Here is a 55,634-nt window from a genome sequence, read left to right on the forward strand (position 1 = left end):
TCTTGCCGCAGGCCTGGCAGCGCAGCCGCTTGGTGTCGATGCCGATGCCCACGCGCTTGCCGTGCAGGGGCAGGTCCTTGAATACCTGCTCGCGGGTGCCCCACGAGGTCAGGCGGTCGGACTGGCAATGCGGGCAGGATGAGGCCACTTCCACCGGCTCGGCGGTGACGCGGTAATCGTGGTCGGATTCCTCCACCCGCAGCACCCGGTACTGCGGCAGGTTCAGGATGTTGGCGGGCATGGTCACAGCCTCGTGATTCTGGTTGGGTCGGTGCCACAAGGCCGGATCAGCAGCCAGACCTGCAACCGCCCATCAGGTTCGCCGCGTGAGGCAAGATCAACGCCGAACGGCTTGACAATGGCGAACACGCCCGGCGCCATGCCGTGGCTTTGGTCGAACTTGGGTCGCTGTCCAATCGCTTCACGCAATTGGGTCAACAGGGGCTGCCGGTCCCGAGCTACCGGCTGCGCTGTGGCCATTGGCGCGCTCTCTTTCATGGCTCCATCCCATAGCCGCCCGAACGATCCGCATCCATATCGCACACCCGGTCGAAGATGACGGTCGAAAGGTGCGAGCAAGCGGCTTTAGCCGCCTGCCAGTCATGCCTGCGAGGATCAATGCCGTCGAGACTGCCAAGGATTTGCACGGGGCGCTGCACGCGAGCCGTTTTCCAGCCTGCGACCGACTCAAGTTGGGCCTGCACTTCATCGAAGCGCTGGCGCAGATCGGTCAGTACATGGTCGGCGTCGCGTGAGAAGCGATGCCCGGCATGGATTGCGGAGGCGGTTTCGCCGACCAGCACGGCATCCGGCAGGATGCGCTGGAGCCGTGCGGCCGAGGACAGGACGAGTTCCCAGTCAGGCAGCGGTGCGGTGTTCTTCGACATAGTGCATCCAGAAGTGATGGCGTTGAGCGTAGGGATCAAAGACGTAAGGACGGCAAACGCGCTCCACCTTGTCCAGCAGAGTGCGGTCGGACAAAGCAGCCCGGCGCAGTTCAGCCCACTCTCGCCACCGACCGCGTGAGATCACGTCGTCGATGGCGGCGAGGGTGAAGCGCTGATGGTTGAGGTGGCGATGAAGCATGGTCAACAACACACTTTTACGATGATTTCCGGGTGAATGTTACGCGAACGGGGAGGCAAAACAACACAAGGCAAAGCAACACGATTTTGCGATTATTGCTTGCCTGCGCCTTGCGTTCGCTACAGGCTTGCCCAACCCACTTTCACGAATACTCGCAAAAGTCAGCCCGATTCAAGGGCCCTGCATGGCTCTGCCAGTCGGAGGGACAATGCTGCAGTTGCTGCCGTTCGTGACGAAACGAGCGCAGCTCGCCCTCCCGCCAGAAGAGCGGCGCCCGCCCCAGGAATCCAGCATCACCTTCCTGATAACGCACGCATTGGCCGGGCTTGAGCACTTCCGGCCGGGGCGCCGCAAGACCAAGCGCCGGTTGCATGCGCCCCGGCGACGCCGCATCCGCATCCGCATCCGCATCTCCGGCCGCATCTGCCGCTTCATCTGCCGCTTCATCTGCCGCTTCATCTGCCGCTTCATCTGCCGCTTCATCTGCCGCTTCGTCTGCCATGAGCACGCCAGAAGACAGCGGAAGTGCCAGCAAACCTGCGACGCCCAGAACACGCATCAGCAGCACGGCTTTCTCAGGGCGGCTGAGAGCGGCGCCCTTGTCACGATCCGCCTGGCAAAAGGACGGGTGGGGCAGTACGGCCAGGGTGAACCCGGTCGCCATGAATCACCCTTTTTTCTTTTCCGGGCGTTTCCAGTTGAGCAGACTGGTCTGGCGGACGCGGGAAACGGTGAGGGCGTTCGGGGGAGCATCCCGGGTCAAGGTAGTGCCGGCTCCCAGCGTGGCCCCTTGACCCACCCGGACCGGCGCCACGAGCTGAGTGTCGGAGCCGATGAAGACATCATCCTCGATCACGGTCCTGAACTTGTTGGCCCCATCGTAATTACAGGTAATGGTGCCCGCACCGATATTCACCCGGGCGCCCACATCGGCATCGCCGACATAGGCCAGGTGATTTGCCTTCGAACCAGGACCGATCTGGCTGTTCTTCACTTCCACGAAATTGCCCACATGAACGCCCGCTGCCAGGCTTGTTCCGGGACGCAGGCGGGCATAGGGACCGACCACAGCATCGGGGCCCACCTGAGCCTTGTCGATGTGGGTAAACGCAGCAATGCGGGCGCCCGCCGCAATATCGGCTTCGCGAATGACGCAGTAAGGGCCGATTTCCACCGCCTCGGCCAGGCGTACATGCCCCTCGAAAATGCAGCCCACATCGATGCTCACATCCCGGCCGCACTCCAGTGTGCCGCGCACATCGATCCGGTCCGGGTCTGCCAGACGCACTCCCTGGTTCATCAGGGCTACCGCCTGGCGCTGCTGATAAATGCGCTCCAGTTCCGCCAATTGCGCCTTGTTGTTGATGCCTTGAACCTCCCAGGCGCCCTCGGGGTGAGCGCTACGCACCGGCACGCCTGCCGTTACCGCCCGGGCCACCACATCGGTCAGGTAATACTCGCCCTGGGCATTGTCGTTGGAAAGACGGGTAAGCCATTCAGCCAGGCGCCCGCCCGGCAGCACCATGATGCCGGTATTGACTTCATCGATGGCGCGCTGTCCGGGCGTGGCATCCTTTTCTTCGACGATGCCCAGCACGCCGCCCGTGGCCTCCCGCACGATCCGGCCATAGCCTTGGGGATTTGCCAGCCGCACCGTCAGCAAACCCAGACCGTCCGCCGCCTGATGCAGCAGATGTTGCAAGGTGGAGGCCTGCACCAAGGGGACATCTCCATACAACACCAGCGTTGGCAGCCTCTCATCGATGAATGGCAGCGCCTGGGCCAGGGCATGGCCGGTTCCTAGTTGCGGTGACTGCAGCGCCCAGGCCAGGCCTGCTGCATCGATGCTCTGGCGCACGACCTCACCCCCGTGACCGTACACCACGACCAGGTTTTCCGGTTGCAGTTGCCGGGCCGTGTCCACCACATGTCGCAGCAGGGCCTTGCCGGCCAGGGGATGCAGCACCTTGGGAAGATTGGAATACATCCGCTTGCCCTGACCGGCGGCCAGGATGACCACATTCAAAGGCATTGCTTGCTCTCCTGGTTCAGGCAATTTTCTTGCCGTCGTCCTGCCCGGTCAGGACATCGGTGAGAACCTGCCTTCCCCGGCTTGAAATGACCCAATGCAGCACATTCTTGTCATTGATGCGAGTGTCGATCAGGCCCACATTCTTGAGCACGGCCAGGCGCTGACTGATCAGCTCCCGACCCAGGGAGGTTTTTTCGGTCAGGGCCGCCAGGTTGCCATAGACATAGCTTTCATCGGCCAGGGCCCGCAGGATTTCCACGTCGTTGTAGGTCACCACCTCGCGCGGTTCCGTTCTGGGCTCGGGCTTTTCCTGGGGGACTTCGATCGGCATCGGCGCGACGGGTAAGGCTTCGAGCTTCTGCCGCAAGGTTTCCTGCTCGCGGCGGAGTTGCTCCAGCTCGCGCCGCAACGGTTCTAGCTGCTGCTGATAAAGTGCGACCGGGTTTTCAAAGATGCGCCGGGCGGCCACCACATAGATCAGACAGAAAGCGGCAAAGACATACAACTCCCCGGGCCGGGTCCGGGCGCCTTCGAGCAGATTGCTGGACAGCATGTTGAGTAGCAGCGGGGCGGTGAGCGCCGTGACCACCCCGAACACGAGGTAGCGGCGCCAATCCTGACGTCCGGCGAGGCTGCCCTGGCGTTCTGCCAGGTAATGGTTGGCCAGCCCGCCCAGCACCCCGGCAATCATCATGACCATGAGCGCCAGCAGCAAATGGCTATCAAACTCCCCCAGGGTGGATGTCACCTGCAAGGATTGTTGTAGATTCAATGTATCACCCTCCCGTTATTGACCGCGAATATGCCACAAGCGGCGCTTATCCCAAAGAAAAACCCCGTCTCGTCCGCGCGGACCCGACGGGGTTTTCGATGGGGTGGTGTACATCAGCGGGGCAGAACGGAAGACCCCATCAGGAATTCGTCCACCGCCTTGGCGCACTGGCGGCCCTCACGAATGGCCCAGACCACCAGGGACTGGCCCCGGCGCACATCACCCGCTGCATAAATGCCGGGCACGCTGGTCTGATAGCAAGCCTCGCCATCGGTGCTGGCCTTGACGTTGTTGCGGGCATCTTTTTCCACGCCGAAGGCATCGAGCAGGCTGCCGACGGGATTGACGAAACCCATGGCCAAAAAGGCGAAGTCACAAGGCAGTTCGAACCCGGAACCGGGCACTTCTTGCATCTTGCCGTCCTTCCATTCGACGCGCACGGCCTTCAAGGCCTTGACCCTGCCCTGGGCATCGCCGATGAATTCCTTGGTGGCTACCGAGAATTCGCGGCGGGTATCGCCTTCCTTGTGGGAGGAGGAAGTGCGCATCTTGAGCGGCCAGTAGGGCCAGGTCAGGGCCTTGTCTTCCTGTTCGGGGGGGGCGGGCATCAGTTCGAACTGGGTCACGGAAGCGGCACCGTGGCGGTAGCTGGTGCCGACGCAGTCGGAGCCGGTGTCGCCGCCGCCGATCACCACCACATGCTTGCCCTTGACATTGATGGGGTTCTTGATGCCTTGCTGGACTTCCTTGTTCTGGGGAATCAGGAATTCCAGGGCAAAGTGCACGCCCTTCAGGTTGCGGCCGGGAACGGGCAGGTCGCGCGGCACTTCGGAACCTGCGGCCAGGATCACCGCATCGAATTCCTGCTGCAACTGCCCGGCGGCAACGGTCTCGGTGGCGTCATTGTTGATGCCGGCCGGCAGCTTGCCATCGCCGACGATGACCCGGGTCCGGAACACCACGCCTTCGGCTTGCAGCTGGGCGACGCGGCGGTCGATCACTGCCTTGTCGAGCTTGAAGTCGGGGATGCCGAAACCGAGCAGGCCGCCGATGCGGCTCGATTTTTCGAACACGGTCACGGCATGGCCCACCCGGGCGAGTTGCTGGGCGGCGGCCAGTCCGGCAGGGCCGGAACCAACGACGGCGACCTTCTTGCCGGTCTTGGCGGCGGCGACCTGGGGCTTGACCCAGCCCATTTCCCAGCCCTTGTCGATGATGGCGTGCTCGATGGACTTGATGCCCACGGGCGCAGCGTTGATGCCCAGGGTACAGGCCGCCTCGCAGGGGGCCGGACAGATGCGGCCGGTCACGTCGGGAAAATTGTTGGTCGAATGCAGCACGTCCAGGGCCTGCTGCCAGTTGTCGCGATAAACCAGGTCATTCCAGTCGGGAATGATGTTGTTGACCGGGCAGCCATTGCTGCAAAAAGGAATGCCGCAATCCATGCAACGGGCGGCCTGAACCTTGGCATCCTCGTCCGACAGGGTGAGGACGAATTCCTTGTAGTGGGTCAGGCGCTCCTCGATCGGCGCGTAGGCTTCTTCGCGACGGTCGAATTCGAGAAATCCAGTCGGCTTGCCCATGTTATGCGGCCTCCTTCTGTGCCGCCGCAGCCAGCTCGGTCAGGGCGCGGCGATATTCGTGGGGGAAGACTTTGACGAACTTGCTGCGGCTGGATTCCCAGTCAGCCAGCAGGGCTTTGGCCCGGGCACTGCCGGTGGCTTCAAGGTGGCGGGTGATCAAATCCTTCAACTGGGCTTCGTCAGCCTGGTCGTCATGGAAGGGTCCGGCCTGCTCGCTGGCGGGCAGCACCTTTTCCAGACCCACCTGGGCCAGATTGCAGCGGTCCTTGAACGCACCGTCCTCGTCCAGCACATAAGCGATGCCACCCGACATGCCGGCCGCGAAGTTTCGACCGGTCATGCCCAGCACGACCACGGTGCCGCCGGTCATGTACTCGCAGCCGTGGTCGCCGGTACCTTCGACGACGGCGGTGCCCCCGGAATTGCGGACACAGAAGCGTTCGCCGCCGACCCCGGCCAGGAAGGCCTCACCCTCGGTGGCACCGTACATGACAGTGTTGCCGACGATGATGTTGTTCCCGGCATCGCCGCGAAAGTCGGGGTGGGGGCGCACGATGATGCGCCCACCGGAGAGGCCCTTGCCCACATAGTCATTGCCTTCGCCCACCAGCTCCAGGGTGATGCCCCTGGCCAGGAAGGCGCCGAAACTCTGGCCGGCGGTGCCGGTGAGCTTGATGTAGAGGGTGTCGTCGGGCAGGCCGGCGGCACCATGGCGCCGGGCCACCTCGCCCGAGAGCATGGTGCCCACGGTGCGGTTCACGTTTTTCACCGGCAGCTCGATGCGAACCTTCTCACCCTTCTCCAGGGCCGGCCGGGCCAGCTCGATCAGTTTCAGGTCGAGGGCCTTGTCGAGGCCATGATCCTGGGTATCGGTATGCCGACGCCCGACTTCGGCAGGCACGGCGGGCTGCTGGAAGATGCGGCTGAAGTCCAGACCCTTTGCTTTCCAGTGCTCGATGTCGGCGCGCTTTTCCAAGAGGTCGGAACGGCCGATCAGGTCGTCGAACTTGCAAACGCCCAGCTGGGCCATCAGTTCGCGCACTTCCTCGGCGACGAAGAAGAAGTAGTTCACCACATGCTCGGGCTGGCCGGTAAAGCGCTTCCTGAGCTCGGGGTCCTGGGTGGCGACGCCCACGGGGCAGGTGTTGAGGTGACACTTGCGCATCATGATGCAGCCTTCCACCACCAGGGGCGCGGTGGCAAAGCCGAATTCATCGGCCCCCAGGAGGGCGCCGATCACCACGTCGCGGCCGGTCTTCATCTGGCCGTCCACCTGGACGCGGACCCGGGAGCGCAGCTGGTTCAGCACCAGGGTCTGCTGGGTTTCGGCCAGGCCCTGCTCCCAGGAAGTCCCGGCGTGCTTGATGGAGGACAGGGGCGAGGCGCCGGTGCCGCCGTCGTGACCGGCGATCACCAGATGGTCGGCCTTGGCCTTGGCGACGCCGGCCGCCACGGTACCCACCCCCACCTCGGACACCAGCTTCACGGAGATGCTGGCCCGCGGGTTGGCGTTCTTCAGGTCGTGGATCAGCTGGGCCAGGTCCTCGATAGAGTAGATGTCGTGGTGGGGCGGCGGCGAAATGAGGCCGACGCCGGGCACGGAGTGGCGCAGGAAGCCGATGTACTCGGACACCTTGTGGCCGGGCAGCTGACCCCCTTCGCCAGGCTTGGCGCCCTGGGCCATCTTGATCTGGATCTGGTCGGCATTGACGAGGTATTCGGTGGTGACGCCGAAGCGGCCGGAGGCCACCTGCTTGATGGCCGAGCGCAGGGAGTCGCCTTCCTGGAAGGTGTAGTCGCGTTCGATGCGGGAAGCCCCGATCACTTCCGATAGCTTCTGGCCGGCCTTGAGCGGCAGGTAACGGCGGGCATCTTCCCCTCCTTCGCCGGTATTGGACTTGCCACCGATGCGGTTCATGGCGATGGCCAGGGTGGTGTGGGCTTCGGTGGAGATGGAACCCAGCGACATGGCCCCCGTGGCGAAGCGCTTGACGATCTCCTTGGCTGATTCCACTTCCTCAAGGGGCACGGGCGCGCCGGCGGGCTTGATCTCGAACAGGCCGCGCAGGGTCAGGTGACGCCGGGTCTGATCGTTGATCAGCCTGGCGTATTCCTTGTAAGTCTCGTACTGGCCCGAGCGGGTGGCATGTTGCAGCTTGGCGATGGAGTCCGGCGTCCACATGTGCTCTTCGCCGCGGATGCGGAAGGCGTAATCCCCCCCGGCATCGAGCATGTTGGCCAGCACCGGATCAGGGGAGAAGGCGGCCTGGTGCAGGCGGATATTTTCTTCGGCCACTTCGAACAGACCGATGCCCTCGATCCTGGAAGGGGTGCCGGTAAAGTATTTGTCCACGAAGGCCTGCTGCAGGCCCACGGCTTCAAAGATCTGGGCCCCGGTGTAGGACATGTAGGTGGAGATGCCCATCTTGGACATGACCTTGCAAAGGCCCTTGCCCACTGCCTTGACGAAGTTCCTGACGAACTTGTCGGCCTTTTCGGCATCCCCCCTGGCCATGGCCCGCAGGGTGTCGAAGGCCAGATAGGGGTGCACCGCTTCGGCACCGTAGCCGCCCAGCAGGGCAAAGTGGTGGGTTTCCCGGGCGGAACCGGTTTCCACCACCAGACCGGTGGAAGTGCGCAGGCCTTCCTTCACCAGGTGCTGATGCACCGCAGAGGTGGCGAGCAGGGCCGGAATGGCGACCTGATCCTTGCCCATCTTGCGATCGGAAATGATCAGGATGTTGGCACCTCGACCCACGGCATCCACCGCCTCGGCCGCCAGGGAAGCCAGACGGGCTTCGATACCCTCCTTGCCCCAGGCGACGGGGTAGCAGATATCCAGTTCGTAGGAGCTGAACTTGCCTTCGGTGTACTTGCCGATGTGACGGATCTTTTCCATGTCGCCGGCGCTCAGCACGGGCTGGGCCACTTCCAGGCGGATGGGCGGATTGATCTCGTAAGGGTTGAGCAGATTGGGCTTGGGTCCGATGAAGGATACCAGGGACATCACCAGCTCCTCCCGGATCGGGTCGATCGGGGGGTTGGTCACCTGGGCAAACAACTGCTTGAAGTAGTTGTAGAGCGGCTTTTCCTTGCGGGAGAGCACGGGCAGGGCGGCATCGTTGCCCATGGAACCGGTACCCTCTTCACCATTCTGGGCCATGGGCTCCAGAATGAACTTCAGGTCCTCCTGGGTGTAACCAAAAGCCTGTTGCTGATCCAGGAGGGAAGAAATGCTGGCTTCGCGGCATTCTTCTGCAGCGGGCACGGCATCCAGCTTGATGCGGATTTTTTCGATCCATTCCCGGTAGGGCTTGGAAGAAGCCAGGGAGTCCTTCAACTCCTTGTCGTCCACGATGCGGCCCTTGTCCATGTCGATCAGGAACATCTTGCCGGGCTGCAGGCGCCATTTCTGGACGATGCGGCTTTCGGCAATCGGCAGCACGCCGGATTCGGAGGCCATCACCACCAGATCGTCATCGGTGACCAGGTAGCGGGCGGGGCGCAGGCCGTTGCGGTCCAGGGTGGCGCCGATCTGGCGGCCATCGGTGAACGCCACCGCAGCGGGGCCATCCCAGGGCTCCATCATGGCCGCATGGTATTCATAGAAGGCGCGCCGGTTGGCATCCATCGTCGCGTGCTTTTCCCAGGCCTCCGGGATCATCAGCATCATCGCGTGGGTCAGGGAGTATCCGCCCATCACCAGCAATTCGAGGGCGTTGTCGAAGGCGGCGGAGTCAGACTGGCCGGGATAGTGCAGGGGCCAGATCTTCTTCAGGTCGTCGCCCATCAGGGGCGAGGAAATCGCCTGTTCCCGGGCCTTGAACCAGTTCACGTTGCCGCGCACGGTATTGATTTCACCGTTATGGGCGATCATGCGGAACGGGTGAGCCAGATCCCAGGTGGGAAAGGTGTTGGTGGAGAAGCGCTGATGCACCAGGGCCAGGGCGGAAACCACGCGGCCATCCTGAAGGTCTTTGTAATAAACACCGACCTGATCGGCCAGCAGCAGGCCCTTGTAGTTCACCGTGCGGGCGGAGAAGGAAGGCACATAGAACTCACCGCCATGCTTGAGCTTCAGCGACTTGATGGCATTGGCGCTGCGGCGGCGGATGATGTAGAGCTTGCGTTCCAGGGCATCGGTGGTCAGCACGTCGGGGCCACGGCCCACGAACACCTGGCGGATCACCGGCTCGGTAGCGCGGACCACGGGCGACATCGGCATGTCGCCATTCACGGGGACATCGCGCCAGCCCAGGATCACCTGGCCTTCCGCCTTGGCATTGCGTTCGATCTCGGCCTCGCAGGCTTGACGGGAGGCGGCCTCGCGCGGCAGGAACAACATGCCGACACCGTACTCACCGACGGCAGGAAGAATGACCCCCTGACGGGCCATTTCCTCACGATAGAACAGGTCGGGAATCTGGATGAGGATGCCGGCTCCGTCACCCTGCAAGGGATCCGCGCCCACGGCGCCCCGGTGATCCAGGTTTTTCAGGATGAGCAGACCTTGCTCGACGATACCGTGACTTTTCTGGCCCTTCATGTGGGCCACGAAACCCACGCCGCAAGCATCGTGCTCATTCGCTGGATCGTAGAGACCCTGCTGTTCGGGAACTGCCGCCATTACTCTTGTTTCCTCGTTCATCTTCGGCAACCTCGCGCGCCTATCGTATCAATACGCAAAAAAAAGCCGGGGCACCGGCTCGCGAAATTCAGGGAAAGCGGCGAAATATAACGCCAAAGCGCTCACTTTTCAATAATCCGCAACAGACGGCTTGCCATCGGAAACGACGTTGCGCTCCGGCACCATGCCGGCCCTATCACGGCACTATCACGGCCCTATCACGGCCCTGTCACGGCCCTGTCACGGCTCAGGCACAACAAGATTCAATCGTGGCACGCACCTGACGCTCGTCAGCCTTGTCACTGACCACCGCTTTGCCGATTGCCTCCAGCAACACCAGACGCAGCTTGCCCTCCTGCACCTTCTTGTCGTGCCGCATCAATTCCATATACCTTGCCGCTCCCAATTCCGGACCCCGGACCGGCAATCCTGCCGCGGCAAGAAGGGTTTCGACGCGCTCTACCTCCGCCGCGCTCAAGTAGCCCAGCAGGGCCGAAAGATGCGCCGCCATGACGGTGCCGGCGGCCACCGCCTCCCCATGCAGCCATTTTCCATACCCCAATCCGGCTTCAATCGCGTGCCCAAAAGTATGACCCAGATTGAGCAAGGCCCGCTCGCCCTGCTCCCGCTCATCGGCCACCACCACCTCTGCCTTGTGGGCGCAGGAGCGATACACCGCTTCTTCGAGCAAACTCTCGTCGCGGGCCATGAGGCCGGGCATGTGCGCTTCCAGCCAGTCTAGAAATTCCGCATCGCGGATCAGGCCATACTTGATCACCTCGGCCAGCCCCGCATGCAGTTCCCGTTCCGGCAGCGTCTCCAGGGTGCCGATGTCGGCCAGCACCAGGCGCGGCTGGTAAAACGCACCGATCATGTTCTTGCCCAGCGGATGATTGATGGCGGTCTTGCCCCCCACGGAAGAATCCACCTGAGCCAGCAGGGTGGTGGGCATCTGGATGAAGGGCATGCCGCGCTGGTAACAGGCCGCGGCAAAGCCGCCCATGTCGCCAATCACCCCGCCGCCCAGGGCGATCAGCGTCGTACCCCGCTCGCAATGCGCCTCCAGCAGCGCGTCAAAAATGAGGTTCAGGGTCTGCCATTCTTTGTAGACCTCGCCATCGGGCAGCACGATTTCCAGGGGCTGAATATCGAGGCGGGCCAGCGTCGCGCGCAGGCGCGCCAGGTACAAGGGCGCCACGGTCGTGTTGCTGACGACCGCTACGGAACGGCCGCGCAGATGAGGGGCCAGCAATTCGGGCTGACACAGCACGCCCCGGCCGATATGAATGGGATAAGCACGCTCGGCGAGGTTGACGTTCAAAGTACGCATTGTTTCTGATATTCCTTGACCAGCAACTGAGTGATGGCAGAAGGGGGCAGGCGGCCACCATTGACGATGAAATGAGCGGTTTCCCGATAGAGCGGATCACGCAGGGCATACAGCGATTCAAGCTTGGCGAGCGGATCTTCGACCTGCAGCAGCGGCCGGTTGCGATCATGACGAGTGCGGTTCCAAAGCTGCAGCGGCGGCACATTCAGGTAAACCACCCAGCCATTGTCACGCAGGGCCTGGCGGTTTTCCGGGGCCAGGATGGCGCCGCCGCCGGTAGCCAGCACCACCGGCCCCTCGTGCACCAGTTCGCCAATTACCTGCACTTCACGGCGACGAAATCCGGCTTCGCCCTCGATTTCAAAGATGGTGGGAATGCCCACTCCGGTGCGGGCTTCGATTTCGTGATCGGAATCCAGGAAGGGCCGCCCCAGGCGCCGCGCCAGCTGGCGGCCGACCGTGGTCTTGCCGCAGCCCATGAGGCCGACAAGATAGATATTCTGCTCCATGTCCATGGCCGGCATTCTAGCGGAGGGCGGCCCTCGCTTCACCTGTTTCCCAATGAAAAGAGGCCATTGCCGGCCTCTTTTCCGGGGGTCCAGGAAGGTTCAGCGAATTGCGACGGTCTCGCTGACGATGCGCGGGGTGATGAAGATCAGCAACTCGGTTTTCTCGTTTTGCCGGGACGTGTTCTTGAAGGCAAAACCAATCACCGGCAGATCTCCCAGCAAGGGCACCTTATTGACGTCATCCCGGGTCTTGATCTCATAGATGCCGCCGATCACGATGGTGCCGCCGTTATCCACCAGCACATCGGTTTCCACCTTTTTGGTTTCAATGATGGCCCCCCAGCGGGTTTCGGCCCCGATGGCGTCCTTGTTGATCTTGAGCCGCATCGACACCTTGCCGTCCGGGGTGATGTGCGGCGTCACCTCCAGGGCCAGCACCGCCTTTCTGTACACGACGCTGGTGGCACCCGAACTGGAAGCTTCGAGATAGGGCACCTCGACCCCTTGTTCGATCCGGGCCTTGGTCTGATCCGAGGTCAGCACCCGGGGGCTGGAAACGACCTTGCCCTTCAGGTCCGCTTCGAGCGCGGAAATCTCCAGATTCAGGAACTTGGTCTTGGCCGCATTGAAAAGCGTGAAGGAAAACTCAGTCGGGCTGACGCCTTTATACCCGGTTGCGGGCAGATTGACCTGGTTCAGGTTATTGATCAGCGCCTCGGGTTGCACCTTGTATTCAGGGCCGATCCACTGCAGTTGGCTCTGCTCGAGCCAACCTTGAGCGTATTGCTGCTTGATGTAGGCATCGCCTGCAATCAATTGATTCTGCCCGCCCCAGTTGCCATAGCGGTCCTTGCCCATGATCCCGAGCCGGGCCCCCAGGTTTCTTGCAAACTGGTCCGTCGCCTCGACAATCCGGGCCTCGATCATCACCTGCCTGACGGCAATATCGACCTGCGCAATCACCTTGCGCACCTCCTCGAGCCGGATGGGCACATCCTGAACGAACAAGAGATTGGTTCTTTCATCAAACACGGCACTGCCGCGCTTGGACAACATGCGTTGATCCTTGGAGGTCAGCAACTCCTGCAGTTGCTTGGCTTTCTGATAGTTGATCTGAAAACTTTCCGTGCGCAGCGGCTCCAGGTCCTCGGTCTGCTGCTTGGACTCGAACTCCAGCTTTTCCCGGGTAGCAATTTCATCACGCGGCGCAATCAGGATCACATTACCGTTCTTGCGCATGTCCAGCCCTTTTTGCTGGAAGATGATGTCGATCACCTGGTCGGCAGGCACATCCTTCAATACCAGTGTGGTGGTTCCGGTCACCGTCTCACTGATGACGGCATTCAGCCCCAGTTCTTCCGCCATCAGGCGCAGCAGGGCGCGCACATCGCCATTCTGGTAATTGATGCTGATACGCGGACCCTGATAGCCAATCTTGGTGCCCTGTACCAGCTTGTTCGGGTCTTCCACGATCGGCTTGACTTCCACCACGAACTGATTTTCCGCCTGGTAGGCGTTGTATTCCCACAGCCCCTTCGGGGTAATGGTCATGTGCACGCTATCGCCTTTTTTCTCGGTCACGATCTGCGTGACGGGCGTCGCAAAATCGGTGACGTCCAGTTTACGCTGCAGATTCTGCGGCAGATCCGTTTTCAGGAAGTCAACCACCAGATCCTTGCCTTGCTGGCGAATGTCGATACCGGTGCCCGCATCGGCCAGGTCCACCATGATCCGGCCTTCGCCATCCTTGCCGCGACGGAACGCAATGTCACGCACCGCATGCAGGGCGTCGGGCCTGGCTTCGCGCACGAAATGTTCCACGCGTGCGCCGTCGCTGGTGGTGGCCTCCAGCGGCGAGAGCGTGACGAGAACGGAATTGCCATCGATCCGGGTGGTATAGCTGAGGTTGCGTACCAGATTCAGCACGACACGGGTTCTTTCGCCAACCTGCACCACATCCAGGCGGGTCAGATCGCCCTCATTGACCGTATGGCTGTTTTTACCCAGGGCATTGCCTACCCCGATGAAATCAAAAGCCAGGCGCGAGGGATTGGCAATGCTGAAACCCACCGGCGGGTTGGCCAGCGGTTCTTTCAGGTCGAACTTGACCAGAATATTCCCCCCTTGCTGCGCGACGTGAAAAGCCTGAATCGCATTGGCCGGCGACGACGGCTCGGCCGCCTGGAGGGTGATAATCGGAAGCATGCCGAACATCAGGCCTGCCAGCATACACTTCATACGATTCAGCATTTTCACTTTATTTCCTCCTGGGCCTGTAGTTGCAGCATATTCATGCGCTCAGACCAATCGCCCGTTGAATCCTCAACGACTTCCTTGATTTCCACGGCCTGATCCGTGATCTTCACGACCACCCCAAAATCCAGACCGATGTAATCCCCCACCTTCACCTGCTTCACCAGTTGATCGACTTGAATCGCGGCCATGGGAGTATTGTTGATGTTCATGAAGCCGATCATTTTCATGGATTCGATCGGGTATTTTTCCATCACGCTGTTACGCGCTTCACGCGCTTCAAAATCCGGCTCGAACCGACTCCCCTGACCTGCCCCGCGCCGTCCCCGTTTCTCGGGCTCAATCTTGCTGCTGCTGAACGGGTCCACCATGTTTTCAACGGTATAAGGAACCGGCTCGTAGGGCTTGATCTGGGGCAGCGGCGGGATTTTCCCGCGCAAATCCTTCGAGGCTTCGGCCATCCAGGTCTGCAGATCTTCATGTTCGCCACCGCCACATCCGGCCAGCAGCAATGTCAATGTGATTGCAGAAGCATAAAGCGAGGATCGCATCACTTTCTCCCCCCTTTCCTGCCTTTGGCGGCCTGTTCTTTTTCGGCCTGCCGGCGCCTGGCGATTTCTTCTTCATCCAGATAGCGGAAGGTCTTGAGTTCTGCATCCATCACCAGTTGCCCGCTGGCCACTGGTGTGGCCCCCTTGCCGCCCTTGGCGGATTCAGCACTGGCGATCGCCATGTTATTGAGCGTCACGATGCGCGGCAGTTTGGCGACATCGGCTGAAAAAGCGGCCAGATCATGGTAGTTGCCGATGATCTTGACCGTGATCGGCAATTCAGCATAAAAGTCCTTGCTGACCTCGTCAGCCGGTTTGAACAACTCGAACTGCAAACCCCGCCCCAGACCCGCCTGGTTCACTTCCACCAGCAGCGCTTCGACTTCGGAACGATTGGGCAATTGCTTGAGCAAAGCACCAAATGACTTTTCGATTTCATCGAGTTGCTGGCGATAAAGATCCAGATTCACCGCCTGTTTTTTCTTGGCGATGAATTCTTCCTTGAGCTTCAGTTCCGTACTTTCCGCCGTGTCCAGGATCTCGAGTTGATCCTTCCAGATGAACCACCAACCACAAAGAATGACCGCCACCAGTATCCCCACCAGAATCGTGATGCGCGGAATGAGCGGCCAGGTGCCCGGGTCATTATTGGTGCTCAGGCGCCTGAAATCTTCAGCAATTTGCTGAGTATTCAAATTCAGTTTGAGTTCAGAGAGCTTCATGGCTTGTTGCCCCCCTTGGCTTTGGTGGCAGTTTTTTCTGCCGGCGATGGCTCTGGACGAACCATGTTGAAATCCAGGGAAAACTCGAACAGCCGCCTGCCACCCACCATGGCCGCCTTGCTTTCGATCAACCTGGGCGGCCCCATTCCCTCTGCGGCTTCCAGATTGCGCATCAAGGTCGAAATGCGCGAGTTCGATTGGGCGTAGCCGCTCAACATAACCTGCAAACCATTTCGTTTCATGGTCTTGAGGTAGACGCCCTCGGGAACACGCTGCACCAGTTCACTCAGCAGAGTGACGGTCTCACTGCGATCCTTCTGCAAGGATTCGATCGTATTCTTGCGGTCCAGCAAGGCCTGACTCTTTTCCTTGAGGTCCTTGATTTCGTCGACCTGTTTGTCTAGTACCGCTATTTCCTTCTTGAGAAACTCATTTTTACTGTTCTGATGTTGAATGTAGCCATCGATGGCCGTGTAACCCGCAAAAACCAGCAGGGCGCCGAGCAACGTCACCATGCCTGCCAGTACATAAAACTGCTGGCGACGGGCTTTACGTGCCTCTTCCCGATGTGGAAGAAGATTGATTTTGATCATGATGGATCAAACCTCCGCAGCGCCAGGCCACAGGCCGTCATCAAAGACGGCGCATCGGCCAGCAGATTCTTGGCACGAACCCGGTCCGAGAGCACCATCCCGGCAAATGGATTGGCAATGATGGTATTGACCTGGGTTCGAGTGGCAACCAGTTCATCGATCCCGGGAATGGAGGCACAGCCCCCCGCCAGAACGATATGGTCAACCTTGTTGTACTGCGTCGAGGTGAACAGGAACTGCAAGGCACGGGAAACCTCAAGGGCGAGACTGTCCATGAACTGGGGCAGGAGTTCCGACTCATAGTCTTCCGGCAGATTTCCCGCACGCTTGCCCGCTTCGGCCTCACCGTATCCCATGCCGTAGCGACGGGAAATATCCTGAGTCAGCAAACCGCCACCAAAGGCCTGCTCCCGGGCATAGATCTGCACGCCATTCCTGAGCACCGTCAGTTTCGTGACATTCATGCCCACGTCCACCAGCGCGACCACGGGTGCATTTTCTTCCAGCGGCAGTTGCCTGAACACCAGTTCAAAGGCGGCAAGCGTGGCGTAGGACTCGACATCCATGACCACCACCTTGAGCCCAGCCGCTTCTGCAACCGCCAGGCGGTCCTCGACCCGCTCCTTTTTGGAAGCCGCAATCAGGACTTCCAGTTCATCCGGCGCCGAAGGGGCCGGGCCTATCACCTGGTAGTCGAGATTCACCTCGTCGATGGAAAATGGGATGTATTGATTGGCTTCCGACTCAACCAGCACCTCCAGATCTTCTTCCCGCAGGCCCGCCGGGACGATGATCTTTTTGGAAATCACCGCCGACGCGGGCAGGGCCATGGCCACATTGCGGGTGGGAGTCGCCAGCCGCCTCCAGGCGCGACGGACGCCTTCCTGCACGGCCTCCAGATCGGCGATGTTGCCGTCTACGACGGCGTCCTTGGGAAGCACCTCGATGGTGTAGCGTTCAACCCGGCAGCCATCCTTGCCGGCATCGGACAGTTCCACCATCTTGATGGATGAAGCAGAGATGTCCAAGCCGAACAGGGGACGGGATTTTGGATTGAGAAAGGAGAGATCAAAGCGCACCGGACCCCCGGAAATATCCATTAAAAATCAGAAGTTACATCAAAATCCAATAATTCACGTGAAATGCTAGCAACAAGCCCCGACAGTGTAAAGCAATTTATTTGTCTTAGACGAGGGCGCGTATAATCCCGCCCTGCTCCAACTTCTGACGGTTTCGTCATGCCTTCCACCTTGCGTTTCATCTTGTATTCCATTTCTTTCATCATCGGCCTGATCGCCATCGGCATCGGGGTCATCCTGATCGTCCTGGTGCTTGCCTACCCGAATCTGCCCAGCCTGGACGTACTCACGGATTACCGCCCCAAGATGCCCCTGCGGATCATGACGGCGGACGGCCATTTGATCGGCGAATTTGGCGAAGAACGCCGTGCCGTGGTCAGGATACAAGACGTGCCCGAGGTCATGAAGCAAGCCATCATGGCGGCAGAGGATGAGCGTTTTTACCAGCACGGCGGGGTCGACACTCTCGGCGTGCTGCGCGCAGCTTATGCCAATTTCATCGGCGGTGGCAAGCGCCAGGGTGCATCCACCATCACCATGCAGGTGGCGCGCAATTTTTTCCTCAGCTCTGAAAAAACGCTGACCCGGAAGATGTACGAAGCGCTGCTTTCCTTCAAGATCGAACACAACCTCAGCAAGGACCAGATTTTCGAGCTCTATATCAACCAGATATTTCTGGGCCAGCGAGCTTATGGTTTTGCGGCGGCATCCCAGATTTATTTCGGCAAACCGCTCTCCCAGATCAGCATTGCCGAGGCCGCCATGCTGGCCGGTCTGCCAAAAGCCCCCTCGGCCTTCAATCCGGTGGTGAACCCCAAGCGGGCGCGCATCCGGCAAGAATATGTGCTGAAGCGCATGCGCGACCTCGATTTCATCACGGAGGAACAGTTCAACACCGCCATGAATGAAACCCTGGTCGTCCGCCGCGATGCTGGCCAATACTCGACGCATGCGGAATATGTGGCCGAAATGGCCCGCCAGATCACGGCCGAACGTTTTCCTCAGGATGTCTACAGCGCCGGCCTGCAGGTCATCACGACCATCCAGAAGGACGAGCAGGAGGCCGCCTACCAGGCATTGCGCAAGGGCGTGCTCGACTACGACCGGCGTCAAGGCTATCGCGGCGCTGAATCCTTCATCGATCTAAAGCAGATGGGCGAAGATCAGGAGGAGTCGCTGGATGTTGCCCTGCAGGAATTTCCCGCCATCGAGAATCTGATACCCGCCGTGATCCTCGAGGCCAGCCCCAGGCAGATCAAGACTTACATGCGCGGCGGTGAAACCCTCACCTTGAGCGGCGACGCCCTCAAATTTGCCAGCCGCATGCTGGATGACAAAGCCCCCGTTACCAAAAAACTGCGCCGTGGCGCCGTCATCCGCCTGAGCAAGGATGACAAGGGTTGGCGTATCGCCCAACTCCCCGAAGTCGAGGCCGCCTTTGTGTCGGCCCACCCCAAGGATGGGGCCATTCGCGCGCTGGTCGGCGGTTTCGATTTCAACCACAACATGTTCAACCACGTCACTCAAGCCTGGCGCCAACCCGGCTCCAGTTTCAAGCCCTTCATCTACTCTGCCGCCCTGGAAAAAGGCTTTTCTCCCGGCAGCATCGTGCTGGACGAACCGGTCACGGTCTCTGCCGCCCAGACGGGCAGCCAGGCCTGGCAGCCGAAGAACTACGACGGCAAGTACGAAGGGCCGATGAAACTGCGCACCGCCCTGACCAAGTCGAAGAACATGGTGTCCATCCGCCTCCTCCAGGCCATAGGGCCCGCCTATGCCCAGGACTACATCACCCGTTTCGGCTTCGACGCGGAACGCCACCCTCCCTATCTCACCATGGCCCTCGGCGCGGGCTCGGTAACGCCGTGGCAGATGGCGGCGGCTTATGCCGTGTTCGCCAATGGCGGTTACCGGGTGAATCCTTATATCGTCAAGGAAATACGTGACCAGCACGGTCGGGTGCTGGCTCAGGCAACCCCTGCCCAAGCCGGTGATGAAACCCTGCGCAGCATCGATCCGCGCAATGCCTATCTGATGTATTCGATGATGCGCGACGTAACCATCTACGGCACGGCCGGGCGCGCCTCTGCCGCACTCAAGCGCCAGGACCTGGCAGGCAAGACCGGCACCACCAATGACCACATGGATGCCTGGTTCTGTGGCTTCCAGAAAACGGTTGTCGGCTGTGCCTGGGTCGGATTCGATCAGCCTAAAAGCCTGGGCAACCGGGAAACCGGGGGCTTCACCGCCCTTCCCATCTGGATCGCTTACATGCAGGAAGCCTTGCGGGGGGTTCCTGTCGAGCAGATTCCGCAACCGGAAGGCATCACTGCCGCCCGGGACGACATTTATTACAGCGAGAATGTCCCCCCTGCCCCGGAGCCTGAAGTCAGCAGCCCTGACGAGGGCCTTCCCACCGCCACCCCGGCGCAGGAACAGCCGGCGAAACCCGTGGTGGAAGCTTTCCCCGCTGATTAACTCAACAAAGCCGGGCATGCCCGGCTTTGTTCCCTGTCAGGCGAGCCGGCCGTCAGAATTGCACCGGCATGCCCGCCTGCTCCGATACCAGACGTGACAGCAGCACCATCAGCGGCTCCCCACTGCGGGTATCCACCCAGGACTCGCCCTCCTTGCGGAAATGAAAGCCGCCGCTACGCGCCGCCACCCAGATTTCCTTGGTGATGGCATGGCGGTTGATGATCATCTTGCCGCCATCGGCAAACTCGATTTCCAGCACCCCGCCGGGAGCCAGTTCAAAATCCAGATCCCCCCCCGCCGCCTCGAGGACTGCCTCGATATGGGCCAGAACTTGATCGGCCCCTTGCGCAAATTCCCGATCATCCATGCTGTGCTAACATCCTCGCATTGTTTATCCGCCTACCCATGATGCGCCGTCTGACCCCATCCTTGGCAATACTATTGCTCTGTACCGCCTGCGGCGCCAAAAGCGCCCTGGAAATTCCGGCAGGCACCCCACAACAACCCCTGTTTGAAAAGCTGGGCAGAACCGCCGCACCGGCTGCGGATGTTAGCACGCCCAAGAAAGCCCAGGAATGAACGCTGTTGGAACCCCTTATTTTGCTTACCACCACGGTCAGCTCCATGCTGAACGACTGCCCCTGGCACAAATCGCCACGGCTTTTGGCAGCCCCACCTACGTCTATTCACGCGCCGCCCTGACCGCCAGCTTCCAGGAATTCCAGCAGGTCCTGGCGAGCCACCCGGCCGGAGCCGAAAGCCTCGTTTGCTATGCGGTCAAGGCCAATTCCAACCTCGCCATCCTCGACCTCTTTGCCCGCCTCGGCGCCGGTTTCGACATCGTCTCCGGCGGTGAACTGCAACGGGTGCTGGCGGCCGGCGCCGATGCCGGCAAGGTGGTGTTCTCCGGCGTCGGCAAGACCGAGGCCGAGATGGCGCAGGCCCTCGATGCCGGCATCTTCTGCTTCAACGTGGAATCCGCCGCCGAACTGGAGCGCCTCAACGCCGTGGCCGGCCGCCTGGGCAAAAAGGCGCCCATCAGCCTGCGCGTCAACCCGGACGTGGACCCCAAGACCCATCCCTATATCTCCACCGGCCTCAAGACCGCCAAGTTCGGCGTCGCCATCGGAGACGCCCTGGCGCTGTATGAGAAGGCCGCCGTCCTGCCTCACCTCCGGGTGGAAGGCATCGACTGCCACATCGGCTCCCAGCTTCTGGACCCGAGCCCTTTCGTGGAGGCACTCGAACGGCTGCTGAAGTTGCTCGATGCCCTGGCTGCACGCCACATTCCCATCCACCACCTGGATCTGGGCGGCGGCCTGGGTATCCGCTACCGGCAAGAGGAGGTCGAGCCAAGCGTGGAGAGCTACCTGCGCCCCCTGCTGGACAAGCTCCAGGGGCGCGGACTCAAGCTCATCCTCGAACCGGGACGGCGCCTGGTGGGCAATGCGGGCCTCCTGCTGACCAAGGTGGAATTCCTCAAGCCCGGCGAAAACAAGAACTTTGCCGTCATCGACGCCGCCATGAACGACCTGATGCGCCCCGCCCTCTATGAAGCCTGGCACGAAATCCAGGAAGTCCAGCAAAAGCACGATGACGCAGCCTTGGTCTACGATGTGGTCGGCCCCGTCTGCGAGACCGGCGACTTCCTCGGCCAGGACCGGCCCCTGGCCGTGGCACCCGGCGATCTGCTGGCCGTCATGTCCGCCGGTGCCTACGGCATGGCGATGAGCTCCAACTACAACACCCGCCCCAGGGCAGCCGAGGTGATGGTGGATGGGGATCAGGCATACTGCATCCGCCGCCGCGAGACGATAGCGGAACTCTATGCCCTCGAGCAGCCACTTCCTGCACTTCCTGCGTAAGCGCGTACGAAAAAGCCCGGAAACGCGCCGGGCTTTTTCAGGGGCGTAGACTTGCGAATAGACTTGCGAAATTACAGCACGTAGCGCGACAGATCCTCGTCCGCCGCCAGCGTTCCGAGGCGGGCGTCCACATAGGCGGCATCGACATGCACGGCTTCCTGCCCGGCCTTGCCGGCACTGAAGGAGACTTCTTCTAGCAACTTTTCCAGCACGGTATATAAGCGCCGGGCACCGATATTCTCCGTCTTTTCATTCACCTGGAAGGCAATCTCGGCCAGACGGCGGATGCCGTCGGCGGCAAAACCCAGTTGCACGCCTTCGGTTTCCAGCAGGGCCTGGTACTGGCGGGTCAGGCAGGCATCGGTCTGGGTCAGGATGCCTTCGAAGTCGGCCACGGAGAGGGAATCGAGCTCGACGCGAATGGGGAAACGGCCCTGGAGTTCCGGAATCAGGTCGGAGGGTTTGGCCAGGTGAAAGGCTCCGGAAGCGATGAACAGGATGTGATCGGTCTTCACCATGCCGTACTTGGTGGAGACCGTGGTGCCCTCCACCAGAGGCAACAGGTCGCGCTGCACCCCCTGGCGGGAGACGTCCGCCCCCTGGGCATTGCCGCGGCTGGCCACCTTGTCGATCTCATCGAGGAAGACGATGCCGTTCTGCTCCACGTTCTTCAAGGCCTCAAGCTTCACCTCCTCATCGTTCACCAGCTTCGCCGCCTCCTCGTCGGTGAGTAACTTGAGCGCTTCGCGGATCTTCAGCTTGCGACTTTTCTTGCGCCCACCGCCCATGTTCTGGAACATGCCCTGGATCTGGCTGGTGAGTTCCTCCATGCCCGGCGGCGCAAAAATTTCCGCCTGCAAGGCAGGCAGGGCCACCTCGATCTCGATTTCCTTGTCGTCCAGTTCCCCCTCCCGCAGCTTCTTGCGGAATTTCTGGCGGGTGCCGTTATCTTCAGCGGCGCCGTTCTCGGCAAAGAAACCGGCATTGCGCGCCGGCGGCAGCAAGGCATCCAGCACCCGCTCCTCGGCGGCATCCTCGGCGCGTGCCCGTACCTGCGCCATGGCCCGCTCCCGTTGTTCCTTGATGGCAGTCTCCATCAGGTCGCGGATGATGGTGTCCACATCCCGGCCGACATAGCCGACCTCGGTGAACTTGGTCGCTTCCACCTTGATGAAGGGGGCCTGGGCCAGGCGCGCCAGGCGCCGGGCGATCTCGGTCTTGCCGACCCCGGTGGGCCCGATCATGAGGATGTTCTTGGGCGTGATTTCGGAACGCAGGGGCTCGTCCACCTGGGCCCGCCGCCAGCGGTTGCGAAGGGCAATGGCCACGGCTTTCTTGGCATTGCCCTGGCCGACGATATGCTTGTCCAGCTCGTGGACGATTTCCTGAGGGTTCATGGTGGTCATGCTTCTAGCACCTCCAGGGTGAAATTCTTGTTGGTGTAGATGCAGATGTCCCCGGCAATCTCCAGGGACTTGCGCACGATTTCCTCGGGAGAGAGCCCGGTATTTTCAAGCAGGGCGCGGGCGGCGCTCTGGGCATAGGCGCCGCCGGAGCCGATGGCGGCGATGCCCAGCTCCGGTTCCAGCACGTCGCCATTGCCGGTGATGACCAGGGTGCGCTCCGGGTCAGCCACGATCAGCATCGCTTCCAGCCGGCGCAACATGCGGTCGGTGCGCCACTCCTTGGCCAGTTCCACGGCGCTGCGCATCAGGTTGCCCTGATGCTTTTCCAGCTTGGATTCGAACAGGTCCAGCAAGGTGAAGGCATCCGCGGTGGCGCCGGCAAAGCCGGTGAGGATGCGATCCTGATACAGGCGGCGGATCTTCCGGGCCGTCTGCTTGATGACCATGTTACCCAGGGTAACCTGGCCATCGCCACCGATGGCGACGATATTGCCCCGCCGCACCGACAAGATCGTGGTGCCGTGATATTGCTCCATGAAAACCTCAGTGTCTGGAAAGTTCGACCCGGGCGACCTGATCGATGCCCATGACGCGCATCAACTCGGCCACCAGGCGATTGGGATGATGGATGACCACCGCGGAGGCGCCTGCAGTCTTGAGCAGATTGACCAGGGCAGCGGCGCTGACGAAGTCCAGCCGGGTCACTCGGGTGAAATCGAGGCGACAGTCTTCGCCTTCGTGCAAGTGGCGCGCCACTTCCTTGAGGTTACCCTGGAGGATCTCTCCCTCCAGAACAGCCGCCACACTTTCTGCTTCCACCTCTTCGGGAACCGGCTCTTCTGCTGGCAGCGGGGGCGTCTTGAGCCCCTCCCAGGAAGGCGGGGAGACTTCGAAGGTGACGGCGTAATCGACGGCTTTCTCTTCGAATTGTGCTTCCCTGCCCATGTACTGATACAACTCGAGCAACAGGAGCCACAGCGGTTCTCCCTGCGCCTGACCCATTATCGTGCGGTTGGACAGACGCGAGGCCAGCCCTTCGGCGCCATGCACACTCCAGGCCAGGCCACGCCGACGCGCCTGATTCAGCAATTTGGCCAACTTGGCGCTGGCTTCGGCATCCAGACCGGCAAGACGCCCCAGATCCAGGGTGCGGGAAGAGCCGCTCGACAGGGCCTGCAGCAAATCATCAAAGACCGGATCATCGCCCGCCACGACGCCTTGCAAGGCGACTTGGCCGCCGACCGCATGACCTGCCTTCTTGCTGGACACGGCCTCCATGTCCCAGGATGGGGGCGAGCGTTCGTAGACCCGGGCAAACTCGAGACTCAGGGCTTCAAAAGCGGCCCGTTCCCCCTTGAGACGCAGCAGATCGAACAACATCGCCCAGAGCTTGATCGCCCCCGGCTCGGCGTTATTACGGATGGACGATTCCAGAGTGACGCGCGCGGCATCATCCTGACCATTGGCGTAAAGAATCGCGGCATGTTCAGCGATTTCTGCAAAGGGATCCGTTTCTTCGTAAATCTCGATACCGTAGCCGCCATTGGGCTGCGTGTTATCTCTGGAAAAATCCAGATCCCAGTTGGCATCGGATACGGGCGCAACTTCCGGCACCGCCTCAGGCGCCGCCTCGGACGCCGCCTTGGCCGGATGAGGAAGAGAATCTCCCCGGGGCTTGGCCGCTGGCCGCTCCGGCATTTTTTGCGCTATTTTTTTGAAAAAAGAGAAAACCATCGATCTCGCCTAGAGGATCCTGCTTTTTAGCACGTCGACCGGCGCCGCGCAATGCCCGCCCTCCCTCCGCCCCCTATCCAGCAGGGGCACGGACCCGCCCCGGCAAGCTCGCGCCCGAGCCACGGGCTGGAGCCCCCAGACCGCCCCCGACCTCGCACGCCGATGCGACTCACTCACAACGTATAATCCGCACTCTCTCTTGACCCTGCTGCTCATGACCGCACCTGCCTGGCTTGCCCCCCTGCTGACCCGCAAGATGCTGATCTGCATTTTTACGGGCTTTGCCTCCGGCCTGCCCCTGTATCTGCTCATCAACCTGGTCCCCGCCTGGCTGCGCAGCGAAGGAGTGGATCTGAAAACCATCGGTTTCTTTGCCCTGATCCAGTTTCCCTTCACCTGGAAATTCATCTGGGCGCCCTTCCTGGACCGTTTCATCCTTCCCCTGGGGCGGCGGCGCGGCTGGATGCTGCTGACCCAGGTCGGGCTGCTGTTTTCCATCGGCACCTTGGGAGGCTTCGACCCCCGCAAGGAAATCCTGCTGATTTCGGGCCTTGCGGCCCTGCTGGCCTTCCTCTCCGCCACCCAGGACATCGCCCTGGACGCCTTCCGGCGGGAAATCCTGTCGGAAGCAGAACTCGGCCTGGGCAGCTCCGTCCATGTGAATGCCTATCGGGTGGCCGGTCTGGTCCCCGGCTCCTTGTCCCTGATCCTGGCCGACAGCCTGCCCTGGAATCAGGTGTTCTGGATCACCGCCCTGTTCATGATTCCCGGCATGATCATGGCGATCCTGGTCAAGGAGCCCGAGATACTGACCCCCCCCAAGACTTTGCGGGAAGCCTGCATCGAACCCTTCAACGAATTCATCGGCCGCCAGGGCGTTCAGGGCGCCCTGCTGGTGCTCTCCTTCCTGTTCCTCTACAAGCTCGGAGACTCCCTGGCCACCGCCCTGTCCACCCCCTTCTACCTCGACATGGGCTACTCCAAGACCGATATCGGCCTGATCGCCAAACATGCGGGACTCTGGCCTGCCGTCATCGGCGGCATGATCGGCGGCCTGTGGATGGTGAAGATCGGTATCAACCGGGCCCTGTGGATATTTGGCCTGGTGCAGATGGTCACCATCCTGGGCTTTGCCTGGCTGGCCTGGCTGGGCCCCCAGCCAGAAATTCTCGGCTTCAACCGCGGGGCCCTGGCCGCCGTGATTTCTGCCGAATACCTGGGCGTGGGCCTGGGCACCGCGGCCTTCACCGCCTTCATCGCCCGCTCCACCCATCCGGCCTACACGGCCACCCAGTTTGCCCTGTTCACCAGCCTGACGGCCGTACCCCGTACCGTCATCAATGCCTTTGCCGGCGTACTGGTGGAAAACCTGGGCTGGGTCGGCTTCTACATGCTATGCACGGCCCTGGCCGTGCCCGGCATGCTGCTGCTCATCAAAGTGGCGCCCTGGAATGCGGCCCGGGGCGAAAACGTCTAAACCTGCTGGCGCCGCAGGCGGCGTCGATCCAGCCACCAGGCATAAACCGGAAGCAACAAGGTCGAGCCCGGCAAGAGGAGCAGCATGAAGTAGGGGGATAAACGGGAAAAGCAGCGCAGATGCTCCAGCAACAGCTGCTTTTCTTCGTTCGACCAGGCGCCGCCATTCCTGGTCTTCATCAGCAGGGGCATGAAACCCTTGAGGGATGCCAGTTCAGCCATGGCATGACGGGCCTCACTGCGCTGCGCCGCCAGCAACTGACGCCACCAGGAAGGCAGGCGGGCTGCCGTGACGACAAGCGGATCAAGGGATGCGGCCCGCATGATCTAGCGGGAGAACAAGCGGCGCCGCAAAGAACGCCAAGTCTGCCAGGCGATCAAGCCGCGCCGGCCCCAACGCCAGAAGCGGCGGGGTTTGAGCAGGACCAGCAAGGCAGCCACGCCGCCCACCACTTGCGGATGGCGGCGCACCCAGCCGGCTCCCTGCTGCACCCGGTCTGCGAGCGCACAGAGACTCTGCAAGCCGGCACTATCGAGCGCCACGGCCTGCCGCTGGGCAGCACAACGGGCCCGCAGGACGCCCCGCTGCTCTCTGAGTTCAAGCAGACGGGGATTCATCCTGCCCCCGCTTCTTCAGGCTGGCGACATCCGCCTCCAGTTCCGCCAGACTGGCCTTGAACAGACCGGAGCCCCGCTCCAGCCCGGACAGGCTGCGCCGGGCAAAGACAACCGCGGCAGACAGGAACACCAGACAGGCGAGGCCCAGCACCACCAGGCGCTGCTCCCAGAACAGCAAGGCCAGGAAAGCCACCAGCAATACCACCCCGATGATCAGGCAGGCCAGCGCCAGAATGCTGTGGACGAGCCCCCCGACCAGGCGGAGCTTTTCCTCTTCCACCTCATTGGCAAGCAGAGCCAGACGGGTACGGCCGATATCGACCACATCCCCCAGCAGGCTGCGCAGGGAGGCGAATACGCCAGGGGAGGTGTTCTCCGTCATGGATCAGCGACGACCGATCAGGACACCCAGGGCCAGGCCGACGACAGCGGCCACACCCACGGCCTTCCAGGGCTGGTCATGCACGAAATCATCCGTGGCACGGGCACAGGCCTTGGTCTTGTCCACCAGGGCGGCCTCGGCATCTTCCAGGCGAACCTTGGCGTCCTTCAGGCGGGCTTCGATCTTGCTGCGGATGTTAGCCATCTTTTCACCCGCAACATCGGCGGTGCTCTTCAGAATTTCCTCAGCGTCAGCGATCACGACCTTCATGTCGGAGACCAGCTTTTCCTTGGTGGCCAGCGCTACGGTATTGGTTTGGGACATGGCGAACCTCATCTATATGAATGGTGTTTGAAAACAGCTACAGATTAGCGTGTTAAAGACGGCAAGGCAATGAGACGGCAAGGCAATGAGACGGCAAGGCAATGCAGGGCGGGACGTCAGAACTCATAATCGATGCACAGCGGCGCGTGATCGGAAAACTTCTGCGCCTTGTACACCTGGGCATACCGGGCGCTCGCAGCGGCCTCCGGTGTTGCCACCTGCAGGTCGATCCGCCAGCCGACATTTTTGGCATAGGCCTGGCCGCGATGGCTCCACCAGGTATACCCCTCTTCGCCGGCCTCTGGATACAAGGCTCGATAGACATCCACCCAGCCACTGGCATAAAGCCGGGTCAGCCACTCCCGCTCCTCAGGCAGGAATCCGGAATGTTTCAGATTGCCCTTCCAGTTCTTCAGGTCGATCGGACAGTGGGCGATGTTCCAGTCACCACAGATGATGAATTGCCGCCCCTCCTGGCGCAGGGCATCCATCACCGTCATGAATTCTTCCAGGAAGGCGAATTTGGCCGCCTGGCGCTCCGGAGAAGATGAACCGGAAGGCACATAGAGGGAAACCACCGATAAGCCACCCAGATCGGCCCGGATGAAACGCCCCTCCGCATCGAAGCCGGGATGCCCGATGCCTTCGGTAACCCGGTCAGGCGGGCGTCGGCTATAGATGCCGACACCGGAATACCCCTTTTTGTCGGCGTAATGAAAAAAGCCCTGGTAGCCCGCCGGGCTTCGCATGGCGTCGGCAAGATCGCCGGCCTGGGCCTTGAGTTCCTGCACACAGACCACGTCGGCGCCCGAAGTCTGCATCCAGTCGAAGAAACCCTTGTCCGCGGCGGAGCGGATGCCATTGAGGTTCATGGTGATGATTCGCATGAGAAGTGGAATGAGGCTGCCTTGGCCCGGGTGCATGAAAAAAAAGAGCATACCCCGCCCGGCCCCGGCCCGGCAAAACCGGCGGACAGTTTTGTCCTGCCGGAACCGGACATTTGCCATGACATGCGGCACCAATGTCGTTGAGCCCCGGCGGGATGATGCGTAGTAACATATGCGCTTGCCAAAACAGATTGGATTTAGCCGGACCATGGATTTTCGTCAGGAATTCATCGAATTCGCCGTTGGCCACCAGGTTTTGCGCTTTGGCGAATTCAAGACCAAGGCGGGGCGGCTCTCCCCCTATTTTTTCAATGCCGGCTTGTTCAATGACGGCGCATCCATGCTCAGACTGAGTCAGTTCTATGTCAAATCCATACAGGCCGGTGGACTCCCGTTCGACATGCTGTTCGGCCCCGCCTACAAGGGTATCCCGCTGGTCACCGGCGTGGCCATGGCCATGGCCATGGCGGGGCGCAACCTGCCGTTTGCCTACAATCGCAAGGAAGCCAAGGATCATGGTGAGGGCGGCACCCTGGTCGGCGCGCCGCTACAGGGCAAAGTCCTGATCGTGGACGATGTCATCTCCGCCGGCACTTCAGTACGGGAATCGGTGGAACTGATCCGCGCCGCTGGCGCCCAGGTGGCCGGGGTGGCCATCGCCCTGGACCGGATGGAACTCGGCCTGGGCCAACTCTCGGCCGTACAGGAAGTGGAACGCGACTACGGCTTGCCGGTGCTGGCGGTGGCCAACCTTGAACATCTGATGGGGTATCTGCAAGGACACCCCGAACTTGCCGCCCACCGCGAGGCCGTCGCGGCCTACCGGAGCCAGTATGGCGTTACCCAGCACTAAGCGGCGTATCCCGCTATCCGCCCTGCTGCTGGCGGGTCTGGCGGTGCCGGCATACGCCCAACCTGAGGCCAGCACGGCACGTGGCTCCTTTTTCTGCTGCACGGATGCCTCGGGCCACCGTGTCTGCGGTGATCTCCTGCCGCCTCAATGCAACGGCCTGGCTTACAAGGTCTACAGCCACCAGGGCATGCTGACGAGGGAGGTGGGGCCGCCGCTCACGCCGGCAGAAAAGGCGGCCCAGGCGGAAGCTGCGCGCCAGGAAAAGTTGAAGGAAGCTCAAGCCCGCGAACAAAGACGCAAGGATCAGGCCCTGCTGGAGACCTATTCCAGCCTGGAAGACCTGGACCGCATGCAGGCCCGGGCGGAAGCAGACGTCAAGGCCGCCATCGCCAACGCCGAAGAACGGATTGCCGAGGCCAGAAAACGGCGCAAGAAGTTCGAAAATGAAGCCGAGTTCTATCCCAACCGCGCCTTGCCTCCCGAAGTCGCGAAGGGCCTCCGGGACGAGGATACGGAAATCCGGACTCAGACCGAATTGATCAATGCCAAAAAGCGGGAGCTGGAATTGATCAAGTCCAGATACAGCGAAGACCGGCGCCGTTATATCGACCTTTCCCGTCGTCCGCGTCGCTAGACCGGGCGGCCCGGCCCGGCCTCTGCCCTCTTTCTCACCCGGCCAGTTTCTGGCGCAACAACTCATTCACCTGCTGCGGATTGGCCTTGCCCTTGGCCGCTTTCATGACCTGCCCTACCAGGGCATTGAAGGCTTTTTCCTTGCCCGCCTTGAACTCGGCCACATTGGCGGCATTGGCGGCCAGCACTTCGTCCACCAGCTTCTCGATGGCGCCGGTGTCGGTAATCTGCTTCAGGCCCTGCTTTTCGATGATCTCGTCGGCACTGCTTCCCTCGCCTGCCCAGAGGGCCTCGAACACTTTCTTGGCAATGGCGTTGGAAAGGGTGTTGTCGGTGATCCGGGCCACCAGCCCGCCCAACTGGGCCGCAGTCACCGGTGACTGGGTGATTTCAAGGCCTTCCTTGTTGAGGCGGGCGGCCAGGTCCACCATCACCCAGTTGGCACAAGGCTTGGCGCCGGGTTTGCCCGCAACGGCAACTGCGGCTTCAAAATAAGCCGCTGTTTCCAGGGCCGCCGTCAGGGTGGTGGCATCGTAGGCAGACAGACCGTAGTCGGCGATGAAGCGCTGTTTCCTGGCTTCCGGCAGTTCGGGCAAGGCGGCCTTGGTGCGGGCGATCCACTCCGGCGAAATGACCAGGGGCAGCAGGTCGGGATCGGGGAAGTAGCGGTAATCGTGCGCATCTTCCTTGGTGCGCATGGACCGGGTTTCGCCCGTCGCGGGATCAAACAGCACCGTGGCCTGCTGAATGGTCCCGCCTTCTTCCAGGGTCTCGATCTGCCAGCGAATCTCATACTCGATGGCTTCCTTCAGGAAACGGAAGGAGTTGAGATTCTTGATCTCCCGGCGGGTGCCGAAGGGAGTGCCCGGCCGATGCACGGATACATTGGCGTCGCAGCGGAAGGAGCCTTCCTGCATGTTGCCGTCGCAGATCCCGATCCAGCGCACCAGGGCGTGCAGGGCCCTGGCGTAGGCTACGGCTTCGTCGGAGGAGCGCATGTCCGGCTCGGTGACGATTTCCAGGAGCGGCGTGCCGGCCCGGTTCAGGTCGATGCCGGTCTTGCCGTGGAAATCCTCGTGCAGGGATTTGCCCGCATCCTCTTCCAGGTGGGCCCGGGTCAGCTGGACGCGCTTTTCGTAAGCCTTGTCGCCCTGACCCACGGCAATGGCCACATGCCCCCCCTGCACGACCGGCAGCTCGAACTGGCTGATCTGGTAGCCCTTGGGCAGGTCCGGATAAAAGTAGTTCTTGCGGGCGAACACCGATTTCCCGGCCACCTGGGCATCCACCGCCAGACCGAACCGGATGGCGCATTCCACGGCTCCCTTGTTCAAGACCGGCAGCACGCCGGGCAGAGCCAGGTCCACCGGGGAGGCCTGGGTATTGGGGGCGGCGCCAAAGGCGGTGGAGGCACCGGAAAAAATCTTGGATGCCGTCGCCAACTGCACGTGGGTCTCGAGACCGATGACAACTTCCCACTGATTCATCTTCATTCCCGTCAGAAACAATGACCGCTCTTGGCTTCCACCATGATCGGCCAGAGATAATCGAAAGCCTGGCCCTCACAGGAGGCCGGACAATTACTGAAAGCGATGGTCACTCGCGGGCCTTGCTCCCACATGCGGACGGAACAGCCCGAGCCATCCCGGGTTTCCAGCAGCACATTCGGCAAGGTAGCCACCTGCTTGAACTTGGCCAGATTGAACCGGCAGGCGCCGTGCCTGGGAATATCCACCCGCGCATCAAAGGTCTTCACTTCTGCATTTTTCACCAGCAGATTGAGGCTGGTGCGCGTCCCCACCGCATCCCGGTGGGTGCATCTGGAGCGCACATTCAAGGGCCGCGTAGGCTGAGGCAGGATCGTGCGCCCCTTGAGATATTTCAGGGGCTGGGACTCCATCTTCCGCGCTTCTGCCGGCACCTCTTCCTTGACAGCCTCCGGCTTCTGCTCCGGCGGGACCTGGGCGCAAGCGCCCAGAAACAGCAGGGATGACAGCAAATAACGTTGCAAATTCAAGGCTTACTCCAAACCGGCCGGTGTACGGCGGTGCCAGTCGCTGGCCTGCTGGTAAGCATGGGCCACATTGAGCAGGCGCGCCTCATCAAAATAATTGCCGATCAGCTGCATGCCGATGGGCAAGCCCTGATCATCGAAACCGCAAGGCAGGGACATGCCAGGCAGGCCCGCCAGGTTCACCGCAATGGTGTAAATGTCGGAAAGATACATCTGCACCGGATCAGCGGCCTTCTCACCCTGCTTGAAGGCCGTGGAAGGGCTGGTGGGGCCGAGGATCACGTCGCACTGCCTGAAGGCGGCGACGAAGTCGTCGGCGATCAGGCGGCGGATGCGCTGGGCCTGCAGATAGTAGGCGTCGTAGTAGCCATGGGAGAGCACATAGGTGCCGATCAGGATTCGACGCTTCACCTCGGCGCCGAAACCCTGGGCCCGGGTCTTGCAGTACATGTCGCTCAGGTCGCGGTATTCAGGGGCCCGGTAGCCGTAACGCACCCCATCGAAACGGGAGAGGTTGGAACTTGCCTCGGCCGGAGCAATCACGTAGTAGGCCGGCACCGACAAATGGGAGTTGGGCAGGCTCACCTCCACCAGCTCGGCACCCAGGCGCTTGTACTCGTCGATGGCGGCCTGGACGGCGGCCATCACCCCGGCTGCGCAACCTTCGCCGAAAAATTCCCTGGGCAGGCCGATCTTCAGTCCCTGCAAGGGCTGTCCCAGACAGCGGCAGTAATCCTCGGAGGGACGCTCGAGACTGGTGGAATCCTTGTCGTCGAAACCGGCCATGGCGTTGAGCAGCAAGGCGCAGTCGGCAGCGGAGCGGGCCATGGGGCCGGCCTGGTCGAGGGAAGAGGCAAAAGCGATCATGCCATAGCGGGATACCACCCCGTAGGTGGGCTTCAGGCCGGTCAGGTTGCAGAGCGCGGCCGGCTGGCGGATCGAACCGCCCGTGTCGGTGCCGGTGGCCACGGGCGCCAGGGCCGCCGCCACGGCGGCGGCGGAGCCGCCGGAAGATCCGCCGGGCACCCGGGTCTTGTCCCAGGGGTTTTGCACCGGGCCGAACCAGGAAGTCTCGTTGGAGGAGCCCATGGCGAATTCGTCCATGTTCGCCTTGCCCAGGGAGACCATGCCGGCTTCCCGCTCCAGCCTTGTGATCACGGTGGCGTCGTAGGGAGAAATGAAGTTCTCCAGCATCTTCGAGCCGCAGGTCGTGCGCCAGCCTTCGGCACAGAAAATGTCCTTCTGGGCAATCGGAATGCCGGTGAGCGGCCCGGCCTGACCGGCGGCGATACGGGCATCGGCAAGCCGGGCCGCCGCCAGGCTGCGTTCCGGGTCGGTGGTGATGAAGGCGTTCAGCTCGGGATTGAGCCGGGCAATCCGGTCCAGATAGAGCTGGGTCAGTTCGACACTGGAAAGGGTCTTGGCGGCCAGAGCCGCAGCGAGTTCTTTGAGACTGGCGTGAATCATGACTTAGGGAAAACCCGGAAGGCTCCCGCTCCTCGTTATGCGATGATTATTCGATGACTTTGGGAACCAGATACAGCCCCGCCTCGGTTTCCGGCGCGATAGCCTGGAACCTGGCGCGCTGAACCCCGTCCGGGTCCAGGTGGCTTACCCGGTCTTCACGCAGGCGCTGGCCGACATCCTGGGCGTGGGCCATGGGTTCAACCCCCTGGGTATCGGCTGCCTGCATGGCTTCGATCAGGGAAAAAATTCCGTTCAGATGTTGACGGGAGGTTTCCGCCTCCGCCTCGCTGACCTCGATACGGGCCAGGTAGGCGATGCGTTGTACCTCGGGAAGGGTCAGCGACATGACGCTCTCTCGAAAAAAAACAACAGACAATCAAGACATCACAAGGCTTCTGCAAGGCAGTGCTGCATTGCAAAAAATCTCATGCACCAAAGCATTATAAGGTATCATGAAAGCTTTATTCGCCGCACCTCCCAGCAGGATTACACAGAATGTTCGGCCTACTCCGCAGCTATTTCTCCAACGACCTCGCCATCGACCTGGGCACCGCCAACACCCTGATTTACGCCCGCTCCCAAGGCATCGTCCTGGATGAACCCTCCGTCGTTGCCATCCGCCTCGAAGGCGGCCCCAATGCCAAGAAAACCATCCAGGCCGTCGGCAAGGAAGCCAAGGACATGCTGGGCAAGGCGCCTGGCTCCATCACCGTGATCCGGCCCATGAAGGACGGGGTAATCGCCGACTTCACGGTGACCGAGCAGATGCTGAAGCAATTCATCAAGCGGGCTCACGAATCCAGGCTGTTCTCCCCCAGTCCCCGCATCATCATCTGCGTGCCTTCCGGCTCCACCCAGGTCGAACGCCGTGCCATCCGCGAATCCGCCATCGGCGCCGGCGCCAGCCAGGTGTATCTGATCGAGGAACCCATGGCAGCCGCCATCGGCGCCGACCTGCCCGTAGCCGAGGCCACCGGCTCGATGGTGGTGGACATCGGCGGTGGCACCACCGAAGTGGGCGTGATCTCCCTGGGCGGCATGGTCTACTCCGGCTCCGTGCGCGTCGGCGGCGACAAGCTGGACGAAGCCATCATCAACTACATCAGCCGCAACTATGGCATGCTGATCGGCGAGAATACCGCCGAGAACATCAAGAAGACCATCGGCTCCGCCTTCCCGGGCGCCGAGGTGAGGGAAATGGAAGTCTCCGGCATCAACAAGGCCGAAGGCATCCCGCGCAAGTTCACCATTTCCTCCAACGAAATCCTCGAAGCCCTGACCGACCCCTTGAACCAGGTGGTGTCCGCCGTCAAGTCCGCCCTGGAAAAGACCCCGCCCGAACTGGGGGCCGACATTGCCGAGAAGGGCATGGTCCTGACCGGCGGCGGCGCCTTGCTGCGCGACCTGGACCGCCTGCTGATGGAAGAAACCGGTCTGCCGGTGATCGTCGCCGAGAACCCCCTCACCTGCGTCGCCCGCGGTTGCGGTCTGGCCCTGGAAAAGATGGACAAGATCGATTCCATCTTCGCTTCCGAGTAAGGACGCAAGGAATGGCCTGGGCGACTGAGCACGGCGCAGTCCGGGCTCCCATCTTTCACACCGCAAGACGGGACTGACATTTCGTGGCCGGACTGGACCACGCTCCCCCTCCATTCTTCAAGCGCGGACCAGCACCGCTGGCGCTGCTGAGTTTCTACGTCGCCTTCTCGATTGCCCTGTTCGTCCTCGATTTACGTTTTCACGCCCTGGACATCCTGCGCCAGGGCATCTCCGTGATCACGGACCCTCTGCAACGTCTGGCCCAGGCGCCGGTACGCATGCTCACCGAGGGCTCCGACTATTTCCTCACCCTCGAATCCGTACAGGAAAAAAACCGCCGCCTGGAGGCCGCCCAACTGGAGGCGGCCCCGGCGCTGACGCGCCTGGCCCAGCTGGAAGCAGAAAATCAACGTCTGCGCCAACTTCTCGGCCTGCAGCCCCGGGAAAAGACGGCGGGACAAGCCGCGCATATCATCTACACGGCCCGTGACCCATTCACCCGTCGGGTTTATCTGGACAAGGGTCTACAACAAAACCTGGTGCCCGGTCAGCCGGTAATTGACGAGGCCGGCCTCATCGGCCAGGTCACCCGCGTCTTTCCCCTGAGCGCCGAAGTCACCCTGATTACCGACAAAGATCAAGCCGTACCGGTGCAGATCCTGCGCACCGGCCTGCGCTCGGTGACTTTCGGACTAGGCAACGGCCAGGTGGAACTGAAGTACGTCCCTGCCAATGCCGATGTGCAAGTGGGCGACCTCCTGGTTACCTCCGGGCTCGATGGCATTTACATGCCCGGCTTTCCGGTTGCCAAGGTCGCCCATGTCGAGCGGGACAGTGCCTATGCCTTCGCCCGCATCGTTGCCACCCCCGCCGCGGCGGTGGAAAGCCATACCGTCGTGATGGTCCTTGACCCACGCCCCGCCGTACAGCCCCACCCGGACCCGCTGCCGGAAAAACCCCATCTGGGCACGAAGGCGTCAGCATCCCCCCAGGAGCACTGAGTCATGCAAAGCTCCCATAAATCTTCCCGCATCCTGCAAGCCGCCCGGCCCTGGTTCATCGTCTTCAGCCTGTTCATGGCCTTGCTGCTGAACATGCTGCCGACCCGGCAGTGGCCCGGCATGCCAGACTGGGTGCTGCTGACCCTGTGCTTCTGGCATGTGCGCGAATGGCGCAAGGTCAGCATGGGTTGGGCCTTCACCCTGGGACTGGCGATGGATGTGGCCGATGGCGCAGCGCTGGGGCAACATGCACTAGCCTATGTGCTGGTGGCCTATGGTGCCACCGCCTTGTCCCGGCGCATGCTCTGGTTCCCCCTGTCGCTCCAGGCCCTGCATGTGCTGCCCCTGTTGCTGCTGGCCCAGGCCATCCAGTTGCTGATCCGGCTCATGGCAGGGGCTGATTTTCCGGGCTGGAGCCAATTCCTTTCACCCCTGGTTTCCACCCTGCTCTGGGGCCCCATCAGCCTGTTGCTGCTGGCCCCCCAGTACCAGCCGGTGGAACGGGATGAAAACCGTCCCATCTGAACAGTCGAGGCAAGATGGGCAACTTTCATCATACCGAACAGGATCTGGAACAATTCCGCAGCCGCCTCCTGATCGCCAGCGCCGGGGTGCTGCTGCTGTTCGCGCTGCTCTTTGCCCGCTTCGTGTATCTGCAAGTCATCCAGCACGAGTACTTCACCACCCGGGCCGAAAGCAACCGTATCTCACTGGTCCCCATCCTCCCCAACCGGGGCAATATCGTAGACCGCAACGGGGTCATCCTGGCGCGCAACTACTCGGCCTTCACCCTGGAAATCACCCCCTCCAAGACCCTGGACCTGGAAGCCACCATCGACAGCCTGGCTGAAGTCATCGAAATTCAGGTCAAGGACCGCCGCCGCTTCAAACGCCTGCTGGAAGAATCCAGGAACTTCGAATCCATCCCCATCCGCACCCGGCTTTCCGATGAGGAAGTGGCCCGCTTTGCCGCCAATCGCTACCGTTTCCCCGGCGTGGAGGTCAACGCCCGCCTGTTCCGCCAATACCCGGAAGGCAGTCTGGCGGCCCACGCCATCGGCTATATCAGCCGCATCAACACCAAGGATATGGAATGGATCGAGGAGAACGGCCAGAGCGCCAACTACAGGGGTTCCGAGCACATCGGCAAGGTCGGGCTGGAGCAGCATTACGAGTTCGAACTGCACGGCACCACCGGCTATGAGCAGGTGGAAGTGGATGCCGGCGGCCGTGCCGTGCGGGTGCTGACCCACACCCCTCCCATTCCCGGCAACAACCTGACCCTGACCCTGGATACCCGGCTGCAGCAGGTCGCCGAAGCCGCCTTCGGCACCCGCCGGGGTTCCCTGGTCGCCCTGGACCCCAGCAACGGCGCGGTGCTGGCCCTGGTTTCCTCGCCCGGCTTCGACCCCAACCTGTTCGTGGACGGGATCCGCTTCGATGACTGGGACGAACTCAACAACAACCCCGACAAGCCCATGCTCAACCGGGCCATCTACAGCGCCCACCCTCCGGGCTCCACCTTCAAGCCCCTGATGGCCCTGGCGGCCCTGACCCAGGGCAAGCGCAGCACCACCCAGACCATTGCCGACCCGGGCTATTTCAACTTCGGCAATCACCGCTTCATGGATGACAAGGCGGGCGGCCATGGCATCGTCGACATGTGGAAATCCATCGTCGTCTCCTGCAACACCTACTACTACCAGCTGGCCAACGACATGGGCATCGACAACATCGCCCGCTTCATGGCTGGCCTGGGTCTGGGCAGCCGCACCGAGATCGACATCCCCGGCGAGGCCACCGGCGTGCTGCCTTCGCCCCAGTGGAAGCAGCGCCGCTTCAAGAAGCGAGAATTCCAGAAATGGTATGCCGGGGAAACCATCTCGGTGGGCATCGGCCAGGGCTACAACGCCTACACCACCTTGCAGATGGCCCATGCCCTGGCCAACATACTGAACTATGGCCGCGTCTTCCGCCCCCACATTGCCAACACCATCCAGGACCCCACGAGCGGTGAAGTCCGCAAGGTGGAACCCCAGCCGGTGCGGCAGATTCCCCTCAAGGTCGAACATGTCGATTTCATCAAACGGGCCATGGCCGCAGTCAACAAGGAAGGCACCGGCGCCCGGGCCTTTGCCGGCGCCCCCTACGAGTCGGGCGGCAAGACCGGCACCGCCCAGGTGTATAGCCTCAAAGGCCAGAAATATCAGGCCGGCCAGGTCAAGGAACGGCTGCGCGACCACTCCTGGTTCATAGCCTTCGCCCCGGTGGCGCAGCCGAAGATCGTGGTGGCGGTAATGGTGGAAAATGGCGGCTTTGGAGCCGCCTCCGCCGCCCCCATCGCCCGCCAGGTGTTCGACTACTACCTGCTTGGCAAACTCCCCGGCGGCCCGGCCCCGGAGGTGGAGGTGGAGGAGGTGGAGCCCCCCGAGGATGACCCGCAACAACCCCTTGAGAACGCCCATGGACAAGATTAGACGCTGGGCCCGGCAGATCCCGTCCCACTTGGACTTGCCCTTGCTCACCATCGTGCTGGTGCTGATGGGCATCGGCCTGTTGACCGTTTATTCCGCCACCTCCGCCATTGGCTTCGCCAAGCTGGACAACCAGCTGGTCAATATGGCCGCGGCCCTGGCGATCATGGTGGCGGTCTCCCAGACCCCGCCCCAAAAGCTGATGCGCTATGCCGTGCCCCTCTACCTGACCGGGCTGCTGCTGCTGCTGGGCGTGGCCCTGTTCGGCGTCGTGGTCAATGGCTCCCGGCGCTGGCTGTCCCTGGGCTTCGTCCGCATCCAGCCCTCGGAAATCATGAAGATCGCCATGCCCCTGATGCTGGCCTGGTACTTCCACAAGCACGAATCGGTATTGAAGCTCAAACACTTTGCCGTCGCCACCGGCATCCTGCTCCTGCCCATCGCCCTCATCCTCAAGCAGCCGGACCTGGGCACCTCGCTTCTGGTAGGCGCGGCCGGCTTCTTCGTGATCTTCCTGGCCGGCCTGCCCTGGAAGATCATGTTCGGCCTGGGGGCCGCCGCCGGCGCGGCCCTGCCCTTTGCCTGGAACATGCTGCACGACTACCAGCGGCGCCGGGTCCTGACCCTGCTGGACCCCAGCTCCGACCCCCTGGGGGCCGGCTACCACATCATCCAGTCCACCATCGCCATCGGTTCCGGCGGCCTCTTCGGCAAGGGCTGGCTGGAAGGCACCCAGACCCGGCTGGAATTCATCCCGGAAAAACACACGGACTTCATCTTCGCCGTCTTTTCCGAAGAATGGGGGCTGCTGGGCAACACCATCCTGCTGTTGCTGTTCATCCTCCTGATCGGCCGCGGCCTGATGATCGCCGCCGCCGCGCCCACCCTGTTCTCCCGGCTGCTGGCCGGCGCCATCACCCTGGTACTGTTCATCTACGCTTTCGTGAACATGGGCATGGTTTCCGGTATCCTGCCGGTGGTGGGCGTGCCGCTGCCCTTCATCAGCTATGGCGGCACCGCCCTGGTCACCCTGATGCTGGGAGTGGGCATGCTGATGAGCATTCACACCCACCGGATGCTGGTCAAGAAATGATGTCCTGGAAAAACGTCTTCTGCCTCGCCCTGCTGGGCCTCATGCTGGCCGCCTGCGGCAGCACCCCGAAGTCCGCGTCATCGACGGGGGCCAGCAGGGGCATCAAGACCATGCCGGCCTCCAAGGGTGGCGGCTATTACAAGGATGACGGTCCGGGGGAGGAGATTCCCGCCAACCTGGATCAAATTCCCGACGCCGAGCCGCGCTGGGAACCCCTGCACAAATGGGCCAACCGTCCCTATGTGGTAATGGGACGCGAGTACGTGCCGGACACCCGCGTCAAAAATTTCCGCCAGGAAGGCCTGGGCAGCTGGTATGGCAGGAAATTCCACGGCCAGAGGACCTCCACCGGCGAAACCTACGACATGTTCGCCATGACCGCCGCCCACCCGACCCTGGCCATTCCCTCCTACGTGCGGGTCACCAATCCCGCCAACGGCAAGGCGGTGGTGCTGCGGGTCAATGACCGGGGGCCCTTTCACGCCGACCGCATCATCGACCTCTCCTATACCGCCGCCTACAAGCTGGGCTACATCGGCCAGGGCAGCAGCCGGGTGATCGTCGAGAGCATCGTTCCCGGGGAGATCGGCGGCACCACCTACGCCGACGTCACCCCGCCGCCGCGCAGCACCGAGGCCCCTCGCAGCAGCGAAGACATGGACACCATGTTCCGCCGCCTGCTGGAAGAAGAGCGGGAGAGCGCCCCCGCCGCACTTCCGGAGCGGGGCATCTTCCTGCAACTGGGCGCCTTCGCCAACGCCGACAATGCCGAGAACCTCAAGAACCACCTGACCCGGGACCTGGACTGGCTGAACGACCCCATCCAGATCAACCGGGCCGGCAACATCCATCGCCTGCAGCTGGGGCCCTACCCCAGCCGGGCCGAGGCCGAGCGTATAGCCCAACGCATCCGTCTCGCCCTGGGCTACGCCCCCACCATCGTCACCCGCTGACGCCAGCGCCACCTGACCGGCGGCTTTGACCAAGGTCAAGGCATGGGCGGGATGCCTGGCTATACTCGCGGTTCCTTGCGAAGGCACCGCCATGACCCCCGACCTGATCTGCCCCGCCGGCAGCCTGCCGGCCTTGAAGACCGCCATCGACCACGGCGCCGACGCCGTCTATGCCGGTTTCAAGAACGCCACCAATGCCCGCAACTTCGCCGGCCTCAATTTCGACGACAAGGCCCTGGCGAGCGGCATCGACTACGCCCACCGGCGCGGCCGGCAGGTGCTGGTCGCGATCAACACCTTTCCCCAGCCGGGGCGCAGCGGCGCATGGCGGCAAGCCGTGGATGCCGCGGCGGAACTGGGGGTGGATGCGGTGATCCTGGCCGATGTGGGCCTCATGGCCTACGCCCGGGAACAGCACCCGGAGCTGCGTCTGCATCTTTCCGTGCAGGGCTCCGCCAGCAACTACGAGGCCGTCAATTTCTGCCGGCGCGAGTTCGGCATCCGCCGGGTGGTGCTGCCCCGGGTGCTCACCCTGGCCCAGGTGGCGCACCTCATCGCCAACACCGAAGTGGAAGTGGAAGTGTTCGGCTTTGGCAGCCTGTGCGTCATGAACGAAGGGCGCTGCTGGCTCTCATCCTTTGCCACCGGCGAATCCCCCAACACCGTCGGCGCCTGTTCCCCGGCCAAATACGTGCGCTGGGAAAAACGCCTCGCCCAGGCCGGCGAAGCCCCTGGCGAGCACATGGAGGCGCGCTTGAACGGCATCCTCATCGACCGCTTCGCCCCGCGCGAATCCGCCGGCTACCCGACGCTCTGCAAGGGCCGCTTCGCGGTGCGGGGGGACATCTATTACGCCCTGGAAGAGCCCACCAGCCTCAATGTGCTGGAAGTGCTGCCCGAGCTGCTCGCGATCGGCGTCGCCGCGATCAAGGTGGAAGGCCGCCAGCGCAGCCCCGCCTACGTGGCCCAGGTGACCCGCACCCTGCGCGCCGCCCTGGACCGCGCCCGTCGCGGCAACTACCAGGTGGAAGCCGCCTGGCAGGCCGACCTCGCCAAAGTCTCGGAAGGCCGGCAGGCAACGCTCGGCGCCTACAGCCGTCCCTGGCGCTAGGACTGGCACGCAAGGACTGGCACACTAGTACAGGCAAAATGCTGCAAGCGCCGCTTTCTGGGCCAACCCTTTCCACCGCCGCAAGTAGCGGACCTGGCCGCCACCACCACCGCCCCCCGGCATGTTCCCGTCAGTTTTTGCGATGATCCCCAAACTCACCCTCGGACCCCTGCTCTGGTACTGGCCCAAGGCCGAAGTGCTGGATTTTTACGCCGCGATGGCCGAAATTGCCGCCCTCGACCGGATTTACCTGGGCGAAGTAGTCTGCTCCCGCCGCCAGCAACTGCGCACCGCCGACTGGCTCGGTCTGGCGCGGGACTTGCGGGAGGCCGGCAAGGAAGTGGTGCTGGCCGCCCAGGCCCTGCTTGAATCGGAATCGGACTTGAAGGCCCTGCGCCGTCTCCTCGACGCAGGCGGTTTCGCCGTGGAAGCCAACGACCTGGGCGCCGTCAGCCTGGCCCGGGAACGGCGCTTGCCCTTCATCTGCGGCCCGCATCTCAACCTCTACAACGAAGCCAGCCTGGCCTGGTTCGCCGGCCAGGGGGCCGTGGGCTGGGTGCCGCCCCTGGAAGCTTCCCGGGAGATGATCGCCACCTTGCACCAAAGCCGGCCGGCGGGCCTTGCCACCGAGGTGTTCGCCTTCGGGAAGCTGCCGCTGGCCTTCTCGGCCCGCTGCTTTACCGCCCGCCACTATGATCTCAACAAGGACGACTGCCAGTTCCGCTGCCTCGAGCACCCGGAGGGCCTGCTGCTGAAGACCCGGGAGGGCCAGCCCTTCCTCACCCTGAACGGCATCCAGACCCTGTCGGCGCAGACCTGCAACTTGCTCGCCCAGGTCCCGGAATTCCTCGAACTGGGCATCGAGGCGATCCGCCTCTCGCCCCAGACCGGGGACATGGCCGGCGTCATTGCCGCCTTCGATGCCGCCCGTCGCGGCCTGCCGCCGGCCAGCCAGCCCGACTGGGACAGCCTCGCCGGCGTAGCCGGCTATTGCGACGGCTACTGGCACGGCCAACCCGGCATCGCACTTGCAAACCCAGGAGTCTTGCCATGACCTTCACCCTGCCTGCCCCACCCACCCCACCCACCATTCCCGACTTTCGTCTGCCCGGCCTGCTCAAGGCTCTGAATCAGCGCCTGCCCCAGTGGCCGCACGCGCTTTCCCTCTGCCTGGCCCTCAACACCGCGGCCAGGCTCGGCCTGTTGCCGGAGGAAGCCCAGACCCTCTGCGCCGGCCGGGTGCTGCAGGTGGTGGTGGAAGATGCCGGCAGCGAAGCCCTATTCACCTGCCAGAACGGCGTCTTTCGGCCGCTTTGGCAGAACCGGCCGGCGGACGTCTCTTTCCGGGGCGAACTGCATGCCTACCTGAAGCTGCTGACCCGCCAGGAAGATGCGGACACCCTGTTCTTCAACCGCCAGCTCTCGATCGCAGGCGACACGGAACTGGGGCTTGCCATCAAGAACCTCCTCGACGCCCTCGACTGGCCGCCGCCCGCCCTGGCTGGCTGCATCAAAGGCCTGGGCAAGCGACCCTCCTGACCCATCCCGAACGCCTCACGCCGGCGGAAGTTCCCCTTCAGCCGCCACGTCCCGCTCCGCTTCGGGCAAGCGGCTGGCCAGCACCTTGTCGATGCGCTTGCCATCCATATCGACGATTTCCAGGGACCAGCCGTCCCATTCCACCTTGTCGGCGGTCTGGGGCACCTTGCCCAGCAACAGCATCAGCATGCCACTCAGGGTGTGGTAACGCTGCTTCTCTTCTTCCGGCACATACTTGAGATCGAGCCGGTCCTTCAGTTCGGGGATGGGAATCAGGCCATCCAGCAGCCAGGAACCATCCTCCCGCTGCACCGCCCAGGCATCTTCGGCCTTGTTGGGCTTGAATTCGCCGGTAATGGCCTCCATCACATCCTGCAGGGTGACGATGCCCTGCACCTCACCATATTCATCGATGATGAAGGTGAGCTGCACCCCGGAGGCGCGGATGTTATCCAGCAGCTCCATGCCGGTCAGGCTTTCCGGCAGATAAACCGGCGGCTGCAGATTCCTGGTCAGGTCCGGCACCTGGCCGCGCAGGCTGGCCGTCAGCAATTGACGGGCATTGATCACCCCGAGGATATTGTCGAGGCCGCCGCGCACGACCGGGAAACGCGAGCGCTCGGAGGTCTCGATGATGCGCAGGTTTTCTTCCCAGGGGGCATCCACGTCCAGATAGACGAGTTCGCTCCTGGGCACCATCAGGGAAGTGATCTGCCGATCGTCGAGGCGAAAGACATTGCGCACCATCTGATGCTCCTGGCGCTCGATCACCCCGGCATCGGAACCCTCGGCAAGCATGGCGTGGATTTCTTCCTCCGTCACCTTGGGCGCACCGTTATCGCGCACTCCCATCAGGCGCAGGACCAGATGGGTGGAGCCCGACAGCAGCCGGACAAAAGGGCGGGAGATGCGGGCCAGCCAGGTCATGGGCCGGGCCACCAGGCGGGCGATCCCCTCCGGGTTCAACTGCCCGACACGCTTGGGCACCAGTTCCCCGAGCACGATGGAAATATAGGTAATGACCAGTACCACCAGGCCGGTGGACAAGTATCTCGACACGAGCCGCTCCACCCCCAGACCTTCCAGCCAGAGGGAAAGAGGCTGAGCCAGGGCCGCTTCACCGACAATACCGTTGAGGATGCCGATCGAGGTGATGCCGATCTGGATGGTAGAAAGAAAGGCGGTAGGGTCTTCCCCCAGCTTGGCCGCCGCCACGGCAGCGGCATCCCCTTCATCAAGGTATTTTTGCAATCTGGCCTTGCGGGCCGTCACCAGCGCTATTTCGGACATGGCAAACGCGCCATTGAGCACAATCAGGACCAGCAGTAGGGCTATTTCCATGATGACGCACGCCCATTTTGCGTGCGGGTGTTGAGACAGGAGGGATTATCACTGCAACTCAGGGGTATTTTCCAGATAAATCCTGAACCAATCAAAGAAGGGCGCCGCGGCGCCCTTCTTTGTTCACTCCGGCCTGATTCAGGCGGATTTCTTCATGGTGTCCAGGCGCAGCTTCACATAGCTGCCCGGGGCGTCTTCGATGGCTTTCAGGGCACGGGTGCCCGGCTGGCGGGCCGGAACCTGTTCGGCGCCACCGGGCAGGGACGTCACCCACTCATTCCAGTTGGTCCACCAGGAGCCGGGGTACTGGGTGGCACCGGCCAGGTAATCCTCGGGGCTTTCCGGCAGGGGCTTGGTGTCGTTGATCCAGTAGGCGTACTTGTTGGCAGCGGGGGGATTGACGATGCCGGCAATGTGGCCGGAACCCCCTACCACGAAGCGCACCGGACCCGAGGGCAGACGGGCGCCCATGTAGGTGCTCTTCCAGGGAGCGATGTGGTCTTCGATGGCGGAGATGAAGTAGCAGGGAATCTTCACCTTGCGGATGTCGATCGGCACCCCGTCCAGGGTGATGCCGCCCGGCTCCTTCAGCTTGTTGTCGAGGTACATGTTGCGCAGGTAGAAGCTGTGCATGGCCGCCGGCATGCGGGTCGAGTCGCTGTTCCAGTACAGCAGGTCGAAGGGGAAGGGCTGCTTGCCCATCAGGTAGTTGTTCACCACGAAGGACCAGATCAGGTCGTTGGCGCGCAGCAGGTTGAAGGTGGTGGCCATCTCGGAACCTTCCAGATAGCCCCGCTCGTTCATGCGTTCTTCCAGCCCGGCCACGGCTTCCCGGTCCAGGAAGATGCCCAGCTCGCCGGGCTCGGAGAAGTCCAGCATGGTGGTAAAGAAGGCGGCGGAAGCCACCCGGTCGTCCTTCCTGGCGGCCATGTAGGCCAGGGTCGTCATGAGCAGGGTGCCGCCCAGGCAGTAGCCGGCCATGTTCAGCTGTTCCGCGCCCGTGTCTTCCAGGACCTTGTCGATGGCGGTCAGGGCGCCTTCGAGCATGTAATCCTCGAAGTTCTTGTGGGCCAGCTTCTCGTCCGGGTTCACCCAGGACATGATGTAGGTGGTGTGGCCCTGATCGGTGGCCCACTTCACCATGGAGTTCTTCTCGCGCAGGTCGAGGATGTAATACTTGTTGATCCAGGGGGGGATGATCAGGTAAGGCCTCTTGTACTGCTTTTCGGTGCTGGGGTTGTACTGGATGAGCTGGAACAGGTCGTTCTGGAACACCACCTTGCCGGGCGTGGTCGCGACATTCCTGCCCAGTTCGAAGGCAGTGGTATCGGTCATGCGGATGCGTAGCTGACCTTCACCGGCTTCCATGTCCTGGAGCAGGTTGTCCAGGCCCTTGATCAGGTTCTGGCCGTGGGACTTCACCGTTTCCCGGAATACTTCCGGATTGGTCATGGCGAAGTTGGAGGGAGAGATGGCATCGATGTACTGGCGAGTGAAGAAATTCACCTTCTGCTGGGTGGCTTCGTCCAGACCTTCGACACAGCAGACCGTGTCATGCAGATGCCGGGCGGTGATCAGGTAGGACTGTTTCATGAAATCGAACAGGAAGTGCTGCTCCCATTCCGCGTCCTTGAAACGCTTGTCGTCCTTCCGGGGCGCCGCCACCGGCTGGATGGGCATGCCCAGCATCTTCAGGGTGGTGTGCTGCCAGAGGGAGAAGTAATCCCACATCATGTTCATCTGGGTCTGGGCCAGCTTGTAGGGGTTGGCCAGCAGGCGGGACGACATGTCCATGAAGGCTCGGGCCACGCCCAGTTCGTCATTGGGGGGGGGAATGCCTTCCTTGACCTTCTTTTCCATGAAATGGGTGATGATGCGGGAAGCCCGCTGGGCCACTTCGGCATAAGTCTTGGCCATCTCTGCGGGATCGGGCAGGGTTTGATCCTGTTCTGCATTCTGTTGGGACATGAGTGGAACTCCTAGTTGGCGGGCACGGCCCGCAGGTAAAGGATTTTGCCGTCGGCATCGACGCTGCGCCGCAGCCGACCGGCCTTTTCCAGATGATTGAGATGGGCAATGGCCTCGCCCATGGCAAACATGGTTTGATGGGTATCCAGGGCGCGGGGAAAGAGCGTGGGCAGCAGCTCCTCCGCTGACCTGGGTACCTCGCAGCTCTCCTCGAGCAGACGCAGGCGCGCCTCATGATGCGCCTCGAGCGCCGCTACGCGCGCCTGCAAACCCTTGAATGGCAAGCCATGGGAAGGCAAAACCAGTACCGAATCGGGCACCAGGGCCTCGAGACGCCTGAGCGAACTCAGATATTGACCCAGGGCGTCGGCCATCGGATTCACGGCAAAGACACTGATATTCGTGCTTATTCTTGGCAATAACATGTCTCCGGAAATTAACACGCCCTGTTCCGCGCAGTAAAGCGAAGCGTGTTCGGGCGAGTGGCCATAACCGCAAATGACTTGCCAGGAGCACGCACCCATCGTGAGGTGGTCCCCATCGCGAATCCGCTCGTAGGTCTCGGGAAGCCCGTCCACCCCATGCCGGTAGGCATTGCCCCGCTCGGCCAGGGCGTTCACGGCGGCAGGACCAAGACCGTGAGCGCAGAACTGGGCCAGCATCGGCCCGGTGCCGTGGCCGGCCATCTCCTGCCAGGACGCATGGGCGGTCAGGTATTCGCCGGCCGTGCACACCAGGGAAGCGCCCGTCCTTTCCTGCAGCCAATGGGCGAGGCCAAGGTGATCGGGATGGAAATGGGTGGCGATGATCCGGGTCAGCGGCCCCTCCAGCCGGGCCAGGATGGCTTCCCACAGGGACTTGATCCGGGGCAGGGCATAGCCGGTGTCCACCAGGGCCCAACCGGCACCCTCCTGGATCAGCCAGAGATTGACGTGATCCAGGGCAAAAGGGAGCGGCATGCGCAGCCAGCGCAAACCCGGCAGGAGTTCGCTCCACGCTCCGGGCTCGGGGGCCTGGGAAAAGGGGTAGATGGGTTCTGGAATAGCCGACATGAATGGGGCAGGACATGCAATCCCGGTGAACTTACCACAAGCCAGGGTTGAAAAAACGACTGGCTTCATCTTTGAGCAAGGGCCTGCACCGCCGGAAGGAAGTTGCCCTCGGGTCCCAGATGAACGATGACCCGCGCCTGAAGGTGCGGGTCATCGTGGCCGGCAGGCGGGAGGAAAGTCGCCGGCCGGCTGAAAAACCGGGGAATGGGAGAAAGGTTAACGCCTGCCCTTGCCGCCCCGGGGACCGGCATGATGGGCATCAAACACCTTCTGCTGTTCAGGGGTCAGCACGGCGTAGAAGGTTTTCATGGCTTCCAGGCGCTCGGCCATGTAGGCCTGATGCTGCTTCGACATTTCCAGCATTTTTTCCATGCGCTCCGGCGCCGTCAGCTTGGCCATGGCTTCCCGATCCGGGTATTTCCAGTCGCCCCGGGGGCCAGACTTTTCGATAAAGGCTTTCCAGGCCGGCTCCTGCGCGGCAGTCAGTTTCAGATCCTTGTGCAGTTGCTCCTGACGCGCCTGCATGCGTTCTTGCATGCGTTCAGCCTTGGGGCCGTCGTTCATGCCGTGTGCCATGGGGCCGCAGTCACCCCCCATGTAGGCGAAGGCGGGGCCGGCACCCAGAGCGGCGGCGGCAAGCAGGGTGAGAGCGATCTTGCGAGTGGTGTTCATGGTTTTCTCCTGGTTGAACTTCTAGGTTGTGACAGGCTCTATTAAAGACTCTATTTGTGATTTTTGTGTGTCCCGCCAAGCTCCCTTTGTTTCCTTTTGTAACCCCTGGAGGCATTCCCATGGAAAACGAAGCGCTCTACCCCTGCGTCAGCATCTGCACTCCGGACCCGGATTCCGGTTATTGCCTGGGTTGCGGCCGCCCCCCTCTGGAATCCCCGGGCATCGTCCATGAGGAAGCCTCTGGCAAGGGGAACGCCGAAAACGTCGAGTCCGATCACTGAGGACCGGCCCGCAGGCGGTTTCTGACGCTTGCGGGCGTCGGACGTCGGACGTCGGGCGTCTCTCATCTCTCGTCTCTCGTCTATGACTCGAAGAAGAACTTGTCCGCGCCGAAGGCCGGGCGCAGCTGGTCGAACCAGGTGGCATCCGGGTCGAAGCGGGCAAAGAAGGGCCGCTGCACCCAGTCTGGGTTACGGGCCTGGATGAAACGCAGCACGAAGACCGGCTCGCCGGCCACCGTCGTCACCCCCTGGATTTCCACCTTGCCGGGCAAGGCGCTCATGCTCGGACCCCGGGCGGTGCGGGCGAGGCCGGAAACGCCCTGGATGGCTTCCCGGTAGATTTCCCAGGCCCGCACCAGGGGCACCTCGAAGTAGTTGCGCGCCCCCGTATCCCGCTCCACGAACAGGTAGTAAGGCACCAGCCCCAGGCTGACCTGGGTGTTCCACATGCGCCGCCAGACCTCGGGATCATCGTTGATGTGCGCCACCAGCGGCCCCTGGCAGCGGATCAGGGCGCCGCTTGCTTGCAGGCGGGCGATGGCCTGGCGCACCGCCGGGGTTTCGAGCTCCCGCCAATGGTTGAAATGGGCCATCAGCGCCACATGCTTGCCGGCCCGGTGCAGGCGCTCGAAGAGGCGCAGCAGATCATCGGCATCCGGTTCACCCAGAAAGCGGTGCGGCCAGAAGGACAGCGCCTTGGTGCCGATGCGCACCGTCTGGATATGCTCGAATTCCGGTGCCAGCAGGGGTTCCAGATAGGCCGCCAGATGCCGGGTCTTCATCACCATCGGGTCGCCGCCGGTGATGAGCAGGTCGGTGACTTCCGGATGGCTCTCGAGATAGCCCAGCAAGGTGGCGGACTCGCTGCTGGCCATGCGCAAGGCCTTGTCACCCACGAACTGGGCCCAACGAAAGCAGAAGGTGCAGTAGGCATGGCAGGTCTGCCCCTGGCTGGGAAAGAACAGCACGGTCTCCCGGTATTTGTGCTGGATGCCGAAAAGGCGGTTGCCCGCCTCGTCCGTGGGGATGTTGAGCTGCATCTGCCCGGCCGGGTGGGGATTCAGATCGGCCCGCACCCGGGCCACGGCCTCCTGCATCAGGGCCGGATCGGCTTCACCCCGGATGAGATCGGCGATCAGGTCGAAGTGGCGCTCCTCCAGCATGCCTTGCTGGGGAAAGGTGAGCTGGAAGATGGGATCGTCGGGGACATTGTCCCAGTCGATCAGCTCGTCGATGACGTACTGATTCACCCGGAACGGCAGGACGCAGGACACTACCTGCATGGCAAAACGGAGATCTTTCGGGAGACGCCGTAAAGGTGCGATGCGGTCCAGATCCCGCGCGGTGTAGACCTTGAAAGATGGGTGGGCAATCGGCGCCGGGGTTGCAGACTCCAGAAGCCGGGGAAGCACATGAGCATTCATGGCGGTTCCTCCTTTCGCTTGGGTCCGGGCGTAGTTGCAAGTGCCACGAGCGGGCACAGCCGGACTCCGGGTTCAATGGACCCGAATTATAGTTGTAGCAAACCTATTTTTACAAATGTAATTGGTGTGATAAAACCCGGGAAGGCTCCCGGGTATCCGCCAGGGGGAAGCCCCCCAGTTCAAGCCTGACGCGGTAGCAGTTCCTGGACCAGCTTCACCCAGTAGGTGATCCCGACGGGCAGGGCCTCGTCATTGAAATCATAGTGGGGGTTATGCAGGGTGCAGCCGCCCGTGCCCGGGCCGTTGCCGAGCCAGACATAGCAGCCCGGCTTTTCCCGCAGCATGTAGGCAAAGTCTTCGGCGCCCATGGATGGCAGGGCATCGCTTTGCACCTTGTCTTCTCCGAGAAAACCCAGGGCCGCCCGGCGGCAGGTCTCAGCCTCGGGGGCCGTATTCACTGTGGGCGGGTAGCGATGCTCGAAAGTCACGCCGATCTGAGCTCCATAGGCGGAGGCCACGCCGCTGCAGAGGCGCTCGATGGAACGCTCCACCAGTTCCTGCACCTCGGGCTTGAAGCTGCGGATGGTGCCGCGCAGCACGGCTTCTTCCGGGATGATGTTCCAGGCGGACCCGGAGTGGAACTGGGTGACGCTGACCACCGCCGCCTCGCAGGGATGCAGGTTGCGCGCCGTCACCGTCTGCAGGGCCTGGACCAGATGGCTGGCGGCGACGATGGTGTCCACCCCCTGGTGCGGCATGGCCGCATGGCAGCCGTGACCGCGCACGGCCAACTCAAAACCGCAGGTGCCGGCCATGACCGGCCCGGGCATGATCGCCATCTCGCCCACGGGAATCCCCGGCCAGTTGTGCAGGCCATACACGGATTCCACCGGGAATTTCTCGAACAGCCCCGCCTCGAGCATCACCGCCGCCCCTCCCTCGGATTCTTCGGCGGGCTGGAAGATGAACACCACCGTACCGTCAAAATCCGGGTGTTCGGCAAGATAGCGGGCCGCCCCCAGGAGCAGGGCCGTATGCCCGTCGTGGCCGCAGGCGTGCATGCAGCCCGGGTGTCTGGAGTGGTGGGGAAATTCGTTCATCTCGGTCAGCGGCAGGGCATCCATGTCGGCCCGCAGGCCGATCATGCGCTGGCCGGAGCCGGCCTTGAGCAGGCCCACGACTCCGGTACGGGCCAGGCCCTTGTGGACTTCCAGCCCGTAGCGTTCCAGCTCCCGGGCGACGATGTCGGCGGTCCGCTGTTCGTGGAAAGCCAGTTCCGGGTGGGCGTGGAGGTCCCGGCGCAGGGTCGCAAGTTCGGCGAGAAAGGGGATGTTCAGCAGTTTCATGGCGATTTGCGGTATCAAACGGGCCTTTCATTATGCCTGCCTTGCTCCTGAAGCGGTGCTTCGCTAAGGTGCACCCTCCTGACTTTCGGCCTTTCCCCATGGAACTCGTCCTCATCAGCGGTTTATCCGGCTCCGGCAAGTCCGTCGCCCTGCACGTCCTGGAAGACCGAGGCTATTACTGCGTGGACAATATGCCCGTCGTGATGCTGGGAGTCCTGGTGAATCTGCTGCAGGACGAGGGTTATGCCCGGGCCGCGATCGCCATCGACGCCCGTTCCGGCGGCGGCATCGAAAAGCTGCCGGAAAAGATGGCAAGGATTGCCAGCCAGGGCATCACCCTCAACTTCCTCTTTCTGGACGCCCAGGATGAGGTGCTGATCAGGCGCTTCTCGGAAACCCGCCGCCGCCACCCCCTGGGTTCGGAGGAGCGCACCCTGGTGGAGGCCATTGCCGAAGAGCGCCGCCTGCTGCAGCCCATCATGGTCCTGGGCCACCGCATCGACTCCTCCTTCCTGAAGCCTGCCGCCCTGCGGGAGTGGGTGACCCAGGTCACCGGCGCCCCCACCAATGAGGGGCTGACCCTGCTGTTCCAGTCCTTCGGCTTCAAGCACGGCCTGCCCCAGGATGCCGACCTGGTGTTCGACGTGCGCTGCCTGCCCAATCCCTATTACGACCCGGAACTGCGGCCCCATACCGGCAAGGATGAATGCGTCATCCGCTTTCTCGAAGCCGAGGTCGAAGTGCTGCGCATGCGTGACCACATCCGCGACTTCGTCGCCGCCTGGTTGCCCAGCTACCTGAAGGACAACCGCGCCTACCTGACCGTGGCCATCGGCTGCACCGGCGGCCAGCATCGCTCGGTGTACCTGGCCGAATGGCTGGGCCACCACTTTACCGGCCTGGTGTCCCGGGTGCTGGTGCGGCATCGCTCCCTGGCAGGCCATGACCCTGGCGGCTGACATGACCGTGCCATGGCTGCGCTTGATCCGCCCCGGCGACTGGCTCGTGATCCTGGCCGCCGCCTCGGCGGTGGGCGTCAGCTTCCCCTTGCTCTGGCAAGGCGGCCAGGGCGAGCGGGCCATCATCCGCCAGGAAGGCCGGGTCTTCCTGGAAGTGGCCCTGGACAAAGCCCGGACCATCCCGGTCCCCGGCCCCCTGGGCACGACCGTGATCGAGATCGCGGCAGGCCGGGCCCGGGTGGCCTCGGACCCGGGACCGCGCCAGTACTGCGTGCGCCAGGGCTGGCTCTCCCGCGCCGGGGAAATCGCCATCTGCGCCCCCAACCGGGTCAGCCTCGCCATCGGCGGCGGCCAGTCTCCCTATGACTCCCTCAATTACTGAACTCGAAGTCGGCGCCGACGATGTGCGCATCGCCCGCCTGGCCGCCGCCGCCGTCGGGCTTTCCCTCATCGATGCCGCCATTCCCATGCCCCTGCCCGGCGTCAAGCCGGGCCTGGCCAACATCGTCACCCTGGTGGTGCTGGCCCGTTACGGCTGGGGCGCCGCCGCCTGGGTGAGCGGCCTCCGGGTGGTGGCCGGGGGCCTGTTGCTGGGCCAGTTCCTGGCGCCAGGTTTTTTCCTCAGCCTTGCCGGCGCCGTCATGAGCCTTGCCTTCCTGGCCCTGGCGCGCTGGCTGCCCGGCAGGCTGTTCGGTCCGGTCAGCTGGAGCCTCCTGGCGAGCTTTGCCCACATGGCCGGGCAACTGGCCCTGGCCCGGGCCTGGCTGATTCCCCATGACGGAGTCTTTCGCCTGGTGCCGGTACTGGCCCTGGCGGCCTTGATTTTTGGCATCCTCAACGGCCTCGTGGCCTGCCGCCTGCTGCTCGACTTCCCCCTCGGAAAAGAATCATGAACACCGCGCCTAAAACCGTCTGCCTCGCCTTCACCGGCGCCTCCGGCCTGCCCTACGGCCTGCGCCTCCTGGAATGCCTGCTGGCCGCAGGCGTGCGGCTGCAACTCCTCTATTCCCAGGCCGCCCAGATCGTCGCCCGCCAGGAACTCGGCCTGGAACTCTCCTCCCGCCCCGCCGCCACCCGGGAACGGCTGCTCGCCCGCTACCCCGGCCTGCCTGGCACCCTGGAAGTCTATGGCCGGGAAGAATGGTTCGCCCCGGTGGCCTCGGGCTCCAACCCGCCCGACGCCATGGTGATCTGCCCTTGCAGCATGGGTACCCTCGCCGCCGTCGCCCAGGGCCTGGCCGACAAGCTGATCGAACGGGCCGCCGATGTGGTGCTCAAGGAAGGCCGCAAGCTGGTGCTCGTCCCCCGCGAAACGCCCTTCTCCGTCCTCCACCTGGAAAACATGCTGCGCCTTGCCCGGGCAGGCGCCGTGATCCTGCCCCCCTCCCCCGGCTTCTACCACCAGCCGCAGCAGGTGGCCGACCTGGTGGATTTCGTGGTGGCCCGCATCCTCGACCAGCTGGGGGTTACGCATCGGCTGATGGCCCGCTGGGGCGAGGCCGTCTAGCCGCCCTCCAGCTCCCCGAGCAGGACGGCTACCGGCGCCGGCACCCCGGCGGCCCTGGCCTCTGCCAGCGGCAGGCAGCACATGCCCGGCTCACCGGCCAGAAGCGGCAGCGCCGCCACCCGGCAGAGGAAGGGCCGGATTTTGAGGCGAAAGTGGGTAAAGGCATGCTCCCGGGGCGGCAGGGGCTCAAGTTCGAGTGCGCTCAAGCCCCAGCGCGGCAACCGATCGAGCCCCTCCGGCAGGGCAAGCAGACCGCCCCAGATCCCTACCGGCGGACGCCGTTCGAGCAGCACCTGCCGGCCATCGGTCAGGAGCAGCCACACCGCCTCCCGCTGCCGCCGGGTTTGCGCGGGCTTCGGGGTCGGGAGGCACGCTTCCCGTCCCTGCTGGTGCGCAAGGCAGGTCGCCGCCAAGGGGCAAGAGGCGCAGCGGGGCTTGCCGCGCTGGCACAAACTCGCCCCCAGGTCCATCAGCCCCTGGGTATAGGCCCGCATGTCGTCGGCAACCATGTCGTCAGCCCGCACGTCGTCGGCCTCCATACCATCGCCACCCCTATCGCCCCCGCTATCCAGGCCCGCCGGCAAGAGGGACTCGGCCAGGGACCAGAGCGCCTTTTCCACCCTGCCCACCGGCACGCCTTCGATGGCGAAATGGCGGCACAGCACCCGCTTCACATTGCCATCCAGAATCGCCGCCCGCTCCCCATAGGCAAAGGCGGCAATGGCCGCCGCGGTGGACCGGCCCAGGCCCGGAAGCTCGGCCAACTTGGCCGCCGTGCGCGGAAAAATTCCGCCATGCCGCTCCACCACCTGGCGGGCGCAGGCGTGCAGGTTACGGGCCCGGGCGTAATAGCCCAGGCCCGCCCAGAGAGCCAGCACCTCTTCCAGAGGCGCCGCGGCCAGGGCTTTCACCGTGGAAAAACGCGCCATGAAGCGCTGGAAATAGGGCAGCACCGTGCGCACCTGCGTCTGCTGCAGCATGATCTCGGAGAGCCAGATGGGGTAGGGATCACGCCCTCCCTGCCAGGGCAGGTCATGGCGCCCGGAGAGGCGCTGCCAGCGCACCACCCGGTCGGCAAAATCGCTAGCGGCAGCCGCGTTGATTACATCCATATATCGACAAAAAAGCGCTAAGGGGCGGATAATACGCGCTTTTTTCAAGCCACCCGCCATGACCGTGACCGTCCTGCCCTCTGACCCCACCCTCCCAGCCAGTTTCGATAGCCGCGCCTTTCGCCATGCCCTCGGCTGTTTCGCCACCGGGGTTACGGTCGTCACAGCCCAGGCAGCGGACGGTAAACTCATGGGACTGACGGTGAACTCCTTCAGCTCCGTCTCCCTGGAGCCGCCGCTGGTGCTCTGGAGCCTGGCCGCCTCCTCCCCCAATCTGGAAGGCTTTCAGCGCGCCAGCCACTACGCCATCAATGTATTGGCCCTGGACCAGGAAGCCACTTCCAACCACTTCGCCACCCGCCAGGAAGACAAGTTTTCCGGCCTCGAATGGACCCCCGGCCTGGGCGGCGCCCCCCTGCTCCCCGGCTGCCACGCCCGCTTCGAAGTGCGCAACGAATTCCACTACCCGGGCGGCGACCACCTGATCTTCATCGGCCACGTCGAACGCTTCAGCGCCCAACCCGATGTCTCCCCCCTGCTCTTCCACTGCGGCCGCTACCGGCAGCTGGCCCCCTGAAGCACCCGGGAAGATTCAGCGCCGCCTTGCCTGAGAGCGTCGAGGGATTGTCTCCTTGCTTGGCAAGACACACGGATCAAGTACCCCCGCGGGAATGGCAGGACCATCCCGACTCCGTTACTTGTGCATCGTACGGAGCGAGGCAAGCCAGGTGTGATCGCGAACCCGTGATCGCGAACCCGAAGGGGTTGATGCTATAATCCGCGGCCGGGCAACGGTTACCTCTTCCTCCAGAGGTTCAAGGCGGGTGTAGTTCAATGGTAGAACGGCAGCTTCCCAAGCTGCATACGAGGGTTCGATTCCCTTCACCCGCTCCACTTCGACTTTCCAGGGACTTCCACCGAACGCCAGGGAACGTCGTAAGTCATTGTCAGGATTGAGATTTTTACCTGATCTCAATCCACTGACATC

Annotated in this window: 56 protein-coding genes and 1 tRNA gene; 21 read left to right on the forward strand and 36 right to left on the reverse strand. The window is 62.6% G+C overall.

The window, feature by feature from the left end; translation table 11 throughout:
- The 16 genes from WBH99_RS10250 to WBH99_RS10325 all read right to left on the reverse strand — a co-directional run.
- Positions 1-241 (reverse strand): transposase family protein (locus WBH99_RS10250; protein WP_424219986.1); only part of this gene is annotated, 241 nt, incomplete at its 3' end.
- A gap of 2 nt (positions 242-243) precedes the next feature.
- Positions 244-498, reverse strand: a complete 255-nt coding sequence (locus WBH99_RS10255) for a hypothetical protein (protein ID WP_424219987.1) — start codon at positions 496-498, stop codon at positions 244-246.
- On the reverse strand, positions 495-887 hold the full coding sequence (locus WBH99_RS10260) for a hypothetical protein (RefSeq protein ID WP_424219988.1): 393 nt from the start codon (positions 885-887) through the stop codon (positions 495-497). The genes WBH99_RS10255 and WBH99_RS10260 overlap by 4 nt, the downstream gene beginning before the upstream one ends.
- Positions 859-1,086: a hypothetical protein gene (locus WBH99_RS10265; RefSeq protein WP_424219989.1), complete on the reverse strand. Its 228-nt coding sequence runs from the start codon at positions 1,084-1,086 to the stop codon at positions 859-861. The genes WBH99_RS10260 and WBH99_RS10265 overlap by 29 nt, the downstream gene beginning before the upstream one ends.
- Positions 1,087-1,228: 142 nt before the next feature.
- Positions 1,229-1,750, reverse strand: coding sequence for a hypothetical protein (locus WBH99_RS10270; RefSeq protein ID WP_424219990.1), 522 nt, complete (start codon positions 1,748-1,750; stop codon positions 1,229-1,231).
- A 3-nt stretch (positions 1,751-1,753) separates the two neighbouring features.
- Entirely contained in the window at positions 1,754-3,112 is a 1,359-nt protein-coding gene (gene glmU / locus WBH99_RS10275; RefSeq protein ID WP_424220044.1) for a bifunctional UDP-N-acetylglucosamine diphosphorylase/glucosamine-1-phosphate N-acetyltransferase GlmU, read from the reverse strand.
- Positions 3,113-3,134: 22 nt separating this feature from the next.
- On the reverse strand, positions 3,135-3,890 hold the full coding sequence (locus tag WBH99_RS10280) for a YEATS-associated helix-containing protein (RefSeq protein WP_424219991.1): 756 nt from the start codon (positions 3,888-3,890) through the stop codon (positions 3,135-3,137).
- Between the two features lie 113 nt (positions 3,891-4,003).
- On the reverse strand, positions 4,004-5,473 hold the full coding sequence (locus WBH99_RS10285) for a glutamate synthase subunit beta (protein WP_424219992.1): 1,470 nt from the start codon (positions 5,471-5,473) through the stop codon (positions 4,004-4,006).
- Between the two features lies 1 nt (position 5,474).
- Positions 5,475-10,100, reverse strand: a complete 4,626-nt coding sequence (locus WBH99_RS10290) for a glutamate synthase-related protein (RefSeq protein WP_424219993.1) — start codon at positions 10,098-10,100, stop codon at positions 5,475-5,477.
- A gap of 247 nt (positions 10,101-10,347) precedes the next feature.
- Positions 10,348-11,430: a 3-dehydroquinate synthase gene (gene aroB, locus WBH99_RS10295; protein WP_424219994.1), complete on the reverse strand. Its 1,083-nt coding sequence runs from the start codon at positions 11,428-11,430 to the stop codon at positions 10,348-10,350.
- On the reverse strand, positions 11,418-11,945 hold the full coding sequence (locus tag WBH99_RS10300) for a shikimate kinase (protein WP_424219995.1): 528 nt from the start codon (positions 11,943-11,945) through the stop codon (positions 11,418-11,420). Before WBH99_RS10300 ends, aroB begins: the two co-directional genes overlap by 13 nt.
- A 93-nt stretch (positions 11,946-12,038) precedes the next feature.
- Entirely contained in the window at positions 12,039-14,144 is a 2,106-nt protein-coding gene (locus WBH99_RS10305) for a type IV pilus secretin PilQ (RefSeq protein WP_424219996.1), read from the reverse strand.
- A 47-nt stretch (positions 14,145-14,191) separates the two neighbouring features.
- Entirely contained in the window at positions 14,192-14,743 is a 552-nt protein-coding gene (locus WBH99_RS10310; RefSeq protein WP_424219997.1) for a pilus assembly protein PilP, read from the reverse strand.
- On the reverse strand, positions 14,743-15,465 hold the full coding sequence (locus tag WBH99_RS10315) for a type 4a pilus biogenesis protein PilO (protein WP_424219998.1): 723 nt from the start codon (positions 15,463-15,465) through the stop codon (positions 14,743-14,745). Before WBH99_RS10315 ends, WBH99_RS10310 begins: the two co-directional genes overlap by 1 nt.
- Positions 15,462-16,058, reverse strand: a complete 597-nt coding sequence (locus WBH99_RS10320; RefSeq protein WP_424219999.1) for a PilN domain-containing protein — start codon at positions 16,056-16,058, stop codon at positions 15,462-15,464. The genes WBH99_RS10315 and WBH99_RS10320 overlap by 4 nt, the downstream gene beginning before the upstream one ends.
- Complete coding sequence (locus WBH99_RS10325) at positions 16,055-17,158, reverse strand: pilus assembly protein PilM (RefSeq protein WP_424220000.1); 1,104 nt, start codon at positions 17,156-17,158, stop codon at positions 16,055-16,057. Before WBH99_RS10325 ends, WBH99_RS10320 begins: the two co-directional genes overlap by 4 nt.
- Before the next feature lie 138 nt (positions 17,159-17,296).
- Here WBH99_RS10325 and WBH99_RS10330 point away from each other — a divergent pair, with 138 nt between their 5' ends.
- Entirely contained in the window at positions 17,297-19,615 is a 2,319-nt protein-coding gene (locus tag WBH99_RS10330; RefSeq protein ID WP_424220001.1) for a penicillin-binding protein 1A, read from the forward strand.
- A gap of 52 nt (positions 19,616-19,667) precedes the next feature.
- Here the strand turns inward: WBH99_RS10330 and cyaY are convergent, their stop codons facing one another.
- Complete coding sequence (cyaY, locus tag WBH99_RS10335; protein WP_424220002.1) at positions 19,668-19,982, reverse strand: iron donor protein CyaY; 315 nt, start codon at positions 19,980-19,982, stop codon at positions 19,668-19,670.
- A 208-nt stretch (positions 19,983-20,190) separates the two neighbouring features.
- Here cyaY and lysA point away from each other — a divergent pair, with 208 nt between their 5' ends.
- Positions 20,191-21,480: a diaminopimelate decarboxylase gene (gene lysA, locus WBH99_RS10340; RefSeq protein WP_424220004.1), complete on the forward strand. Its 1,290-nt coding sequence runs from the start codon at positions 20,191-20,193 to the stop codon at positions 21,478-21,480.
- A 71-nt stretch (positions 21,481-21,551) separates the two neighbouring features.
- Here lysA and hslU read toward each other — a convergent pair whose 3' ends face one another.
- The 3 genes from hslU to WBH99_RS10355 are packed head-to-tail and all read right to left on the reverse strand — an operon-like array spanning position 21,552 to position 24,620.
- Positions 21,552-22,886, reverse strand: a complete 1,335-nt coding sequence (gene hslU, locus WBH99_RS10345) for an ATP-dependent protease ATPase subunit HslU (RefSeq protein ID WP_424220005.1) — start codon at positions 22,884-22,886, stop codon at positions 21,552-21,554.
- Positions 22,883-23,422 carry an ATP-dependent protease subunit HslV gene (gene hslV, locus WBH99_RS10350; RefSeq protein ID WP_424220006.1) on the reverse strand — a complete coding sequence of 180 codons (540 nt, stop codon included), beginning with the start codon at positions 23,420-23,422 and terminating at the stop codon, positions 22,883-22,885. Before hslV ends, hslU begins: the two co-directional genes overlap by 4 nt.
- 7 nt (positions 23,423-23,429) lie before the next feature.
- Positions 23,430-24,620, reverse strand: coding sequence for an STAS domain-containing protein (locus WBH99_RS10355; protein WP_424220008.1), 1,191 nt, complete (start codon positions 24,618-24,620; stop codon positions 23,430-23,432).
- A gap of 199 nt (positions 24,621-24,819) precedes the next feature.
- Between WBH99_RS10355 and WBH99_RS10360 the strand changes: the two genes are divergently transcribed.
- Positions 24,820-26,097, forward strand: coding sequence for an AmpG family muropeptide MFS transporter (locus WBH99_RS10360; RefSeq protein WP_424220009.1), 1,278 nt, complete (start codon positions 24,820-24,822; stop codon positions 26,095-26,097).
- Here the strand turns inward: WBH99_RS10360 and WBH99_RS10365 are convergent.
- From WBH99_RS10365 to WBH99_RS10385, 5 genes are all read right to left on the reverse strand, one after another.
- Entirely contained in the window at positions 26,094-26,420 is a 327-nt protein-coding gene (locus tag WBH99_RS10365; protein WP_424220010.1) for a hypothetical protein, read from the reverse strand. The two genes, WBH99_RS10360 and WBH99_RS10365, sit on opposite strands and share 4 nt — an antisense overlap.
- Before the next feature lie 3 nt (positions 26,421-26,423).
- Positions 26,424-26,714: a YqjK family protein gene (locus tag WBH99_RS10370; protein ID WP_424220011.1), complete on the reverse strand. Its 291-nt coding sequence runs from the start codon at positions 26,712-26,714 to the stop codon at positions 26,424-26,426.
- Positions 26,695-27,096, reverse strand: coding sequence for a phage holin family protein (locus tag WBH99_RS10375; protein WP_424220012.1), 402 nt, complete (start codon positions 27,094-27,096; stop codon positions 26,695-26,697). Before WBH99_RS10375 ends, WBH99_RS10370 begins: the two co-directional genes overlap by 20 nt.
- A gap of 3 nt (positions 27,097-27,099) precedes the next feature.
- Positions 27,100-27,420 carry a DUF883 family protein gene (locus WBH99_RS10380; RefSeq protein ID WP_424220013.1) on the reverse strand — a complete coding sequence of 107 codons (321 nt, stop codon included), beginning with the start codon at positions 27,418-27,420 and terminating at the stop codon, positions 27,100-27,102.
- A 116-nt stretch (positions 27,421-27,536) separates the two neighbouring features.
- A complete protein-coding gene (locus tag WBH99_RS10385; RefSeq protein ID WP_424220014.1) occupies positions 27,537-28,307 on the reverse strand; it encodes an exodeoxyribonuclease III in 771 nt (256 codons plus the stop codon).
- A gap of 208 nt (positions 28,308-28,515) precedes the next feature.
- Between WBH99_RS10385 and pyrE the strand changes: the two genes are divergently transcribed.
- Together pyrE and WBH99_RS10395 are read left to right on the forward strand one after the other, a co-directional pair.
- On the forward strand, positions 28,516-29,160 hold the full coding sequence (gene pyrE / locus WBH99_RS10390; protein WP_424220015.1) for an orotate phosphoribosyltransferase: 645 nt from the start codon (positions 28,516-28,518) through the stop codon (positions 29,158-29,160).
- Positions 29,141-29,794, forward strand: coding sequence for a hypothetical protein (locus WBH99_RS10395; RefSeq protein ID WP_424220016.1), 654 nt, complete (start codon positions 29,141-29,143; stop codon positions 29,792-29,794). The genes pyrE and WBH99_RS10395 overlap by 20 nt, the downstream gene beginning before the upstream one ends.
- A gap of 34 nt (positions 29,795-29,828) precedes the next feature.
- Here the strand turns inward: WBH99_RS10395 and gatB are convergent, their stop codons facing one another.
- Genes gatB through gatC form a run of 4 tightly spaced genes read right to left on the reverse strand, consistent with a single transcriptional unit; the run spans position 29,829 to position 33,620 of the window.
- Positions 29,829-31,286 carry an Asp-tRNA(Asn)/Glu-tRNA(Gln) amidotransferase subunit GatB gene (gatB, locus tag WBH99_RS10400; protein ID WP_424220017.1) on the reverse strand — a complete coding sequence of 486 codons (1,458 nt, stop codon included), beginning with the start codon at positions 31,284-31,286 and terminating at the stop codon, positions 29,829-29,831.
- A 5-nt stretch (positions 31,287-31,291) separates the two neighbouring features.
- Positions 31,292-31,810 (reverse strand): hypothetical protein, encoded by a 519-nt coding sequence (locus WBH99_RS10405; RefSeq protein ID WP_424220019.1) that lies wholly within the window; start codon positions 31,808-31,810, stop codon positions 31,292-31,294.
- Positions 31,811-31,813: 3 nt separating this feature from the next.
- On the reverse strand, positions 31,814-33,274 hold the full coding sequence (gatA, locus tag WBH99_RS10410; RefSeq protein WP_424220020.1) for an Asp-tRNA(Asn)/Glu-tRNA(Gln) amidotransferase subunit GatA: 1,461 nt from the start codon (positions 33,272-33,274) through the stop codon (positions 31,814-31,816).
- 46 nt (positions 33,275-33,320) lie between these two features.
- On the reverse strand, positions 33,321-33,620 hold the full coding sequence (gene gatC, locus WBH99_RS10415; protein WP_424220021.1) for an Asp-tRNA(Asn)/Glu-tRNA(Gln) amidotransferase subunit GatC: 300 nt from the start codon (positions 33,618-33,620) through the stop codon (positions 33,321-33,323).
- 149 nt (positions 33,621-33,769) lie between these two features.
- On the opposite strand from gatC, the gene WBH99_RS10420 reads away from it, so the two are divergent.
- The 9 genes from WBH99_RS10420 to ubiT all read left to right on the forward strand — a co-directional run bounded on the left by WBH99_RS10420 (position 33,770) and on the right by ubiT (position 42,984).
- Positions 33,770-34,813, forward strand: coding sequence for a rod shape-determining protein (locus WBH99_RS10420; protein ID WP_424220022.1), 1,044 nt, complete (start codon positions 33,770-33,772; stop codon positions 34,811-34,813).
- Between the two features lie 83 nt (positions 34,814-34,896).
- Positions 34,897-35,814: a rod shape-determining protein MreC gene (mreC, locus tag WBH99_RS10425; RefSeq protein ID WP_424220023.1), complete on the forward strand. Its 918-nt coding sequence runs from the start codon at positions 34,897-34,899 to the stop codon at positions 35,812-35,814.
- A 3-nt stretch (positions 35,815-35,817) separates the two neighbouring features.
- Positions 35,818-36,339 (forward strand): rod shape-determining protein MreD, encoded by a 522-nt coding sequence (gene mreD, locus WBH99_RS10430; protein WP_424220024.1) that lies wholly within the window; start codon positions 35,818-35,820, stop codon positions 36,337-36,339.
- A gap of 14 nt (positions 36,340-36,353) precedes the next feature.
- A complete protein-coding gene (gene mrdA / locus WBH99_RS10435; RefSeq protein WP_424220025.1) occupies positions 36,354-38,291 on the forward strand; it encodes a penicillin-binding protein 2 in 1,938 nt (645 codons plus the stop codon).
- On the forward strand, positions 38,278-39,381 hold the full coding sequence (gene rodA, locus WBH99_RS10440) for a rod shape-determining protein RodA (protein ID WP_424220026.1): 1,104 nt from the start codon (positions 38,278-38,280) through the stop codon (positions 39,379-39,381). Before mrdA ends, rodA begins: the two co-directional genes overlap by 14 nt.
- Positions 39,378-40,334: a septal ring lytic transglycosylase RlpA family protein gene (locus tag WBH99_RS10445; protein WP_424220027.1), complete on the forward strand. Its 957-nt coding sequence runs from the start codon at positions 39,378-39,380 to the stop codon at positions 40,332-40,334. The genes rodA and WBH99_RS10445 overlap by 4 nt, the downstream gene beginning before the upstream one ends.
- 91 nt (positions 40,335-40,425) lie before the next feature.
- A complete protein-coding gene (gene ubiU / locus WBH99_RS10450) occupies positions 40,426-41,445 on the forward strand; it encodes a ubiquinone anaerobic biosynthesis protein UbiU (RefSeq protein WP_424220028.1) in 1,020 nt (339 codons plus the stop codon).
- 142 nt (positions 41,446-41,587) lie between these two features.
- Entirely contained in the window at positions 41,588-42,499 is a 912-nt protein-coding gene (locus WBH99_RS10455) for a U32 family peptidase (protein ID WP_424220029.1), read from the forward strand.
- Positions 42,496-42,984, forward strand: a complete 489-nt coding sequence (gene ubiT, locus WBH99_RS10460; protein ID WP_424220030.1) for a ubiquinone anaerobic biosynthesis accessory factor UbiT — start codon at positions 42,496-42,498, stop codon at positions 42,982-42,984. Before WBH99_RS10455 ends, ubiT begins: the two co-directional genes overlap by 4 nt.
- Positions 42,985-42,999: 15 nt before the next feature.
- On the opposite strand, the gene WBH99_RS10465 is transcribed toward ubiT, so the two are convergent.
- From WBH99_RS10465 to WBH99_RS10480, 4 genes are all read right to left on the reverse strand, one after another.
- Positions 43,000-44,325: a hemolysin family protein gene (locus WBH99_RS10465; protein ID WP_424220031.1), complete on the reverse strand. Its 1,326-nt coding sequence runs from the start codon at positions 44,323-44,325 to the stop codon at positions 43,000-43,002.
- A 138-nt stretch (positions 44,326-44,463) separates the two neighbouring features.
- Entirely contained in the window at positions 44,464-46,293 is a 1,830-nt protein-coding gene (locus WBH99_RS10470; protein ID WP_424220032.1) for a PHA/PHB synthase family protein, read from the reverse strand.
- Positions 46,294-46,304: 11 nt separating this feature from the next.
- A complete protein-coding gene (locus WBH99_RS10475) occupies positions 46,305-47,345 on the reverse strand; it encodes an MBL fold metallo-hydrolase (protein ID WP_424220033.1) in 1,041 nt (346 codons plus the stop codon).
- 216 nt (positions 47,346-47,561) lie between these two features.
- Positions 47,562-48,017: a Spy/CpxP family protein refolding chaperone gene (locus WBH99_RS10480; protein ID WP_424220034.1), complete on the reverse strand. Its 456-nt coding sequence runs from the start codon at positions 48,015-48,017 to the stop codon at positions 47,562-47,564.
- A gap of 119 nt (positions 48,018-48,136) precedes the next feature.
- Here WBH99_RS10480 and WBH99_RS10485 point away from each other — a divergent pair, with 119 nt between their 5' ends.
- Positions 48,137-48,298: a hypothetical protein gene (locus WBH99_RS10485; protein ID WP_424220035.1), complete on the forward strand. Its 162-nt coding sequence runs from the start codon at positions 48,137-48,139 to the stop codon at positions 48,296-48,298.
- Positions 48,299-48,378: 80 nt separating this feature from the next.
- On the opposite strand, the gene WBH99_RS10490 is transcribed toward WBH99_RS10485, so the two are convergent.
- Positions 48,379-49,722 (reverse strand): KamA family radical SAM protein, encoded by a 1,344-nt coding sequence (locus WBH99_RS10490; RefSeq protein WP_424220036.1) that lies wholly within the window; start codon positions 49,720-49,722, stop codon positions 48,379-48,381.
- A 179-nt stretch (positions 49,723-49,901) separates the two neighbouring features.
- On the reverse strand, positions 49,902-51,068 hold the full coding sequence (locus tag WBH99_RS10495; protein WP_424220037.1) for a M20 aminoacylase family protein: 1,167 nt from the start codon (positions 51,066-51,068) through the stop codon (positions 49,902-49,904).
- Positions 51,069-51,166: 98 nt separating this feature from the next.
- On the opposite strand from WBH99_RS10495, the gene rapZ reads away from it, so the two are divergent.
- Genes rapZ through WBH99_RS10515 form a run of 4 tightly spaced genes read left to right on the forward strand, consistent with a single transcriptional unit; the run spans position 51,167 to position 53,534 of the window.
- Positions 51,167-52,027, forward strand: coding sequence for an RNase adapter RapZ (gene rapZ, locus WBH99_RS10500; protein WP_424220038.1), 861 nt, complete (start codon positions 51,167-51,169; stop codon positions 52,025-52,027).
- A 1-nt stretch (position 52,028) separates the two neighbouring features.
- Positions 52,029-52,409 carry a NusG domain II-containing protein gene (locus tag WBH99_RS10505; protein ID WP_424220039.1) on the forward strand — a complete coding sequence of 127 codons (381 nt, stop codon included), beginning with the start codon at positions 52,029-52,031 and terminating at the stop codon, positions 52,407-52,409.
- Positions 52,390-52,920: a Gx transporter family protein gene (locus tag WBH99_RS10510; RefSeq protein ID WP_424220040.1), complete on the forward strand. Its 531-nt coding sequence runs from the start codon at positions 52,390-52,392 to the stop codon at positions 52,918-52,920. The genes WBH99_RS10505 and WBH99_RS10510 overlap by 20 nt, the downstream gene beginning before the upstream one ends.
- Positions 52,917-53,534: a flavin prenyltransferase UbiX gene (locus tag WBH99_RS10515; protein ID WP_424220041.1), complete on the forward strand. Its 618-nt coding sequence runs from the start codon at positions 52,917-52,919 to the stop codon at positions 53,532-53,534. The genes WBH99_RS10510 and WBH99_RS10515 overlap by 4 nt, the downstream gene beginning before the upstream one ends.
- On the opposite strand, the gene WBH99_RS10520 is transcribed toward WBH99_RS10515, so the two are convergent.
- Positions 53,531-54,646 carry an A/G-specific adenine glycosylase gene (locus WBH99_RS10520; protein ID WP_424220042.1) on the reverse strand — a complete coding sequence of 372 codons (1,116 nt, stop codon included), beginning with the start codon at positions 54,644-54,646 and terminating at the stop codon, positions 53,531-53,533. The two genes, WBH99_RS10515 and WBH99_RS10520, sit on opposite strands and share 4 nt — an antisense overlap.
- Positions 54,647-54,704: 58 nt before the next feature.
- On the opposite strand from WBH99_RS10520, the gene WBH99_RS10525 reads away from it, so the two are divergent.
- Positions 54,705-55,223 carry a flavin reductase family protein gene (locus tag WBH99_RS10525; protein WP_424220043.1) on the forward strand — a complete coding sequence of 173 codons (519 nt, stop codon included), beginning with the start codon at positions 54,705-54,707 and terminating at the stop codon, positions 55,221-55,223.
- 243 nt (positions 55,224-55,466) lie between these two features.
- A tRNA-Gly gene (locus WBH99_RS10530) sits at positions 55,467-55,540 on the forward strand.
- Positions 55,541-55,634: the final 94 nt, after the last annotated feature.

Origin of the sequence: Azovibrio sp., assembly GCF_049658005.1 — a bacterium.
In the GTDB taxonomy this organism is placed as follows: Bacteria; Pseudomonadota; Gammaproteobacteria; order Burkholderiales; family Rhodocyclaceae; genus Azovibrio.

What these genes read in the sequence shown, in the direction of transcription:
- WBH99_RS10310 (WP_424219997.1), bottom strand. Translation starts at nt 14,743, where the DNA reads ATGCGATCCTCGCTTTATGCTTCTGCAATCACATTGACATTGCTGCTG.
- WBH99_RS10290 (WP_424219993.1), bottom strand. Translation starts at nt 10,100, where the DNA reads ATGGCGGCAGTTCCCGAACAGCAGGGTCTCTACGATCCAGCGAATGAG.
- WBH99_RS10505 (WP_424220039.1), top strand. Translation starts at nt 52,029, where the DNA reads ATGACCGTGCCATGGCTGCGCTTGATCCGCCCCGGCGACTGGCTCGTG.
- WBH99_RS10270 (WP_424219990.1), bottom strand. Translation starts at nt 1,750, where the DNA reads ATGGCGACCGGGTTCACCCTGGCCGTACTGCCCCACCCGTCCTTTTGC.
- WBH99_RS10495 (WP_424220037.1), bottom strand. Translation starts at nt 51,068, where the DNA reads ATGAAACTGCTGAACATCCCCTTTCTCGCCGAACTTGCGACCCTGCGC.
- WBH99_RS10260 (WP_424219988.1), bottom strand. Translation starts at nt 887, where the DNA reads ATGTCGAAGAACACCGCACCGCTGCCTGACTGGGAACTCGTCCTGTCC.
- WBH99_RS10375 (WP_424220012.1), bottom strand. Translation starts at nt 27,096, where the DNA reads ATGACGGAGAACACCTCCCCTGGCGTATTCGCCTCCCTGCGCAGCCTG.
- WBH99_RS10490 (WP_424220036.1), bottom strand. Translation starts at nt 49,722, where the DNA reads ATGAATGCTCATGTGCTTCCCCGGCTTCTGGAGTCTGCAACCCCGGCG.
- gatA (WP_424220020.1), bottom strand. Translation starts at nt 33,274, where the DNA reads ATGATTCACGCCAGTCTCAAAGAACTCGCTGCGGCTCTGGCCGCCAAG.
- WBH99_RS10325 (WP_424220000.1), bottom strand. Translation starts at nt 17,158, where the DNA reads ATGGATATTTCCGGGGGTCCGGTGCGCTTTGATCTCTCCTTTCTCAAT.
- WBH99_RS10470 (WP_424220032.1), bottom strand. Translation starts at nt 46,293, where the DNA reads ATGTCCCAACAGAATGCAGAACAGGATCAAACCCTGCCCGATCCCGCA.
- WBH99_RS10475 (WP_424220033.1), bottom strand. Translation starts at nt 47,345, where the DNA reads ATGTCGGCTATTCCAGAACCCATCTACCCCTTTTCCCAGGCCCCCGAG.
- mrdA (WP_424220025.1), top strand. Translation starts at nt 36,354, where the DNA reads ATGGGCAACTTTCATCATACCGAACAGGATCTGGAACAATTCCGCAGC.
- WBH99_RS10455 (WP_424220029.1), top strand. Translation starts at nt 41,588, where the DNA reads ATGATCCCCAAACTCACCCTCGGACCCCTGCTCTGGTACTGGCCCAAG.
- WBH99_RS10420 (WP_424220022.1), top strand. Translation starts at nt 33,770, where the DNA reads ATGTTCGGCCTACTCCGCAGCTATTTCTCCAACGACCTCGCCATCGAC.
- WBH99_RS10315 (WP_424219998.1), bottom strand. Translation starts at nt 15,465, where the DNA reads ATGAAGCTCTCTGAACTCAAACTGAATTTGAATACTCAGCAAATTGCT.
- aroB (WP_424219994.1), bottom strand. Translation starts at nt 11,430, where the DNA reads ATGCGTACTTTGAACGTCAACCTCGCCGAGCGTGCTTATCCCATTCAT.
- mreD (WP_424220024.1), top strand. Translation starts at nt 35,818, where the DNA reads ATGCAAAGCTCCCATAAATCTTCCCGCATCCTGCAAGCCGCCCGGCCC.
- WBH99_RS10380 (WP_424220013.1), bottom strand. Translation starts at nt 27,420, where the DNA reads ATGTCCCAAACCAATACCGTAGCGCTGGCCACCAAGGAAAAGCTGGTC.
- gatC (WP_424220021.1), bottom strand. Translation starts at nt 33,620, where the DNA reads ATGTCGCTGACCCTTCCCGAGGTACAACGCATCGCCTACCTGGCCCGT.
- rapZ (WP_424220038.1), top strand. Translation starts at nt 51,167, where the DNA reads ATGGAACTCGTCCTCATCAGCGGTTTATCCGGCTCCGGCAAGTCCGTC.
- WBH99_RS10370 (WP_424220011.1), bottom strand. Translation starts at nt 26,714, where the DNA reads ATGAATCCCCGTCTGCTTGAACTCAGAGAGCAGCGGGGCGTCCTGCGG.
- WBH99_RS10285 (WP_424219992.1), bottom strand. Translation starts at nt 5,473, where the DNA reads ATGGGCAAGCCGACTGGATTTCTCGAATTCGACCGTCGCGAAGAAGCC.
- rodA (WP_424220026.1), top strand. Translation starts at nt 38,278, where the DNA reads ATGGACAAGATTAGACGCTGGGCCCGGCAGATCCCGTCCCACTTGGAC.
- WBH99_RS10465 (WP_424220031.1), bottom strand. Translation starts at nt 44,325, where the DNA reads ATGGAAATAGCCCTACTGCTGGTCCTGATTGTGCTCAATGGCGCGTTT.
- WBH99_RS10320 (WP_424219999.1), bottom strand. Translation starts at nt 16,058, where the DNA reads ATGATCAAAATCAATCTTCTTCCACATCGGGAAGAGGCACGTAAAGCC.
- WBH99_RS10395 (WP_424220016.1), top strand. Translation starts at nt 29,141, where the DNA reads ATGGCGTTACCCAGCACTAAGCGGCGTATCCCGCTATCCGCCCTGCTG.
- WBH99_RS10255 (WP_424219987.1), bottom strand. Translation starts at nt 498, where the DNA reads ATGAAAGAGAGCGCGCCAATGGCCACAGCGCAGCCGGTAGCTCGGGAC.
- WBH99_RS10305 (WP_424219996.1), bottom strand. Translation starts at nt 14,144, where the DNA reads ATGCTTCCGATTATCACCCTCCAGGCGGCCGAGCCGTCGTCGCCGGCC.
- WBH99_RS10355 (WP_424220008.1), bottom strand. Translation starts at nt 24,620, where the DNA reads ATGGTTTTCTCTTTTTTCAAAAAAATAGCGCAAAAAATGCCGGAGCGG.
- WBH99_RS10510 (WP_424220040.1), top strand. Translation starts at nt 52,390, where the DNA reads ATGACTCCCTCAATTACTGAACTCGAAGTCGGCGCCGACGATGTGCGC.
- lysA (WP_424220004.1), top strand. Translation starts at nt 20,191, where the DNA reads ATGAACGCTGTTGGAACCCCTTATTTTGCTTACCACCACGGTCAGCTC.
- WBH99_RS10265 (WP_424219989.1), bottom strand. Translation starts at nt 1,086, where the DNA reads ATGCTTCATCGCCACCTCAACCATCAGCGCTTCACCCTCGCCGCCATC.
- WBH99_RS10485 (WP_424220035.1), top strand. Translation starts at nt 48,137, where the DNA reads ATGGAAAACGAAGCGCTCTACCCCTGCGTCAGCATCTGCACTCCGGAC.
- WBH99_RS10385 (WP_424220014.1), bottom strand. Translation starts at nt 28,307, where the DNA reads ATGCGAATCATCACCATGAACCTCAATGGCATCCGCTCCGCCGCGGAC.
- pyrE (WP_424220015.1), top strand. Translation starts at nt 28,516, where the DNA reads ATGGATTTTCGTCAGGAATTCATCGAATTCGCCGTTGGCCACCAGGTT.
- WBH99_RS10330 (WP_424220001.1), top strand. Translation starts at nt 17,297, where the DNA reads ATGCCTTCCACCTTGCGTTTCATCTTGTATTCCATTTCTTTCATCATC.
- WBH99_RS10515 (WP_424220041.1), top strand. Translation starts at nt 52,917, where the DNA reads ATGAACACCGCGCCTAAAACCGTCTGCCTCGCCTTCACCGGCGCCTCC.
- WBH99_RS10520 (WP_424220042.1), bottom strand. Translation starts at nt 54,646, where the DNA reads ATGGATGTAATCAACGCGGCTGCCGCTAGCGATTTTGCCGACCGGGTG.
- ubiU (WP_424220028.1), top strand. Translation starts at nt 40,426, where the DNA reads ATGACCCCCGACCTGATCTGCCCCGCCGGCAGCCTGCCGGCCTTGAAG.
- WBH99_RS10365 (WP_424220010.1), bottom strand. Translation starts at nt 26,420, where the DNA reads ATGCGGGCCGCATCCCTTGATCCGCTTGTCGTCACGGCAGCCCGCCTG.
- hslV (WP_424220006.1), bottom strand. Translation starts at nt 23,422, where the DNA reads ATGGAGCAATATCACGGCACCACGATCTTGTCGGTGCGGCGGGGCAAT.
- hslU (WP_424220005.1), bottom strand. Translation starts at nt 22,886, where the DNA reads ATGACCACCATGAACCCTCAGGAAATCGTCCACGAGCTGGACAAGCAT.
- WBH99_RS10525 (WP_424220043.1), top strand. Translation starts at nt 54,705, where the DNA reads ATGACCGTGACCGTCCTGCCCTCTGACCCCACCCTCCCAGCCAGTTTC.
- WBH99_RS10300 (WP_424219995.1), bottom strand. Translation starts at nt 11,945, where the DNA reads ATGGACATGGAGCAGAATATCTATCTTGTCGGCCTCATGGGCTGCGGC.
- WBH99_RS10480 (WP_424220034.1), bottom strand. Translation starts at nt 48,017, where the DNA reads ATGAACACCACTCGCAAGATCGCTCTCACCCTGCTTGCCGCCGCCGCT.
- WBH99_RS10445 (WP_424220027.1), top strand. Translation starts at nt 39,378, where the DNA reads ATGATGTCCTGGAAAAACGTCTTCTGCCTCGCCCTGCTGGGCCTCATG.
- ubiT (WP_424220030.1), top strand. Translation starts at nt 42,496, where the DNA reads ATGACCTTCACCCTGCCTGCCCCACCCACCCCACCCACCATTCCCGAC.
- gatB (WP_424220017.1), bottom strand. Translation starts at nt 31,286, where the DNA reads ATGAAGATGAATCAGTGGGAAGTTGTCATCGGTCTCGAGACCCACGTG.
- cyaY (WP_424220002.1), bottom strand. Translation starts at nt 19,982, where the DNA reads ATGGATGATCGGGAATTTGCGCAAGGGGCCGATCAAGTTCTGGCCCAT.